We start from the raw sequence: 57,671 nt of genomic DNA, 5'->3' as shown, positions 1-57,671 counted from the left end.
CTCCGAAGGCGGTCGGGTTGGGGACCTTCGTCAGCAGGATCTGGGCCTCGGGGCGGTCCGCGCGGAACTCCTCGACCAGGCCCTTGATGCCACCGACGATGAAGTTGTCCCCGAGGTACATGACGAAGTCGTCGTCCCCCAGGAAATCGCGTGCGATGAGCACCGCGTGGGCCAGGCCGAGCGGCTCGTCCTGCGGGATGTACGTGACGTCGATGCCGAGCGCGGAGCCGTCGCCGACCGCCTCGCGGATCTCCCGCGCCGTGTCACCCACGATGATGCCGACATCGGTGATCCCGGCCTCCGCGATGGCTTCGAGCCCGTAGAAGAGAACGGGCTTGTTCGCCACCGGAACCAGTTGCTTGGCAGACGTGTGCGTGATGGGGCGCAGGCGGGTGCCCGCCCCGCCGGAGAGTACGAGAGCCTTCACGTTGCTCCTGTCCCGATGATGATGTGTGGGTCATGCGAGGGATCACGAGAATGGTGCGAGCTTAACTCGGTGTTCCTCCGCAGCACCGCCACCGGACACTCACGGAGGACGCTGACGGCCCCCGGCGAGCGCCAGGTGGACCATGGCCCTTCGCCCGGATCGGGCCGGGCCGAAAAGCAGGGCCCGGTGCCGTGCGTCGTGAGGCGGAGGAGGGAGTCGCCGACGACCGGCGGCGACGCCGCGTGGGGCACCCCCGGGCGGAGTCCGGGGGAGTGCGGTGCCGGGGCACGCGAGCCTGCACTCCCCCGGACGAGAGACTCTAGGGGCGGTCGGCCCCGCTCAGTCGGGAGCGCCAACCGCGGAGGCCCCTGCGCACCCGCCGGGCGACGCGCCGCGCCGTGGACGACTGCTGCGGCGACGCCCCTCGCGCGCGCTTCGGCCTGCTGACACGGTCACCGCCGCGCCAGTCCGGGACTGTGACCTCGTAGTCGGAGTCCCGGAGTCCGGCGTCCGCGTCCCGGAAGTGCGGATAGGCGAGGAAGAGCCTGTCGCCGCGGTCCGAGCTCACCAGATCCGGTACTTCGTCGGACCGGAGGTACCTCAATATGTCGGTCAGCAGGTCGAGGCGGCCGCGCGCGACGCAGGCCAGCCTCAGCCGCTCGGCCACCTTGATCCTCCCTGCGACGCCGTCCGTCCAGTAGCTCCGCATCAGAGGAGCCGCGAGCTCCATCTTGTGCCGCTGCTCCTCCGGCGGACGCTTCAGCAGGCCGAAGCCGAACTGCTGGAGCATTCCGACCGTGAAGGGCCTGACCATGAGCTGGTCGCGCTTCGGACCGGCGGGCTCCAGCCTGTGGATGAGCGCCATCATGGCTTCCATCGCGTCGAAGCGCAGCGTGTAACTGCCCCTCTTGGTGGCGTGCTTGCCGTCGTCGCGGCCGACGAGGTGGTAGCAGACGTAGTCCGCGACGACGGAGACCCCGGCACCGCGCAGATACGCCTCCATCGTGAAGAGGGCGTCCTCACCGGTCTCGAGCCGCTCGTCGAAACGCAGCCCGATGCGTTCCAGCAGGTCACGCCGGAAGAGCTTCTGCGCGCTGAGCGTGTAGATGACCTTGGACCGGTGGACGTCGACGCGCTCCTCGGTCCGCGACCACATCGACTTGGGCGCCCCCCTGTTGACGCCGATCACCTTGCCGAGCACCACGTCGGTGCCGGCCCGGTCGCCCATCGCGACCATCCGCTCCAGGGCCTCCTCGCCGAAGTAGTCGTCCGCGTCGAGGAAGAAGACGTACCGGCCGCGGGCGAGCCCGATGCCGACGTTGCGCGGGCCGCTCGGACCGCCGGAGTTCTCCTGACGGACCACTCGCATCTCGATGGCGGTCCTGGCGGCGAACTCCTCCAGGTACTCCCCCGTGCCGTCGGTCGAGCCGTCGTCGACAGCCACGATCTCCATGCGCCCGGCCGGAAGCGTCTGCGCCTCGACGGACTCCAGGCAGCGGATCAGATACGGCATCGCTTCGTAGGCGCCGATGATCACGGTCACATCTGGTGTGCTGGTAATGCCCATCTCTCCCCGGTTCACACAAAAGCGTACTGGTCTGGAGAAACGATGGAACGACGGCGTGCACCCCGCTCCAGGCACGGACACGCCGAACGGCCCGTACGTTCCCCTCCCTCAGGAGGAGACGGACGGGCCGTCGTGCGGGTTGTGTCGAAAATCGGACGACCTTCGAACCAGGAGATAACGACTGGATAACATCAGGTGAACGGTCGGCGCGCGACCGTCACCCCGCGATCCATCGTCGGCCGGATACTCCGTGGTCAGCGGATCGCCGTGGGACCCGCCCCTATTCCGGCGTCGGCCTCCGGCGCGTCCGGCACATCCGGGTCGGCCGCGGCGTCGGCCTCGGCGATGATCTCGGCGGCGCCGTCGCCCGCGCCGCTGGACTCCGCCTCGGGGTCCGGCAGGGGCGCGGCGGGCTGCTGCCCGCCGACACGTTGCGCGACACCCGCGTTGCGGGCCTCGGCCTTGGCCGCGAGGGCCAGGACCGCGGCGTTGAACTGCTCCATGGAGGTCGGCTCGTCCGGACCCAGGAGGTAGGTCTTCAGCTCGTGCCGGGCCTCGGCCAGCGGGTCCGTCGACGGATCGGCCACGGCCCGCAGCAGCTCGTCGATCTCCTCGGCGCTGTTGGAGAGGATGACGGCGGCCCTCACGGCGGTGTTCTGCCGCTTGAACTCGTCCGCGCCGAGCTCGCCGGAGTCCGTGACCGCGTACGGCTTACCGCTCGCGATGAAGTCGGACACCACGCTGGAGATGTCCGAGACCATGGCGTCGGACTGGTTGAAGCAGTCGTACAGCTTCGGCTGCGCGCCGGTCACCGTCGTGTGCTCCCACCAGCCGAAGGAGCGCCAGTAGGCGTCGTTCCACTCGGCCCGGAGCCTGGAGATCTCGGTCTGGCGGGCCGGGTCGGCGAGCGCGAGCCTCGACTCGTCCGACTCGTCGCCGCCGGCGCGGGCCGGCTTCGCCAGCTCCGCCAGACGGGCCTCGACACGGACCATTTCCGCCTTCGCCGCACTCTGGCCGGCCGCGGCGGCGGCGGCCTCCTTCGCCCAGCGGGGCTCCGCGGCACGCTGCCGCGCGGCGGTGGCGATCAGGCTCTGGATCCTGGCGTTCACGGCCTTGGCCTTGGCGCTGCGGATACCGGTGAAGGGGTGCGGCTTGTAGATGACCCGGACCGGGCTGTCCGCCGTGAGCAGCCGGCGGACGATGTTCTCGCCGGCCAGGAGCACGGACGTGTTGCCGGGGTTGTCGTCCCAGCCCTCCCAGGTGGGGGCGTACAGGACCGTCGGAACGGGGTTCCTCGTGGCGCCGGTCCAGCTCTCGATCGGCGCCAGCTGGGGCCGCCCGACCTCGACGATGTCCTCGTCGCGGATGCCGACATCGGCCAGGGCGTAGCGGTCGCGGCCCGCACGGCCGGCCGTCCACACCTCGTCGTACACCTTGGAGTAGGGGTTGACGCTGGCCAGCTTGTCGCTGTCGCCGTGGCCGATGAAGACGTGCTTCATGGTCGGGACGCGCAGCATGTGGATGTTCTTGCCGACATTGGCCGGATACAGACACACACGGACCGTGGAGAGGTCCAGGTTCATCAGGTGCGTGCCGGCCGGTACGCAGACCACGGGTACGGAGGTGTCCGCGAGCTGCGACACCAGTCCCCGCTCACGCATGACGATCAGGGGGCGCCCCTCGACGGCCGCCATGGTCTCCAGCCACATGTTGCCCTGGTAGGCGGACTCGCTGGATCCGGAGAAGTAGAGCACGACGGTCGGCTGGTACTCGCCCAGCCAGGTGTCCAGGGCCTGCAGCACCACGGGGGCCGAGGGCGCCTGGCGGTTCTTGCGCAGGTACGGGACGAGCACGGCGTTGTAGCCGAGGGCCAGCAGCAGCGTCACGGCCGCGCCGATGTAGCCGAGGACGTCCTCGCCGGTGCCGGCGGCGATCAGGACGCCCGCCACCGCGGGGAGGTCGAGGTGGAGCATCTTCTCGCTGGCCCGGTGCAGCAGCGCGCGCGGCGGGCCGTCGGGGATGCGGACGGCGTGCAGGTCCACGTTGCGGGTGACGATCGGCAGGCTCCGGCGCAGCCGGATCAGCGTCGTCAGCGCGCCGTGCGGGGCCTGCAGGCCGTAGAAGAGGAGGAAGCACGCGACAGCCGCGTAGAACAGCGGCTCCTGGGCGAGGTCCAGCCGGGCCAGGAGCAGGATGATCATCAGCTGGCGGAGCAGGAAGCGGATGGAAAGCCCCGCCCGCACCTTTCCGAGCCGGTTGACCAGATAGCTGCCGCGCTGGTGGAGGTACCAGTCCGCGATGTACGTGACAGCCGTGGCCGCCGCGAAGAACCAGATATCGGGGAGAAGAGCGGCGATCATGACGCAGGGATAACCCAGCATCATCAGTATCGCTGCCGCCAGTTCTGACCGACTGCCCACACGGGCCAGGCGGATGGCTGTCGAAATCACGAAGAACCTGCTCCAGGGGGTGCCGGTTGATTCACATATTGAGGGAAATGTGGAGATGCGGCTTCACGCATACGGGCCTCCGGAATCGCTTTTCAGTGATTCCAGAGGCCCGCAAAAAAGCACAATTGTCAAGAATTATTACACATCTTCTTGACGGTCCAGCACCGAGGCCAGCGCCTGCTCGAATCCCGATGCCTCGGTGACATCACGGGTCGGGTCCTGCTGCCGCACGTCGATGACGTGACCCGTCATCGCGGACAGGAGGACGTCGAGCGACGTGCGCGCCACGGCCTCGGAGGAGAGCAGCGAGCCCTCCGGCTCCTGGCCGAACGCCTTGGTGCGCATGGGAGTCGCGGTGCGCTCCGGGTTCACACAGTTGACCCTGACGCCCTCGCCGGCCCACTCGTCGGCCAGCGCCTGAGTGAGGTTCACCATCGCGGCCTTGGTGGAGGAGTAGAGGCTGTACTCGGCACGGCCCCGGGTGTAGCTGCTGGAGGTGTACAGGAGCAACTGCCCCTGGGTCTCCGCCAGGTACTTGTACGAGGCGCGGGCGATCTGCACCGGGGCCAGGTAGTTGACGTTCAGCGCTTCCTGGATCGTCGTGTTGTCCGTCTCGGCCAGCTTGCCGATGCGCAGCACGCCCGCGGTGTTGATGACGTAGTCGATGCGTCCGGTCTCGGCGTACGCCTTGGACAGCGCGTCGTCGATGTGCTCCGGGTTCTCCACATGCGTACCGGTGGTGGAGCGGCCGAGGGCGTACACCGTGGCGCCGTACTGCTCGGCCAGCGTGCCGATGTCGGCGCCGATGCCGTACGAACCGCCGAAGACGACAAGGGTCTTGCCCGAGAGCAGCTCGCGGTAGGCGGCCTCGTCGGCCTGGCGGGGGGCCGCGGTGGAGGCCAGCTGGAAGAGCTTGTCGGTGATGAAGACGTCGACCGGCTGGGTCACCTTCATGTTGTACTCGTCGCCCGCGACCACGAAGATCGGCACGTCGGGGAGGTACCGCAGGACGACCGAGCAGTCGTCGGTGGCCTGGAAGTTCGGGTCGCCCGCCGCGACCTCGTACGCCCTGCGGATCGTGGACAGCTTGAACGCCTGCGGGGTCTGGCCGCGGCGCAGCCGGGAACGGTCCGGGACGTCGGTGATGAACTCGCCGTCCTCGCCGTGGGTCCGGGTCACGATGATCGTGTCGGCGGACGGGATGGCGACGTCGACCGCCTGGTAGCGGCCGAGGGCGTCGACGCAATCCTTGATGACACGCTGCGACAGGAGCGGACGGACCGCGTCGTGGAAGAGGACGTTGCGGTCCTCGCCCTCGGCGAGGCCCTCACCGAGGGCCGCGATGGCACGCTCGGTGGTCTCGTTCCGGGTGCTGCCACCCTCGATGATCTTGATGACCTTGGTCAGCCCGGCCTTGGCGACGATCTTCTCGACGTCGGGCACGAAGCCCGGCGCCATCAGCACGATGACATCGTCGATGCCCTCGGCGTTCTCGAAGATGGTCAGCGTGTGCTCGATGACTGCCTTACCGGCGATCTTCAGCAGCTGCTTGGGGATGGACAGTCCCACACGCTGACCGGTCCCACCGGCGAGCACGACCGCTGTGGTCCGGGGCTTGGCTTCATGCGGCACAGACACAGACGACCTACCTTGCGATGACAGGGGGGAACAGTGTGATGGTCGCACTCTCCGCGACCGTCTCGCAAGGTGGACGTTTACCGTCCCTTGCCCTTGGGAAACCTGCAGTTCACCGTCTGGCCAGGCAGATTGGCGCCCACGCCGCCCCGGCCCTCCGTGACGGACTCCACAGACGTGTTACGCAATCCGCACATGAGCGGCCTCCGCACCGCCTCCACCTGGCAGTTCGCCGTGAAACCGGGAGGGCGCCCCCGCAGGACGGGGACGCCCGGCGACCGGGCCTAGAAGGGGTCGAACTCGTCGTACTCGCGCTGGGCGTCGTCGCGGTCGGATTCACGCTCACGGCGGCGCTGCGCGGCGGGGCGCGGCGCCTCGAGGCGGTGGTCCTCACCGCGGCGGCCCAGCATCTCGGCGCCGGCGGCCATGGTCGGCTCCCAGTCGAAGACGACCGCGTTGTCCTCGGCGCCGATGGCCACGCCGTCGCCGGCCTGGGCACCCGCCTTGCGGAGCGCGTCCTCGACGCCGAGGCGGTTGAGCCGGTCCGCGAGGTAACCGACGGCCTCGTCGTTGTTGAAGTCGGTCTGGCGGATCCAGCGCTCGGGCTTCTCGCCGCGCACGCGGTAGATGCCGTCGTCCTCGACGGTCACGGTGAACCCCGTGTCGTCGACGGCCTTCGGACGGATGACGACCCGGGTCGACTCCTCCTTCGGCTTGCTGGCGCGCGCCTCGGCGATGATCCCGGCAAGGGCGTACGAGAGCTCGTTGAGGCCCTTGTGCGCGATGGCCGAGACCTCGAAGACGCGGTAGCCGCGCGCCTCCAGGTCCGGGCGGATCATGTCGGCGAGGTCCTGCCCGTCCGGGATGTCGACCTTGTTGAGGGCGACGATGCGCGGGCGGTTCTCGAGGCCGCCGTACAGCCGGAGCTCCTCCTCGATCATGTCGAGGTCGGAGACCGGGTCACGGTCGGACTCCAGCGTGGCGGTGTCCAGGACGTGCACGAGCACGGAGCAGCGCTCGACGTGCCGCAGGAACTCGAGGCCGAGGCCCTTGCCCTGGCTGGCGCCCGGGATGAGCCCCGGGACGTCCGCGATGGTGTAGACGGTCGAGCCCGCGGTGACGACGCCCAGGTTGGGGACGAGCGTCGTGAACGGGTAGTCCGCGATCTTCGGCTTGGCGGCCGAGAGCACGGAGATCAGCGAGGACTTCCCGGCGCTCGGGTAACCGACGAGCGCGACGTCGGCGACGGTCTTGAGCTCCAGGACGATGTCCCGGCTCTCGCCGGGCTCGCCGAGCAGCGCGAAACCGGGCGCCTTCCGCCGGGCGGAGGCCAGCGCGGCGTTACCGAGGCCGCCGCGGCCGCCCTGGCCCGCGACGAAGGTGGTGCCCTGGCCGACGAGGTCCGCGAGGACGTTGCCCGCCTTGTCGAGCACGACGGTGCCGTCCGGGACGGGCAGCACCAGGTCCTGGCCGTCCTTGCCCGAACGGTTGTCGCCGGCGCCGGGCTGGCCGTTCGTGGCCTTGCGGTGGGGGTGGTGGTGGTAGTCCAGCAGCGTGGTGACGGCCTGCTCGACGACGAGGATGACATCGCCGCCGCGCCCGCCGTTGCCCCCGTCGGGGCCGCCCAGCGGCTTGAACTTCTCACGGTGCACGGAGGCCACGCCGTGGCCTCCGTTACCCGCGGCGGCATGCAGCTCGACGCGGTCCACGAAGGTGGTCATGGGTGGGTGCCTCCAGGTACTGCGGAAAAATACGGGAATGTCTCTTGACGTAACGCGCCGAGGGCGGACCCGCTTCCCCGTTTACCGGGAAAGCTGAGATCCGCCCTCGGAAGGTGCTGTGTCGCTCAGCCGATGCCTGACTCAGGCAGCGACGGGAACGATGTTCACGACCTTGCGGCCACGGTGCGTACCGAACTCCACCGCACCGGCGGTCAGCGCGAACAGCGTGTCGTCGCCGCCACGGCCGACGCCCGTGCCCGGGTGGAAGTGGGTACCGCGCTGGCGGACCAGGATCTCACCGGCGTTGACGGCCTGACCGCCGAAGCGCTTCACGCCGAGCCGCTGAGCATTGGAATCGCGCCCGTTCCGAGTGGACGATGCGCCCTTCTTGTGTGCCATGTCTCCTCAGTCCCTTACTTCGCAGCCGCGGGGATACCGGTGACCTTGATCGCCGTGTACTGCTGGCGGTGACCCTGGCGACGGCGGTAACCCGTCTTGTTCTTGTAGCGAAGGATGTCGATCTTCGCGCCCTTGTGGTGGTCCACGATCTCGGCCTGGACCTTGATGCCGTCCAGCACCCACGGGTCGCTGGTCACGGCGTCGCCGTCGACAACGAGCAGGGTCGAGAGCTCGACCGTGTCGCCAACCTTGGCGGTGGAAATCTTGTCAACCTCAACGATGTCGCCGACAGCAACCTTGTGCTGGCGACCACCGCTGCGCACGATGGCGTACACGCGGATCTCTCTCTCACTCGGAACGGATCCCCTGATGCCAGCCGCCCGCGCAGGCCGGAGCCCACGACAGTCCGGAAGGATGAGCGGCCTCCCCCGGGGACGGATCACCGGGAGGGATGTGCTCAGGGGGTAGGCGCACAGAAACACGCCGAGGGTCAAGATTACGGGGCGGACCCCGGGGGGTCAAACCGGGTCTCCCCCGCCGCACACAGGGTGGACGCACACGGGTACGGGGAATGACGAACATACCCTTTGTCCCGATCCGCCCCCGAAAGGTGCCCCACGTGAACTACAAGGTCCAGCCCACCGCCCAGGTCGACGAGAGCGCCGAGATCGGTGACGGCAGCAGCGTCTGGGAGCTCGCCCAGATCCGTGAGGGCGCCCGGCTCGGCAAGGGCTGCGTGATCGGCCGCGGTGCGTACGTGGGCACGGACGTGCGCATCGGCGACAACGTCAAGCTGCAGAACTACGCCCTCGTGTACGAGCCGGCCGAGCTCGGCGACGGCGTCTTCGTCGGCCCCGCCGTCGTCCTCACCAACGACCGCAACCCGCGCTCCGTCGACCCCGGGGGCAGGCAGAAGCGGGGCGGCGACTGGGAGGCGGTGGGGGTGAAGGTGGCCGAGGGCGCCTCGCTCGGCGCACGGTCCGTGTGCGTCGCTCCCCTGCGGATCGGACGCTGGGCCATGGTGGCGGCCGGCGCCGTGGTGACCAGGGACGTTCCGGACTTCGGCCTCGTCGCGGGCGTACCGGCCCGCCGGATCGGCTGGGTGGGCCGGTCCGGCGTGAAGCTCGTCCGGCGCGCGGACGAGCCGGGGGTCTGGGAGTGCCCCGAGACCGGCGCGCTGCACGACGAGACCGGCGGCGTGCTGACGGAACGCCCCGCCCGGGCCCTCTGACGCCGCAGAAGCCCGGCGGCCCGCCCCGGCCGCCGCCTCCCGGCGGGGTCAGCCGCCGATGACCACGCGGCGCACCCCTGCCCACAGCGCCGGGTCCGTCGTACGGCGGCCGTCGACGAGGACGCGGACATCCGGAAAGGACCGCGCGGACAGCTCGCGGTACTCGGGGTGGTCGGTCTGGACGACCGCCGCGGTGACGGCCTGGTTCTCGTGCGGGACGAGCCCCAGGGCCCGCAGGTCCTCGGGGCCGTACAGGGGGTCCGACACGAACGGCACCGCACCGCGCTCGCGGAGCGCCTGGACCACTCCGAAGACGCCGGAGAACGCGGTCTCCCTGACGCCGCCGCGGTAGGCGGCGCCCAGCACGAGGACCCCGACACCCTCCAGGTCGCCGTAGGCCGCGGCCAGCAGGTCGACGGCGTACCCGGGCATCGCGGCGTTGGCCTCACGGGCCGCGCGCACGACGGTCGCCGCGGGGTCGTTCCACAGGTACATCTGCGGGTAGACCGGGATGCAGTGGCCGCCGACGGCGATGCCGGGCCGGTGGATGTGGCTGTAGGGCTGGCTGTTGCAGGCATCGATGACCTGCTCGACGTCGATGCCGTGCAGGCCGGCGAAGCGGGCGAACTGGTTGGCCAGACCGATGTTGACGTCCCGGTAGGTGGTCTCGGCGAGCTTCGCCATCTCGGCGGCCTCCGCCGTGCCGAGGTCCCAGACACCGTTGGGGCGGGGCAGGTCGCCGCGCTCGTCGAAGTCGAGCACCGCCTCGTAGAACTCGACGCCGCGCAGCGTCGACGCCTCGTCGATGCCGCCGACGAGCTTGGGGTAGCGCCGCAGGTCGGCGAAGACGCGGCCGGTCAGGACCCGCTCCGGGGAGAAGACGAGGGCGAAGTCGCGCCCGGGGGTGAGGCCCGACCCCTCCGCCAGCATCGGCGCCCAGCGGTCACGGGTCGTGCCGACCGGCAGGGTGGTCTCGTAACTGACCAGGGTGCCGGGGCGCAGGCCCGCGGCGACGGCCTTCGTCGCCGCGTCCATCCAGCCGAAGTCCGGGTTGCCCTCGGCGTCCACGAAGAGCGGGACGACGACCACGACGGCGTCGGAGGCGGCGACCGCGGCCGTGGTGTCCGTCGTCGCGGAGAGCAGGCCCGCGCCCACCGCCTCCTTGAGTCCGACGTCCAGGTCCTGCTCACCGGGGAACGGTTCGGTGGCCGAGTTCACCAGGCCGACGACCTCCTCGTCGACGTCCGCGCCGATGACCGTGTGGCCCTTGGCGGCGAACTGCACGGCGAGCGGGAGCCCGATCTTGCCCAGCGCCACTACACAGATGTTCATCGGCTTCGCTTTCTCCTCGGTCTCAACAGCCTCCACAACCTGGTACCCGGTCCGACCCGGGGCTCCACCAGCGGACCCGTCGTGATCACGAGCCGGCCCTTGGTGTTCGGTCTCGCCGCGACGCGGTAGGGCTCGGCCTCGCCCCACCGGCGGGCCAGCGGCATGGGCCGCCCGCCGGTCCTCACCGGGATCTCGTAGGTCGCTCCCGCGACGTCGACGTGGACGCGGACGCCCTTCTTCGCCCGGACGGCGGGGACCGGGACGCGGGCGCTGATCCGCGTGGCCCGCCCGTCCGCGGTCGGCGCCGCGGTGAAGGCGCCGGGTGCCGAGGGGCGCTGGTCCTCGGGCGGCATCCTGCGGGCGCCGGGCCCGTCCGTGTCCCGCGGCATGGCGCCCTGCGCGAGGACGACCACCGCCGAGGAGGCGTCCCCGACGACACCGAGCCGCAGCCGCAGGGTGAGCCAGAGGCCGGTGTCCTGCTGCTCCCAGTCCGCGGACTCGAACTCGGTGCCCTGCGCCAGCCGGCCCGCCACCGTCTCGCCGAGGAGTTCGTAGTACCGGTCGTCCAGCCCCACCGCGGGGTCCCGGAATCCCGGGTAGGCGGCGAAGGCCCGGTCTCCTTCCAGCCGGAAGGGCGGGGCTCCGTGTGCGGCCTCGTCCGTGATGGCCCTGCTGAGGGCCTCCACGGCCCCCCGCCGGGCCAGCCCGAAGCGGACCCGTCGCCTGACGCCCGTGCTGTCGCGCAGCGCGTCGGTGTAGTAGGCGTCGAGCAGCTCGGAGAGCCCGTCGCACAGGCTCCGCCGGGTGTCGATGTCGAGGGAGGGGAAGTCCGTCAGCAGGAGCTTGGAGAGTTCCCAGGCGAAGTGGCGTGCCAGGAGCGCGTCCCGTCGCGGACCGGCCGCCACGAGGCCCGCGACGTGATCCATGATGCGGGCGGTGCACCGCAGCCGGGCGAGGTGGTCGGCCCGGTAGGTGATGTTGCTCGCGTCTCCGCGCCTGACCGCGTAGTAACAGGTGTAGTCGGCCAGCACCGAGATCCTGCGGGCCCGCACGCACGCCTCGATGGTGAAGGGCTGGTCGCTGCCGACGGGCAGGTCCTCGGGGAAGCGCAGACGGTACTTCTCCACCAGCTCACGCCTGAACAGCTTGGTGTTCGCCAGAGTGAACGGCAGGGGCGAGTCGTACAGGCTGATGTCGGGGGCGTTCCGTGCGTACAGCTTCTGGTGCACGTACCGCCCGTTGACTCCGGTCATCCTGCCCGCGACCACGTCCGATTCGCACGTGTCGGCATAGGCGACCAGCCGCTCCAGGGCTTCTTCACCCAGGTAGTCGTCGGAGCCCACGAAGTAGACGTAGCGTCCGGTGGCCCTGTCCAGAGCACGGTTGCTGGGTGCGGCGGGGCCTCCGGAGTTGGCCTGGCGCAGCACCGTCACCACATCCGGGTACTGCTCGGCGAACCGGTCGAGTTCGCTTCCGCTACCGTCCGTGGAGCCGTCGTCGACGGCGATCACCTCGAAGCGTTCCCGCCCGATGCTCTGCCCCACCAGGGAGTTCAGGCACTCGGTCAGGTAGGGCATCGTGTTGTACACCGCCACGATCACGGTGACGTCGGGGCACGTGGTCATGAGGTCACCGGGGCCATCCGTCCACCGCCCACCGGGGTGCGGGCGCCCTCGACGAGCCGGGAGTACACGCGGTCGAGGACCGCGGCCTGCGCCTCCCAGGTCCATTCCGTGAGCATGCCGGGCCGGTCGTAGGCGTCCCGGTAGCGCTGCGGGTCGGCGAAGACCGCGCTCACCGCCCGTACGTAGTCCGGGACGTCCTCGGCGGTGAAGACCTCGCCCTGCCCCGTGGTGGCGACCGTCCCTCCCATCGTCCGTACGTCGCTGACGACGAGGGGGAGGCGGGCGTGGGAGTACTCGAAGAACTTGGTGATCAGGGCGATCTCGTGGTTCGGCCAGTGGTGGATCGGGATGACCCCGACGTCCGCCGCGGCAAGGTGGCGGACCACCTGGTCGTGCGGCACGTACGGAAGGATGTGCACCCGGTCCTGCACGGCGAGTGCGGTCGCCCGCGCCCTGAGTGTCTGCATGTAGGGCGAGTTGCCGCGCGGGACGACGAACGCGACGTGCGTGGCCGGGAGGTGGGGCAGCGCCTCGACCATGATGTCGAGGCCCCGCTGGGGGGCGGCGGACCCGCTGTAGACCACCAGCGGTACACGCGGACCGATTCCGCACAACGCCCGCAGATCGGGGACGGGTTCGGCGGCCCGGTCCGGCGGAACCACGGCGTCGGGCGCGTTGAGCACCACCTCCGGGAGTGCGCTCAGCCCGTGGTGCTCGGCCAGCATCCGCGCGAGGGTGGCCGACACGGTGGTGACGGCGTCGGCGTACTTCGCGTGTTCCCGCTCGTGGGCGCACTGGGCGACGTGCCAGCGCGGGTGCGGGTTCCAGGGTTTGATGCCGGGCAGGTACTCGTGCGCGTCCCAGACGAGCCTCACGGTGCGGCCCTTGGCCTCGGCCCGCAGCTTGGCGCGCGCGCCCACGCCGAGCATCCGGAAGTCGTTCGCGTGGATCAGGTCGGGTTCGAGGGAGTCGATGACCTTCCCGTAGGCGAGTTCCAGGTCCCAGAGACCCGGATCGAGCCGGCGCCAGGCCCTCTCCCCCATAGCCCGGACCCAGAAGGCCGTGGTGAACCGGTCGAGCGGGGTGTCCATGTCCTTGCGGCGGCGCTCCAGCGCGGCGGTGTGCCGGGCGCGCAGCCGGACCCACCTGCCCATGCCCCGGGACAGCAGCCGTGTCGGCAGCAGCCGCGTCCTCGCGACGGCCGAGCCGCTGCGCCCGGTTTCGATGACCTGGAGGTTGAGCTCGGCGCGCCACGCCTTCATCCGCTGCTTGCGGTACTCGGCCAGTGGCCCCGGCGGGTAGGCGAGCGGCGCACGCAGGAACGCCCGGCGGTACTCGTGCCGACGGCGGTGCAGGGGCGTCGCGACCGGCAGCAGGCGCACCCGCGCCTCCCCCAGCCTCCAGCTCTTCGCCTTCTTCTCGGGGGACTTCCCCAGGAGCACCACGTCCCAGCCGGCCGCCGCGGCGGACCGGGCCTCCTTCTGCACCCGGGAATCGCCCTTCACGCCGTTCTCGACCAGCATGACGATCCTGCCGCGGCGTCGCCGGGGCTCCGGCGCTGTGCCCGAGAGGTCAGGCGCCATGGGGAACCGCCTCCTCCGTCTCGAAGACCACGGTGCGGCCCGTCCTGGCCGAGTCGAGCAGGGAGGCGGCCACTTCCACGGTGCGCAGTCCCTGCCGCAGCGTGCAGATGTCGGAGGACAGGCCCTGTACGGCGTCGCGGAAGAGTTCGTGCTCGACGAGCAGGGGCTCCCGCTTGGCGATCGCGTAGCGGATCATGTCGCCCTCGGAGACCCCGCGGAACGCTCGCAGCGCCTCCCACTCGGTGGCCACCGACGCGTTCGAGTAGAACGTGAGGTCCGCTGTCAGGGTGTCGGCGATGAGGCAGCCCCGCTCGCCGGTGACCGAGGTGAACCGCTCCTTGAGCGGGCTCAGCCAGTTGACCAGGTGGTTGACCATCGTCCCGTCGGAGAGCCGGCCCACCGCGCTGACCATGTCCTCGTAGGGGCGGCCCGACTTCGACACGGTGTGGGCCGCGATCGACACGTAGCTCCGGCCGGTCATCCAGGCCGTCAGGTCGATGTCGTGGGTGGCCAGGTCCTTGACCACACCGACGTCGGCTATGCGGTGCGGGAAGGGCCCCTGGCGCCGGGTGACCACCTGGTAGAGGTCTCCGAGTTCGCCGGTCTCCAGGCGGCTGCGGAGTGAGCGCAGGGCGGGGTTGCAGCGCTCGATGTGGCCGACGCCCGCGGTCAGGTTCCGCGACTCGAAGGCGTCCACGAGGCGCAGCGCGCCTTCGACCGAGTCCGCGAGCGGCTTCTCGACGAGCACGTGGACCCCGGCCTCGGCGAGCCTCAGGCCGACCTCCTCGTGCAGGCCCGTCGGGCAGGCGACGACGGCGTAGTCGATGCCCAGCGCCAGGAGGTCCTCGACGTCCGGCAGGACGGGTGCCCCCTGCGCCCAGTCGTTCTTGTCGCCCAGCGGGTCGACGACGCCGACCAGCTCGACGCCCTCCAGGGCGACGAGGACACGGGCGTGGTGGCGGCCCATGGATCCGAGGCCGATCAGACCGGCCCGCAGCCCGGCGTTCACAGGACCACCTCCAGAGCGTTGACGGCGGCGGCCACGCGCTCCAGGTCCGCCTGGGTGAGGGACGGGTGCACCGGCAGCGAGACGACCTCGGCGGCGGCCCGCTCGGTCTCGGGGAGGTCCCAGAGGCGGCCGGCCTTCTGGTCCGGCTCCCAGTAGGGCTTGAGCCGGTGGATCGGCGTCGGGTAGTACACCGCGTGGCCGATGCCCGCCTCGGCGAGCTCCGCCGTCGCCGCGTCCCGGAATCCGGGTATGCGCACGGTGTACTGGTGGTAGACGTGCCGGGCCCCCTCGGCGACCGGCGGCGTGGTGACGCCGGGGACCGTGATGTGGGCGTCGAGGTAGGCGGCGTTGGCGCGGCGCCGGTCGGTCCAGGCCCCGATCCTTCCGAGCTGCACACGGCCGACGGCGGCCGACACGTCGGTCATCCGCAGGTTGGCACCGATGATCTCGTTGGCGTAGCGCTGCTCCATGCCCTGGTTGCGCAGCAGTCGCAGGGTGCGGGCGAGCGCCGGGTCGGCCGTGGTGACCATGCCGCCCTCGATCGAGTGCATGTTCTTGGTCGGATAGAAGCTGAAGGCTCCCCCCGCGCCGAACGCGCCGGCCGGGGTCCCGTCGAGTGCCGCGGCGTGCGCCTGGCAGGCGTCCTCGACCACGGCGAGCCGGTGTCTGTCGGCGACGCGCATGAGGCGGCCCATCGCGGCCGGATGGCCGTAGAGGTGCACCGGCATGACCGCGGCCGTGCGCGGGGTGACGGCCGCCTCGACCGCGGCCGGGTCGAGGCCGAAGCTCCCCCGCTCGATGTCGGCGAACACCACGTCGGCACCGGTGAGCCGTACCGCGTTCGCGGACGCCGCGAAGGAGAACGAGGGGACGATCACCTCGTCGCCCCTGCCGATGCCCAGGGCGAGGAGCAGCAGGTAGAGGGCCGAGGTGCCGGAGTTGACCGCGACGCAGTGCCGCCCGTCCACCAGACCGGAGAAGTCCTCCTCGAAGGCCGCCACCTCGGGGCCCTGCACGACGCGGCCGCTGCGCATCACACGGACCACGGCCTCGATCTCGGCCTCTCCGATGACGGGACTGGCTGCGGGAACCGGCTGCTCGTTGATGCTCGCCATCGACGACCTCCTTGACGAGTACGCGGATCGCGCGCTCCTCGCCCTGCCATTCCAGGGATGCATCGAATCATGACACATATGGACATATGTAGCGCAGGGGTGAGGTTCTGCCTCCGCCAGGGACCGGCGGCCCGTACAACGCACGTGTCCCGCCCCGAAGTGCTCGGGGCGGGACACATACATGGGCTCGGCCGCGTGGTGCGCGGCCGTCAGCGGCTCGGCTACTCGCCCTCTCCGGTACGGGCGGAGGCGGCTGCGGAGGGAGACGACTGCTCGGCGGCGACGGTCTTCTTCGCCGTTGCCTTCTTCGTGGTCGTCTTCTTCGCCGCGGTCTTCTTCGCGACCGTCTTGGCGGCGGTCTTCTTGGTGGCCGCCTTCTTCGCCGTGGCCTTCTTCGCGGTCTTCCGCGCGGCCGTCTTCTTGACCGGAGCTTCCGATTCCGAAGCCTCCTCGCCGGGCGCCTCGGAGTCGGTGCCCGCGACCACGACGACCGCGGCCTCATCGGCGCCGGACGGCGAACCGGCCGGGGCGGTGACCTTGCGGGTCACCCGGCGACGGGCGCGCGGCGGGGCGGCCGGAGCGGCCTCCTCCTCGGATGCCTCCGGCTCCTGGGCCGAGACGGGCGCCGGGGCCTCGACCACCGGGTCCTCGACCGCGGCGGGCTCCGCCGCGGGCTCGGCCGGCTGGACCGGCGGCGTCACATCGGCGTGCTTGGGCGATCCCGCCGGGGCGGTCGCCTTCCGGGTCGCCCTGCGACGCGTACGGGCCGGGGGCGCGGCTTCGGCCTCGGGGGCGGCGGGCGCCTCCACCGGGGTCTCGACGACCGGCTCGGGCAGGGGCTCCTCCTCGGCGGCCTGGGCCACCGGGGCGGCCTCGGCCACCGGGGCGGGGGCACCGGCCGGAGCCGTGACCTTGCGGGTCGCGCGCCGGCGGCCACGGCCGCGCGACGCCGCCGCCTCGGCCTCGGCGGGGCTGCTGTACAGCTCCTCGTCGGCGACGAACTCCGGCTCGGGGAGCGCCACCGGAGCGGCGACCTCGGCGGCCACCTCCGCCTCGGTCTCGGCCTCGGCCGGCTGCTCGGCGTGCTCGTGGTCCTGGGCGTGCTCGTGCTCGTGACCCGCTCCGCCGCGGCCGCGCTTCTTGGAACGCTTGCCACCACCGCCACCGGCGGCCGTGGGCTGCTCCATGTGGACGATCACACCGCGACCGTTGCAGTGGACACAGGTCTCGGAGAAGGACTCCAGCAGACCCTGGCCCACCCGCTTACGGGTCATCTGGACCAGGCCCAGGGAGGTGACCTCGGCGACTTGGTGCTTCGTCCGGTCGCGGCCCAGGCACTCCAGCAGGCGCCGGAGCACCAGGTCGCGGTTGGACTCCAGCACCATGTCGATGAAGTCGACGACGACGATGCCACCGAGGTCGCGCAGCCGCAGCTGGCGCACGATCTCCTCGGCCGCCTCCAGGTTGTTCTTGGTGACGGTCTCCTCGAGGTTTCCGCCCTGCCCGGTGAACTTGCCGGTGTTGACGTCGACGACGACCATGGCCTCGGTCTTGTCGATCACCAGCGAGCCGCCGCTCGGCAGGTAGACCTTGCGGTCCAGCGCCTTCATCAGCTGCTCGTCGATGCGGTACGTCGCGAAGACGTCGACCTCGGAGGTCCAGCGCGACAGCCGGTCCGTCAGGTCCGGTGCCACGTGCGAGACGTAGCCGTGGATGGTCTCCCAGGCGTCGTCACCGCTGACGATCACCTTCGAGAAGTCCTCGTTGAAGATGTCCCGGACGACCCGGACGGTCATGTCCGGCTCGCCGTAGAGCAGCGTCGGCGCGTTGGAGCTGCTGGTGCTCTTCGACTTCTTCTGGATCTCTTCCCACTGCTGCTGCAGCCGCTCGACGTCGCGGCGCAGCTCGTCCTCACTCGCGCCCTCGGCGGCGGTGCGCACGATGACACCGGCGTCCTCGGGAACGATCTTCTTGAGGATGGTCTTCAGCCGGGCCCGCTCGGTGTCGGGCAGCTTGCGGCTGATCCCGGTCATCGAGCCCTCGGGCACGTAGACCAGGTAGCGGCCGGGCAGCGAGACCTGGCTGGTCAGGCGGGCGCCCTTGTGGCCGATCGGGTCCTTCGTCACCTGGACCAGGACGGACTGGCCGGACTTCAGCGCGGTCTCGATGCGGCGCGGCCCGTGGGCCATGCCGAGCGCCTCGAAGTTGACCTCGCCGGCGTACAGGACGGCGTTGCGGCCCTTGCCGATGTCGACGAAGGCGGCCTCCATCGACGGCAGGACGTTCTGCACCTTGCCCAGGTAGACGTTGCCGACGTAGCTGGTGGCCTGCTCCTTGTTGACGTAGTGCTCGACGAGCACGTTGTCCTCGAGCACGCCGATCTGGGTGCGCTCGCCGCTCTGGCGGACGACCATGACACGCTCGACGGCCTCACGACGGGCCAGGAACTCGGCCTCCGTGATGATCGGGACGCGGCGGCGGCCCTGCTCACGCCCCTCGCGGCGGCGCTGCTTCTTGGCCTCCATACGGGTCGAGCCCTTGATGGACTGGACCTCGTCGAAGCCGGTGCCGGGCTCGCGCTCGGCCTCCTTCTTGCGCGGCTCGCGGACCTTGACGACCGTACGCTCCGGGTCGTCCGTGCCCGTGCCGTTGTCCTCGCCGGAGGCGTCCCCGCTGCGGCGGCGACGGCGGCGACGGCGACGGCTGCTGCTGGAGCCGGAGGAGGACTCGTGCTCGTCGTCCTCGTCGTCGTCCTGTGCCTGCGCCTCGTCCTCGGAACGGTCCGCGGCGTCGTCCTGCTGCTCCACGTCGTCCGAGTCGCCGGCCTCACCGCGACGGCGGCGACGGCCGCCACGACGGCGACGGCGCGAGGGGCGGTCCCCGTACTCGTCCGATTCATCGCCCTCGTGCTCGGCGTCCGTCTCGGGCTCGGCCTCGTGCTCCTCCTCCACGACGGCGGGGGCCTCGGCCTCGGCCGGAAGGGTGACCGGGGCCGCGGCCGGCTCGGTCTCGACGGCCTCGCCACGACGGCGACGGCGACGGCGCGAACCGCCCTGGGGCGCGGACTCGGCGGCCTCAGCGGGGGCGGCGGCCTCGGGAGCCTGCCGCTCGGCCTCGGCCTTGCGCGGCGCCCGCTCCTGCGGCTTCCGCTCCTCGACCTCGTCGCTCTCGTCGTACGCCGGGGCGGAACCCGCGGCGGCAGCGGCGGCCGCCGCGCTCTCCGGGGTCTGGAACATCGGCTCGGCGAAGACCGGGGCCTGGAAGACGGCCACGGCGGGGCGCGTGGCGCGACGGCCCTTGCGAGCCGGCTCCTCGGCCTTGCCGGTGAATTCGGGACGGCCCGCGGCAGCGGTGGCGCGACGGCGCTGACGGCCTCGCGGCGCGGCCTCCTCGACCTGCTCGGGCTCGGCGGCGAGCTCCTCGGCGACGGCGGCGGGAAGGCTCTCGGCCGCCTCGGCGGCGACCTCTGCGGCCTCCTCGACGGGCTGCGGGCTGCCGGCCGGGGCGCTCGCCTTGCGGGAAGCGCGGCGGCGGGCACGTGCCGGAGGCGCGGCCTCGTCGGCCTCTTCGGCGCGGGCGGGCTCGACGGCCGGCTCGGCGACGGGTTCCGCCACGGTCACGGCCGGGGCGTCGGTGGTCCGGGCGGCCTGCGGCGTACCGGCCGGTGCCGAAGCACGGCGCCTGGCACGGCCGCGCGGCGCGGCGGGCTCGGCCGGCTCCGCGGCGGGGGCGGACTCGGGTGCCTTGGCCGGCTCGGCCACGGCGGTGTCCTCGACGACGGGCTCGGCGGTCTGCGGGGCGCCCGCCGGAGCGGTGGCCTTACGGGTGGCGCGGCGACGGCGGGGTGCCTCGGTCACAGGAGCCTCGACGACGGGGGCCTCTTCGGCCTCCTCCTCGTCAGGGGCGGCCTCCACGACCGGCTCCACGACCTCGGCGGTCTGCGGGGCGCCCGCCGGGGCGGTCGCCTTACGGACGGCGCGACGGCGCGCACGCGCCGGGGGCGCGGTCTCCACCGGCTCCGCGGGCTCGGCCGGGGCGGCCTCGGCGACCGGGGTCCCGGCCACGGTCTCCACGACCTCGGCGGTCTGCGGCGCACCCGCCGGAGCGGTCGCCTTACGGACGGCGCGACGGCGCGCACGCGCCGGGGGCGCGGCCTCGTCGGCGGGCTCGGGTGTCCCGGCGGCAGCGGCCGGTGCGGCCGGCGTGACGTCCTCGGCGGCGACCGCGCCCGGCGCACCGGACGGCGGGCCGGCGGGGCGGGAGGCCGCGCGGCGCCTGCGGCGCGGCGGCAGCTTGTCCCCGGGGGCGTTGTTGTCTTCCGCGTGTGCGGGGTTTCCGGTGTTACCGGACTCGTTCGGCTCGTGCATGCGGGCGGTTCTCCCGTCGCGCTCCCGGGCGCCACGCCTGATCCGGTCCGACGCGATGCGCGCGATGTGCGCGCTACCGCCGTCCGGGGCGCGGGCGCCGCACGGGAGCTGATGTCTGGCTCGCCGGTTCCGTACGCGCTGCGCACGGCCTGGCGAAAGTCTTATGGGGCGGTGCGCGGCCCGACCCAGGTGGCTCCCGAGTCCAAGGGCTGCGCTACAACGACCGCCTTACGCGGAACCTGCACCTTCCGGCACCGTCGCGGCGGCTGCCGGATCGGCCGTGGATACGGCCGGGGCTGCCTCGCGGTCGGGCGCGAGCGGGTCGGTCACCGTGCCGGACTCCTCGTCGAAGAGCCCCTGCGCCAGCCTGGTCACCGCAGCGGGGACCGGCGGCGTTAGGTCGGCCACAGCTCGGAGACCGGACAGGACGTCGTCGGGTCGTACGGCGGGTGTCACGTGCCGCACTACCAGGCGCAGTATCGCACAGGGCCTGTCGCCGGACCTATCAGGCTGTGGATCGAGCGCCTGCAGACCGGCGACGGCCGCCCGGGCGTCGAAGGTGCGCACGCCGTTCTTCGCGCGCCGCTGGACCTCGACGGTCTCGGCGTCCAGGAAGGCGGCGACGGCCCTCTCCGCGTCCTGTACGGCCACACCGTCCAGCCGCATCTCCCACACGGAGGCGGTCAGCCGGTCGGCGAGGCCGGAGGTACGGGCCTCCACCGCGTCGATGATGTCGAGGCCCTCGGGCATCGACGCGTCGAGCAGGGTGCGCAGGACGTCCGGATCCCGCGCCTCGGTGAGGGCGATCTCCAGGAACTCGGCCTCGCTGCCCGTACCCGTGGGGGCGGCGTTGGCGTACGACACCTTCGGGTGGGGGGTGAAACCCGCCGAGTAGGCCATGGGCACCTCGGAGCGGCGCAGCGCCCGCTCGAAGGCACGCTGGAAGTCTCGGTGGCTGGTGAACCGGAGGCGGCCCCGCTTGGTGTAGCGCAGTCGGATGCGCTGCACCGCCGGTGCGGGCGGCGGGCCTTCGGGCTGTCGCTTGCCCAGTGGTTCTTCTCCTCGGTGCGGGGCGGCCGCGGTGGCGTGCCGCCCACGAAGTACAGGGTGCCCCGGGGTGCCGCTCCGGCTCACCCCCGTCCGCCGGTTTTGCCGGCAGGCAGGGAGATCTCGGGCGCGGGCGCCGCACTGGGGACAGTCGTTGTCCTACCCAGGGTACGCGCAGCGGACCCCTCGAGTTCCCGCACGTCCGTGACCTGCGGTGCTCCCACCGGTGCGCGCCGGGCGCCCCGGCGCGCCGCGCCCATGGTCTCGCGGGCCGAGGCCAGGACGGCGCGGGAAGACGCGAACGCCCGGCCCGGGGTTTCCCGGGCCGGGCGTTCGTCACCGGGCCGTCACCCGGAAGGTCTACTTCACGACCGTCAGCGGCAGGAGCTTCTTGCCGGTGGGGCCGATCTGGATGTCGAGGTCGAGCTGCGGGCAGACCCCGCAGTCGAAGCACGGCGTCCAGCGGCAGTCCTCGACCTCGGTCTCGTCGAGCGAGTCCTGCCAGTCCTCCCAGAGCCAGTCCTTGTCGAGGCCGGAGTCCAGGTGGTCCCAGGGCAGGACCTCCTCGTACGTCCGCTCGCGGGTGGTGTACCAGTCGACGTCGACGCCGAAGGAGGGCAGCGTGTTGCCGGCGCTCTTCATCCAGAGGTCGTAGCTGAAGTGCTCACGCCAGCCGTCGAAACGGCCGCCGGACTCGTAGACCTCGCGGATGACCGCGCCGACCCGGCGGTCACCGCGCGACAGGAGGCCCTCGACGATGCCGGGCTTGCCGTCGTGGTAGCGGAAGCCGATGGAGCGGCCGTACTTCTTGTCGTCGCGGATCTTGTCCCGGAGCTTCTTCAGCCGGGCGTCGGTGTCCTCGGCGCTGAGCTGCGGGGCCCACTGGAAGGGCGTGTGCGGCTTGGGCACGAAACCGCCGATGGAGACGGTGCAGCGGATGTCGTTCTGGCCGGAGACCTCGCGGCCCTTGGCGATGACGTTGACCGCCATGTCACCGATCTGGAGGACGTCCTCGTCGGTCTCGGTGGGCAGGCCGCACATGAAGTACAGCTTCACCTGGCGCCAGCCGTTGCCGTACGCGGTGGAGACCGTGCGGATCAGGTCCTCCTCCGAGACCATCTTGTTGATGACCTTGCGCATGCGCTCGGAGCCGCCCTCGGGGGCGAAGGTGAGTCCGGACCTGCGGCCGTTGCGGGTCAGCTCGTTGGCCAGGTCCACGTTGAACGCGTCGACGCGGGTGGACGGCAGCGAGAGGCCGATCTTGTCGTCGGTGTAGCGGTCCGCGAGGCCCTTGGCGATGTCACCGATCTCGGAGTGGTCCGCGGAGGAGAGCGAGAGGAGGCCGACCTCCTCGAAGCCCGTGGCCTTGAGCCCCTTCTCCACCATCTCGCCGATGCCGGTGATGCTTCGCTCCCGCACGGGGCGCGTGATCATGCCGGCCTGGCAGAAACGGCAGCCGCGGGTGCAGCCGCGGAAGATCTCGACGGACATCCGCTCGTGGACGGTCTCGGCGAGGGGGACGAGCGGCTGCTTCGGGTACGGCCATTCGTCGAGGTCCATGACGGTGTGCTTGGACACGCGCCACGGGACCCCGGACCTGTTGGGCACGACCCTGCCGATACGGCCGTCGGGGAGGTACTCGACGTCGTAGAAGCCGGGGACGTAGACGCCGCCGGTCCGCGCGAGGCGGAACAGCACCTCTTCACGGCCGCCGGGCCGGCCCTCGGCCTTCCAGGCGCGGATGATCTCGGTGATCTCCAGGACGGCCTGCTCGCCGTCGCCGATGACCGCGCAGTCGATGAAGTCCGCGATCGGCTCGGGGTTGAACGCGGCGTGGCCGCCGGCCAGCACGATCGGGTGGTCGACGGTGCGGTCCTTGGACTCCAGCGGGATGCCCGCGAGGTCCAGGGCCGTGAGCATGTTGGTGTAGCCGAGCTCGGTGGAGAAGCTCAGGCCGAACACGTCGAACGCGCTGACGGGGCGGTGGCTGTCCACGGTGAACTGGGGCACCTTGTGCTCGCGCATCAGCTCCTCGAGGTCCGGCCACACGCTGTACGTGCGCTCGGCGAGGACGCCCTCGCGCTCGTTGAGCACCTCGTAGAGGATCATGACGCCCTGGTTGGGGAGCCCGACCTCGTAGGCGTCCGGGTACATGAGTGCCCAGCGGACGTCGCATTCGTCCCACGGTTTGACGGTGGAGTTCAGCTCACCGCCGACGTACTGGATGGGCTTCTGCACATGCGGGAGCAGAGCTTCGAGCTGCGGGAAGACCGACTCGGCAGACATCTGAGGACCTTCGTAGCTGGCAGGGGTGACCATCAAGCGTAACCCGGTGCTCAGCCTTTCAGCGCCGCCCGCAGTCCCGGGCGCGATGCCCGCGCCCACACCTCGGGGAGTTCGCGTTCCCTCGCCTCCGCCGCCGCCTCCTCCTCGCCGTACAGGAGCCCCCAGGTGAAGGCGGACTCCCCCGCGCCGTGGGCCTGGACCGCCAGGGTCCGCAGGGCCTCCCGGGCCACGACGCTGTCCTGGTGGTCCCCGAGCACCGACTGCACGGACTTCATCCGTTTGGAGAACCTCTTGGCCGGCTTGCCCAGGGCCGGCCTGGCGGCCTCGGCGGCGTAACGGACGCGTTTGGCGGCCTTGCGCGCCTCGTGCATGGCGACGTCGCGCCGCTCACCCGGCCGCTGTTCCAGGGCGTGTCCCACACGGCCGGCCAGGCGCTCGTAGTCCTTGAGCACGGCGCGGGGCAGGACGTCACCCGGCGCCCCTGCGGCGCCGGGGAGCAGCGGCGGGTCCGTGAGGACGGCGTCCAGGGCGTCCAGCAGCGCCAGATAGCGCTCCGCGTCGAGGACGTCGGCGACCCGTCGCCGAGAGCCCGTGCGCCGGGCGGCGAAGGTGAGTTCCAGCCGGGCGTCCACGGGGCCCAGGACCAGGGGTGCCGGCAGCTCGGCGACGCGGGAGCGGAGCCGTTCCTCGAGGACCTCCCTGTCGCGGTCGACCCCGAGTTCCGAGGCGAGCCACTTGAGCTCGTCGCGGAGCGGGTCGGTGACGGTCCGGTCGAGCAGCCGGCGGTACGTCCTGAACGCGCTGCGCAGCCGGCGGGTGGCGACCCGCATGCGGTGCACGCTGTCGGGCAGGTCGCGGCGTACGGCGGGGTCGAGCTCGACGAGTGCCGCGACCTGGTGGCGTACGTAGGCGAGGACGTGGTCGCCCGCGGTGCGCGAGGGGCGCTCCTCCTTCGTCCGCCGCCGCTTCCCGGGAGCCGTGTCGGCCAGGGCCCGGGAGAGCTTGGACGGCGCGGCGGAGGGCCGGACACCGGCCTTGCGCAGCCGTCGCTCCACGGCGTCCAGGAGGGCGGGGTCGCCGTCGTCGGCCAGTTCGACCTCCATCTCGGTCCACGCAGCCGTGGTGCCGTGCCCCTCCTCGGTGAGGCGCTCCGCGAGAACTTCGTCGATGCTCACCTCGGCGAGCAGGGCGCCGTCCTCGTCGAGGAGGTGGTGGACGTCCCGGGCGGAGAGGATCCGCACGACGGGGGTCACCGGTGCGTGCCGTACCCGGGAGCGGAGCAGCCCGCCGATCGCGTCCGGCAGGGCGTCGGTGAGGGGGGCCTGGATCTCGTCGCGGACACCGGCGGAGACGGGGATCTTGAGATGCCAGCCGGCGTCGTCCCCGCCTGTTCTGCGGCGCAGGGTGAGAGAGCTGGCGGCCAGCCGGAAGTCCTCGGTGTCGTAGTAGACGGCGTCGAGTTCGGTGAGGCCGCGGTGGACGACGGCCGAGACCCCGGCCGCACGGGTCAGGTCCGGCAGCCGGGTCTCGGGAGTCGCTTCGTACTTTCGCTCGACCTCACGCTTGGTGTCCGCCATAGGACGAATCTTTCCGCTCCGCGGTCGAACATGCAGGGCGGAAGGAATCCGTCAGGCCGACATCGGCCTCTGCACCTTGATCGACTGGAGCAGTCCGATCGCCACCCAGACGGCGAACATCGAGGAACCCCCGTACGACACGAACGGCAGCGGAAGCCCGGCCACCGGCATGATCCCGAGTGTCATCCCGATGTTCTCGAAGGACTGGAAGGCGAACCAGGCGATGATGCCGGCGGCCACGACCGTCCCGTACAGCTCGGTCGTCCCGCGGGCGATCCGGCAGGCGCGCCACAGGACGACGCCGAGGAGGAAGATGATCAGCCCGGCTCCGAGGAAGCCCAGCTCCTCCCCCGCGACGGTGAAGACGAAGTCGGTCTGCTGTTCGGGGACGAACTGGCCGGTCGTCTGGGAACCGTTGAAGAGCCCGGTGCCCGTGAGCCCGCCGGAACCGATGGCGATACGGGCCTGGTTGGTGTTGTAGCCGACACCGGCCGGGTCGAGCGCCGGGTTGGCGAAGGCCGCGAAGCGGGCGATCTGGTAGTCGTCCAGCACCCCGAGCTGCCACACGGCCAGGGCGCCCGCGGTGCCCGCCCCGAGGAGTCCGAAGATCCAGCGGTTGGACGCCCCGGAGGCGAGCAGCACACCGAGCACGATGACGGCCATGACCATCACGGAGCCGAGGTCGGGCATCAGCATGACCACCGCCATCGGCACGACGGCCAGGCCGAGCGCCTTGGCGACGGTCCGGTGGTCGGGGTGCAGTTGGTCGCCCGCATCGACACGGGCGGCGAGCAGCATCGCCATGCCGAGGATGATCGTGATCTTGGTGAACTCGGAGGGCTGCAGGGAGAAGCCGCCGGGAAGGAGGATCCAGGCGTGCGCGCCGTTGACGGTGGCGCCCAGCGGGGTGAGGACCGCGAGGACGAGCACGACCGACAGTCCGTAGAGGACCGGCACCGCTCCCCGCAGGGTGCGGTGCCCGAGCCAGATGGTGCCGATCATCAGCGCCAGGCCGATGCCGGTGTTGAGCGCGTGCCGGAACAGGAAGTAGTACGGGTCGCCGTGGGTGAGGGAGTCCCGGCCCCGGGTCGCCGACCAGACCAGGAGCGAGCCGACGAAGGACAGCGCGACGCCCGAGCCGAGCAGGGGCCAGTCCAGCCGCCGCACGACGGAGTCGCGGGCGGTGAGCCTGACCCAGAGGGAGCGGTCCTCGGGGCCGTAGCGCGAGACGGAGAATCCGGCCATCAGTCACGCCTCCCGACGGTCGCCGGCAGGGCACCCGCGAGAGCCTGCGTGCCGTCGTCGACGGGCGCGGGGACGTACGGCCTGATCTTGGGCGACTCGATCTGGCCGTCCGGCTTGATCTTCGGCAGCGCCTTCTGGGGGGCGGGCAGCAGCGCCTTCTTGAGGTTCTGCTTTCCGCTCGCGTCGAGCCCGTAGAGCGCGTTGTAGATGTTGCGCACGGCGGGTCCGGAGGCGCCGGAACCCGTACCACCCTGGGAGATCGTCATGACGATCGAGTAGTCCTTGGTGTACGTGGCGAACCAGGAGGTCGTCTGCTTGCCGTAGACCTCGGCCGTGCCCGTCTTGGCGTGCATCGGGATCTTGTCCTGGGGCCATCCGCCGAATCGCCAGGCGGCGCTGCCCCGGGTCGCGACTCCCGCGAGGGCTTCGTCTATCTTGTCGCGCGTGTTTCCCTCGAAGGGCAGCTTGCCGTGGGCCTGGGGCGCGATCTCCTGGACGGACCTGCCGTCGCCGCTGACGATCGCCTTGCCGACGGTCGGGTCGTACAGGGTGCCGCCGTTGGAGATCGCGGCGTAGATCGTCGCCATCTGGATCGGGGTGACGAGGGTGTCACCCTGGCCGATCGAGTAGTTGACGGAGTCACCGGCGCGCATCTTGTTGCCCTCGATGCAGCCTTCGTACGCGATCTTCTCGACGTACGTGCCGTCCTTCTTGCCCTGCTTGCACCAGGACGCCTTGTTGGCGTCGTAGAAGTCCTGCTTCCACTGGCGGTCGGGGACGCGGCCGGAGACCTCGTTGGGGAGGTCGATGCCGGTCTCCTTGCCGAGGCCGAACTGGTGGGCGGTCTTGTAGAACCAGTCCGCCGGCTTCTTCTTCGGGCTGTTGCCGCCGTCCTTCGCCCACTCCTTGTGCGCCAGGCCGTAGTAGACCGTGTCGCAGGAGACCTCGAGCGCGCGCCCGAGGTTGATGCTGCCGTAGCCCTGGGACTCGAAGTTCTTGAAGACCTGGCCGCCGATGGAGTACGAGCTCGGGCAGGGGTAGTTGCCGTCGAAGTCGTATCCGGCGTTGACGGCCGCGGTCGAGGAGATGACCTTGAAGATCGACCCCGGTGCGGCGGTGCCCTGGATGGCCCGGTTCAGGAGCGGGAAGTTGGACTTCTTGCCCGTGAGCCTGGCGTAGTCCTTGGCGGAGATACCGCCGATCCAGGCGTTCGGGTCGTAGGTCGGCAGGGAGGCCATGGACACGATGCGGCCGGTCTTGGCCTCCATCACGACGACGGCGCCGGAGTCGGCCTTGTACAGCTCGTTGGTGTTGCGGTCCATCTCCTTGCGGGCCGTCTCCATCGCCTTGTTCAGCTCGTACTCGGCGACGGCCTGGACCCGGGCGTCGATCGAGGTGACGACGCTCGCCCCGGGCTCCGCCTCGTCGTTCTGCGCCTCGCCGATGACGCGGCCGAGGTTGTCGACCTCGTACCGGGTGACACCCGCCTTGCCGCGGAGCTCCTTGTCGTACGTCCGCTCCAGGCCGGAGCGACCGACCTGGTCGGAGCGGAGGTAGGGCGAGTCGGAGTCCTGGGCCTTGGTGACCTCTTCGTCGGTGACCGGCGAGAGGTAGCCGAGGACCTGGGCGGTGTTGGCCTTGCCGGGAGCGGCGTAGCGGCGCACGGCGGTGGGTTCGGCGGTGATACCGGGGAAGTCCTCGGCACGCTCACGGATCGTGAGGGCCTGCTGGGTGGTGGCCTCGTCGGTGACGGGGATCGGCTGGTAGGGCGAGCCGTTCCAGCAGGGCTGCGGGGTCTTCGCGTCGCAGAGCCGGACCTTGTCCTGCACGTCCTTGGGCTTCATGTCGAGCACGTCGGCGAGCCGGGTGAGGACGGCGACCCCGTCGTCCTTCATCTTCATCAGCTCGGTGCGGCTCGCGGAGACCACGAGGCGGGTCTCGTTGTCGGCGAGGGGCACGCCCCGCGCGTCGAGGATGGCTCCCCGGACGGCCGGCTGCACGACCTGCTGGACGTGGTTGTTCTTGGCTTCGTCGGTGTACTCCTGGCCGTTGCGGATCTGGAGATACCAGAGCCGGCCGCCGAGCGTCAGGAGCAGGGAGAAGACGAGGACCTGGATGACGACGAGACGGATCTGGACCCGCTGGGTCCGTCCGGTCTCCGGGATGTTGCTCACAGGGCGCCCCCGGTGGTGGTGGGTCGGCCGGGGGTACGGGGGTGGGCGCCCCCGGTGCTCGTCCGGTGCCGGTACGGCCTCACAGTCGCTTGACCCCCTTGATCCTTCCTGCGCGTGCGGCGCGGCTGCGGGCCGCCCTCAGGCGCATCCCGCCCCGCTGGCTGCCGATCCGCAGCCCGGTGCCCGAGGCGAGCCAGCCGGCGGCGACGTCGCCGCTGGAGCTGTCGGCGACCGGGTCGTTCTCCGTGCGTCTGGCGAGCGCCATGATCAGCGGAACGGTGAACGGCGCGAGCAGCAGGTCGTACACGGCGGCGGTGAAGAGCAGGCTGCCCAGCCCCACATGGCGGGCGGCCGTGTCACCGACGAGCGCGCCGACACCGGCGTACAGCAGGGTCGATCCGAGGGCCGCGACGACGACGAAGGCCATCGGGGTGAACGCCGACTTGAGCTGGCCGTTCTCCGGGCGGGCCATTCCGGCGACGTAGCCGATGATGCAGAGCACCAGGGCGTAGCGCCCGGCGGCGTGGTCGGCGGGCGGTGCCAGGTCCGCGAGGAGGCCCGCGCCGAAGCCGATGAAGGCGCCGCTGACCGGTCCCCACACGAAGGCGAGCCCGAGGACGACGAGAAGCACGAGATCGGGGGTGGCACCGGGGAGCTGGAGCCGGGCGAGTACGGCGACCTGGATGACGAGGGCGACCACGACCAGGGCGACGGAGAGCAGAATCCTGTTGATGCGCATGGAGATCAGCTCTATTCCTGCTCGTTCGCCGCGTCGCCGGCGGCCGTGTCGGCATCGCCCGCGGCATCCGGGGAGGCGGATGAGCCGGGCTTCTCGTTGACGTTCCCCACGACCTTCCCTTCGGCGTCCACGAGGTCGCCGTTGGGCTGGACCGTGACGGTGACGGTCGGGGTGGGCTTGGGCTTCTCCGGCTTCTTGGGCTGCTTCGGCAGCACCATGTCGCGGGGGTCCTCGCGGGGCGCCTGGACGACGATGCCCACGATGTCGAGCTTGGTGAAGCCGACGAACGGCTGGACGTAGACCGTCCGGGTCAGGTCGCCCCCGGACGGGTCCACGCGGACGACCTCGCCGACCGGCACCCCGGGGACGAAGGGCTTGTCCTTGCTGGAGCCGAAGGTGACCAGCCGGTCGCCCTTCTTCACGTCGGCCTTGCCGTTGAGGAACTGGACCGAGAGCGGCCGTGATCCCTGTCCGGTGGCGAAGCCCAGCTCGTCGGTCTTCTCCAGCCGGGTTCCGACGGTGAAGTCGGGGTCGTTGGCCAGCAGGACGGTCGCGGTGCTCGGGCCGACGGTGGTGACCCTGCCGACGAGCCCTTGGCCGTTCAGCACGGTCATGTCACGCGTCAGGCCGTCGTCAGCCCCGGCGTCGATGGTGATGGTCCAGGAGAAGCCCTGGGCCGCTCCTATGGCGATGACCTCGGCGGCCTTGATGCCGTACTGGCCGGCACCGGCGCTCTTGAGCATGGTGTCGAGCTGGCGCACCTTGCTGATGTTGCGGTCGTCGCTGCCGAGCTTCGTCTTCAGCGTGGCGTTCTCGTGCTCCAGGGCCGCGATCCGGTCGTGCCGGTCACCGGAGTCCCGTACGGCGCCGATGGCGTTGCCCACCGGGTCCACCGCCGCCGAGACGCCGTTCTCGACCGGTCCGAAGACCGTGGCGGCGGCCTGCCGGGCGCCGTCCACCGGCGACTCCTCACCACCGCGGATATCCACCGTGATCAGGGCGAATGCGATGGCGATCAGCAGCACCAGGAGCAGCCGGCTCTCTCGTGTGTCCCTCACGTGCGGCGGCCGTGCCTTCCTCGTCGGAATGTTCGTGCCTGTATAGCGACGTTCCGCCGTACGGGACGGCAGTGCCCGTACGGCGGAACATCGTGTCCTAGCGTCGGGGCTGGGCGTCCAGCACCTGCTGGAGCGCCTCGAACTCCTCGACGCACTTGCCGGATCCGAGCGCCACCGAGTCCAGCGGGTCCTCGGCGATGTGGATCGGCATGCCCGTCTCGTGGCGGAGCCGCTCGTCGAGTCCCCGCAGGAGCGCGCCGCCGCCGGTGAGGACGATGCCGCGGTCCATGACGTCGCCGGAGAGTTCCGGCGGGCACTTGTCGAGCGTCGTCTTCACGGCGTCGACGATCGCGTTGACCGGCTCCTCGATGGCCTTGCGGACCTCGGTCGCGGAGATGACCACGGTCTTGGGCAGGCCCGAGACCAGGTCACGTCCGCGGATCTCGGTGTGCTCGTCCTTCTCCATCTCGAACGCCGAGCCGATCGTGATCTTGATCTGTTCGGCGGTGCGCTCACCGAGGAGGAGGGAGTACTCCTTCTTGATGTGCTGGATGATCGCGTTGTCCAGCTCGTCACCGGCGACCCGGATCGACTGGGCGGTGACGATTCCGCCGAGCGAGATCACGGCGACCTCGGTGGTGCCGCCACCGATGTCGACGACCATGTTCCCGGTGGCCTCGTGGACCGGCAGGCCGGAGCCGATGGCCGCGGCCATGGGCTCTTCGATGATGTGCACCTGTCGGGCGCCGGCCTGGGTCGACGCCTCGATGACGGCGCGTCGCTCGACCCCTGTGATGCCGGAGGGCACACAGACGACGACCCGCGGACGGGCCAGGTAGCGGCGCTTGTGGATCTTGAGGATGAAGTAGCGGAGCATGCGCTCCGTGATCTCGAAGTCGGCGATCACGCCGTCCTTCAGGGGCCGCACGGCAACGATGTTGCCCGGTGTGCGGCCGATCATCTTCTTTGCCTCGGCGCCGACCGCCAGGATTCCGCCGGTGTTGGTGTTGATGGCCACGACGGACGGCTCGTTCAGAACGATGCCGCGCCCCCTGACGTACACCAGCGTGTTGGCAGTCCCGAGGTCGATAGCCATGTCACGGCCGATGAACGACATTGAGTTCCCCTTGTTCCCCATGAGGATGCGTCGGGCCTTCCCAAGAAGCGAAGAATGGCTTGTTTTGAGTAGGCGAGGGTTGGCGCTGCGGGCGTGGAAGCTTCCATCGTAGTGCCGTATGCACGGACACAGCGCGAGGGTCCTTCGCCATGGCGAGCGGAACGGCTGCCCGTTCCACCCATGGTGACGATACGTCGGGGGGATGCGTTCCCGCGATACGTGACCCTAAGCCGAAGGGCGACCGAATTACTTCGGTCGCCCCAGGTCATGAGCGCTGATTGGCGGAGCCGAAGTCAGGAAAGTCCGGGAAAGAAGAGCTTGAGTTCTCGCTCCGCGGACTCCTCGGAGTCCGAGGCGTGGATGAGGTTCTCCCGGGTGATCGTGCCGAAGTCACCGCGGATCGACCCGGGCGCGGCGGCGATCGGGTCGGTGGGGCCGGCGAGGGCGCGGACGCCCTCGATCACCCGCTCGCCTTCGGCCACCAGAGCGACGACGGGGCCGGAGGCCATGAACTCGACGAGCGGCTCGTAGAACGGCCGGCCCTTGTGCTCGCCGTAGTGCTGCTCCAGGGTCTCCTGGTCGAGCGTGCGCAGCTCCAGCGCGGTGATCGTCCAGCCGGCCTTGCGTTCGATGCGGCCGACGATCTCGCCGATCAGCCCACGCCGGACGGCGTCGGGCTTGAGAAGGACGAGGGTGCGCTGAGTCATGTGCGGCTCCTTGCGGGCTTTCGGTGCGGGTGAGGCGAGATTACAGGGGTGCGCCGGCCTGCCTACGGCCGGGTTTACGCAGTGTCATCCTCGGGCCGGAGCCTGCGAGCTCTCCTGAGCCTCGGCCTGGGCGGCCCAGCGCGCCTTCGCCTCGTCGATCCTGCGGCCGTAGTGCACCGAGGCCCACCACAGGGCAGCGAAGATCACGCCCAGGATGAACATCATCGGGACGAAGAAACCGCTCAGGACCAGCAGGACCTGGAGCGCCCAGCCGAGCTGCACACCACCGGGCCGGGTGAGCACACCGCAGAGCAGGACGGACAGCAGCATGCCGATGCCGCAGACCGTCCAGACCGTGCCCATGGACATGTCCTCGGACTTCATCGCCACGAGTCCGGCGAAGCCGATGACGAAGAACTCACCGATCAGCGTCGATGCACAGAGCGTACGCACAGGTCAGCGCCTTCCAAGCAGCAGCCGGGCCTCGCCGACCGTGATCACGGATCCGGTCACCAGGACTCCGGCGCCCGCGTATTCGGCCTCCTCCTCGGCGAGGGTGATGGCCGCCTCCAGCGCGTCGTCCAGGCGAGGTTCGACCTGCACCCGGTCGTTGCCGAAGACCTCGACGGCGACCGCGGCGAGCGCGTCGGCGTCCATGGCGCGGGGGCTGGAGTTCTGGGTGACGACGATCTCGGCGAAGATCGGCTCGAAGGCTTCGAGGAGCCCCCTGACGTCCTTGCCGTCGCTCGCGCCGACGACCCCGATCAGCCGGGAGAAGCTGAAGGCCTCGGACACGCCCTCCGATGCCGCGAGGGCACCCGCCGGGTTGTGCGCCGCGTCCAGGACGACGGTCGGGCTGGACCGGACGACCTCCAGGCGGCCCGGGGACAGCACCGAGAGGAAGGCCTTGCGGACCACTTCCACGTCGAGACTGCGGGCCTGTTCCGCGCCGATGCCGAAGAACGCCTCGACCGCGGCCAGCGCCACCAGCGCGTTGTGCGCCTGGTGCGCCCCGTAGAGCGGCAGGAAGATGTTGTCGTACTCGCCGCCCAGGCCCCGCAGGGTCAGCAGCTGGCCGCCGACCGCGATCTCGCGGGAGACGATGCCGAACTCCATGCCCTCACGTGCGACCGTGGCGTCGACCTCGACGGCCCTCTTCAGCATGACCTGCGCGGCGTCGACCGGCTGCTGGGCCAGGATCACCGTGGCGTCCTGCTTGACGATGCCGGCCTTCTCCGTGGCGATCTCGCCGGCGGTGGAGCCGAGACGGTCGGTGTGGTCCAGCGAGATGGGGGTGACGACCGCGACCGAGGCGTCGATCACGTTGGTCGCGTCCCAGGTGCCGCCCATGCCGACCTCGACGACCGCGACGTCTACCGGCGCGTCGGCGAACGCCGCGTACGCCATGCCCGTCAGGACCTCGAAGAACGAGAGCCGGTAGGGCTGCTGGGCGTCGACCATCTCGACGTACGGCTTGATGTCGTCGTACGTCTCGATGAAACGCTCGGCCGCGATGGGCGCGCCGTCCAGACTGATCCGCTCGGTGATCGACTGGACGTGCGGGGAGGTGTAGCGGCCGGTGCGGAGCTCGAAGGCGTTCAGCAGGGCCTCGACCATCCGGGCCGTGCTGGTCTTGCCGTTCGTCCCCGTGATGTGGATCGACGGGTAGGCGCGCTGGGGCTCGCCCAGCACGTCCATGAGGGCGGCGATGCGGGTCACCGAGGGCTCGAGCTTGGTCTCGCCCCAGCGGCCGGCGAGCTCCTGCTCCACCTCGCGCAGCGCCCGGTCGGTCTCGGGGTCGGCCGGGCGGTCGGGGACGGCCTCGCCCTGCGGCGGGCCCGACTGGGCGCGCAGCGTACGGCTCCCGGCCTCGATCACCGCCAGGTCGGGGTCGCGCTGGGTCTCTTCGTCGACGATCTCCGCGAAGGTGTCGTCGGGATCTGACGCGTCGTGCCGGTCTGAAGGGCGGGGCTCACTCACGGGGCCAGTCTACGGATGGCCACGGACATCGCGCGCAGCGCCCGCCGCCGTGCCTCCCCGGGCGTGGAGGAGCCCCGGCACCGCGCTCCCCGGTCACGGCGAAGCCCCCGCACTCCCGGTCGGTCGGGGGTACGGGGGCTTCGTCCTCAGGTGATCAGCCCTGGGGCAGTTGCGCCAGCTGGGCGGCGATCCGCTCGATGTCGGCCTCCGCCTTGGCGAGCCGGCCGCGGATCTTGTCGACCACGTTGTCCGGTGCCTTGGCGAGGAACGCCTCGTTGCCGAGCTTCCCGGTGGCCTGGGCCTTCTCCTTCTCCGCGGCGCCGAGGTCCTTGGTGAGGCGCTTGCGCTCCGCCTCGACGTCGATCGTGCCGGACAGGTCGAGGGCGACGGTGGCTCCGGCGACGGGCAGCGTGGCCGTCGCCTGGAAGCCGTCGCCGGCCGGCTGCAGGCGCAGCAGCTGGCGGATGGCCGCCTCGTGCGGGGCGAGCACCGTGCCGGTGACGGTCAGCTCGGCCGGGACCTTCTGGCCGGGCTGGAGGCCCTGGTCGGAGCGGAAGCGCCGGACCTCGGTGACGACCTGCTGGACCAGCTCGATCTCCTTCTCGGCCGCGTCGTCCCGGAAGCCGCTGTCCTTCGGCCAGTCGGCGATGACGACGGACTCCTGACCGGTGAGCGTCGTCCAGAGCTGCTCGGTCACGAACGGGACGATCGGGTGCAGGAGGCGCAGGGTGACGTCCAGGACCTCGCCGAGGACCCGGGCGGAGACCTGGGCCTGCTCACCGCCCGCGAAGAACGTCGTCTTGGACAGCTCGACGTACCAGTCGAAGACCTCGTCCCACGCGAAGTGGTAGAGGGCGTCGCTGAGCTTGGCGAACTGGAAGTCCTCATAGAACGCGTCGGCGTCGGCGACGGTCTTGTTCAGCCGGGACAGGATCCAGCGGTCGGTGGCCGAGAGCTGCTCGACGGGCGGGAGGTCGCCCTCCACCGTCGCGCCGTTCATCATCGCGAAGCGGGTCGCGTTCCAGATCTTGTTGGCGAAGTTGCGGGAGGCCTGGACCCAGTCCTCACCGATCGGGACGTCGGTGCCCGGGTTGGCGCCCCTGGCGAGGGTGAAGCGGACGGCGTCGGAGCCGTACGTGTCCATCCAGTCCAGCGGGTCGACGACGTTGCCGAAGGACTTCGACATCTTCTTGCCGCGCTCGTCACGGACCAGACCGGTGAGCGCGATCGTCTTGAACGGGGCCTCGCCGTCCATGACGTACAGGCCGAACATCATCATCCGGGCGACCCAGAAGAAGATGATGTCGTGGCCGGTGACCAGGACGTCCGTCGGATAGAACTTCTTGAGGTCCGGGGTCTCCTCGGGCCAGCCGAGCGTCGAGAACGGCCAGAGGCCGGACGAGAACCAGGTGTCCAGGACGTCGGCGTCCTGGGTCCAGCCCTCACCGGTGGGCGGCTGCTCGTCGGGGCCGACGCAGACGACCTCGCCTTCGGGGCCGTACCAGACGGGGATGCGGTGGCCCCACCAGAGCTGGCGCGAGATGCACCAGTCGCGGAGGTTGTCGACCCAGTCGAAGTACCGCTGCTCCATCTCCTTGGGGTGGATCGCGACCCGCCCGTCGCGGACCGCGTCACCAGCCGCCTTCGCGAGGGTCTCGACCTTGACCCACCACTGGAGCGAGAGCCGGGGCTCGACGGTCGTGCGGCAGCGGGAGCAGTGGCCGACGGAGTGGACGTACGGACGCTTCTCGGCCACGATCCGGCCCTGCTCGCGCAGCGCGCCGACGATCGCGGACCGGGCCTCGAAGCGGTCGAGACCCTCGAACGGTCCGGGAACGGTGATGACACCGCGCTCGTCCATGACGGTCATCGACTCCAGGCCGTGGCGCTGGCCGATCGCGAAGTCGTTCGGGTCGTGGGCCGGGGTCACCTTGACGGCGCCGGTGCCGAACTCCGGGTCGACGTGGTGGTCCGCGACGACCGGGATCGTGCGGTCCGTGAGCGGCAGCTTGATCCGCTTGCCGAGCAGGTGGGCGTACCGGGCGTCGTCCGGGTGGACGGCGATGGCGGTGTCGCCCAGCATCGTCTCCGCGCGGGTCGTGGCGACGACCAGCGTCTCCTCACCCTCGCCGTACCGGATCGAGACGAGCTCTCCGTCGTCGTCCTGGTAGTCGACCTCGATGTCGGAGATCGCGGTGAGACAGCGGGGGCACCAGTTGATGATGCGCTCGGCGCGGTAGATCAGCTCGTCGTCGTAGAGCCGCTTGAAGATCGTCTGGACGGCGGCGGACAGCCCCTCGTCCATGGTGAAGCGCTCACGGGACCAGTCGACGCCGTCGCCGAGGCGGCGCATCTGGCCCAGGATCTTGCCGCCGTACTCTTCCTTCCACTGCCAGACGCGCTCGACGAACTCCTCGCGCCCCAGGTCGTGGCGGGACTTGCCCTCCTCGCCGAGCTGCTGCTCGACCTTGTTCTGGGTGGCGATGCCGGCGTGGTCCATGCCGGGCAGCCACAGCGCCTCGTACCCCTGCATCCGCTTGCGGCGGGTGAGGGCGTCCATGAGCGTGTGCTGGAAGGCGTGGCCCAGGTGGAGGGAACCGGTGACGTTGGGCGGCGGGATGACGATCGTGTACGGAGGCTTCTCGCTCTCCGGGTCGGCCGTGAAGTAACCGCGCTCCACCCAGCGCTCGTACAGCTTCCCCTCTACCTCGGCCGGCGCGTACTGGGTCGGCAGTTCGGGGATGCTGGCTGGCTGCTGCGCTGCGTTCTCGGTCACGGCACACAGTTTAGGGGCGTCACAGTCATGCACTGAAACCGGTTTGTTCAGTAACGGTGTACGTCCCGGTGCCCTACGCGAGCGCCGCTTCCGCCAGGATGTTCGGAACGCATAAGCATTCTGGAGGGGACAGCGCAATGAGCCACAACCAGCCGGGCCCGTACGGCCAGCAGCCGCCGCAGGGCCAGCCCGGACCGTACGGCCAGCAGCCGGGTCCGTACGGCCAGCAGCCCGGACCGTACGGGCAGCAGCCGGGCCCGTACGGCGGGCAGCCCCCGCAGGGGCCTCCGCAGGGCCAGCCCGGCTACGGCTACCCGCAGCAGGCCCCCCAGGGCGTCCCGCCGCAGCAGCAGCCCCCGCAGCCGGGCTACGGCTACCCGCAGGGCCAGCAGCCGGGTCCCTACGGCCAGCAGCCGCCCACGCCGCCGTACGGCGGCCAGCAGGCGTACCCCGGCATGCCACCGCAGCCGGGTGCCCCGAAGAAGAAGACGGGCCTGATCATCGGCGCGGCCGTGGTGGCGCTGGCCGTCGTCGCGGGCGGGGTGTACTTCCTCACCTCGGGCGGCTCCGGCAACAGTGATGTCGCCGACTCCACCAAGGGGTACAAGATCACGCCGGCGGCGGCGGTGGAGTCGTACAAGCAGGACACGAGCAAGGCGCAGCCCTCGGCCGCGATGACGGGGCAGGACAAGACCAAGGCCGAGGCCATGGGGGTCCAGAAGCCGAACGAGGTCGGCGCCCAGTACATGAGCGGCGACATGGCGAAGAACCCGCTCACCACGAAGATGCTCATCTTCCAGGGCGTCTGGGGCGAGATCGAGGACCCCGCGCAGGTCATCGACGGCTCCTTCAAGAACGCCGAGAGGCAGGCGGCGATGAGCGAGGACGCCGAGGGGTCACTGGTCGGCAGCCCGGAGGAGGCGACACCCGCCGGCTTCGAGGGCGCGCTGATGAAGTGCCAGAACGTGAAGATCGTCAACGACAAGGCGGACGGCACTCCTGCGGGAGGGCCCAAGGAGATGCTCATGCCGGTCTGCGTCTGGGCCGACTACAGCACCGTCGGCGTGGTGATCGGCTTCGACATCGGCGGCGCCATGACGAACAAGCCGATGACCCAGGACGAGACGGCGGCCCTCGCCGCCAAGCTGTACAAGACCTCGCGTACCAAGATCTGATCCCACAACGCCGAAGGGGCGCCCGGCCATTGGCCGGGCGCCCCTTCGCGTGCGCTGTCGCCTGCCGCTACGCGGACTTCTCGTGGCGGCCGCCGTCGTTCTTGCCGATCGTGCGCGGCTCGCGCGGGACCAGGGTCGGGTTGACGTTGTTGCGGACGACGTCCGGCGTGATGACGACGCGGGCCACGTCCTTGCGGGACGGGACCTCGTACATCACGGACTGGAGGACCTCTTCCATGATGGCGCGCAGACCACGCGCGCCCGTCTGGCGGAGGATCGCCTGGTCGGCGATGGCTTCGAGCGCCTCGCGCTCGAAGTCCAGCTCCACGCCGTCGAGTTCGAAGAGGCGCTGGTACTGCTTCACCAGCGCGTTGCGCGGCTCGACCAGGATCTGGAGCAGCGCCTCGCGGTCCAGGTTGTGGACCGAGGTCAGCACGGGGAGACGGCCGATGAACTCGGGGATCATCCCGAACTTCACCAGGTCCTCCGGCATGACCTCCTGGAACTGGTCGCTCGCCTGGATCTCCAGCTTGGAGCGGATCGTCGCACCGAAGCCGATGCCCTTGGCGCCGGCCCGCGACTCGATGATCTTCTCCAGGCCCGAGAAGGCGCCGCCCACGATGAACAGGACGTTCGTCGTGTCGATCTGGATGAACTCCTGGTGGGGGTGCTTCCGTCCGCCCTGCGGCGGTACGGAGGCGGTGGTGCCCTCCAGGATCTTCAGCAGGGCCTGCTGCACGCCCTCGCCGGAGACGTCGCGCGTGATCGACGGGTTCTCGCTCTTGCGGGCGACCTTGTCGATCTCGTCGATGTAGATGATCCCGGTCTCGGCCTTCTTGACGTCGTAGTCCGCGGCCTGGATCAGCTTCAGCAGGATGTTCTCGACGTCCTCACCGACATAGCCGGCCTCCGTCAGCGCCGTCGCGTCCGCGATGGCGAACGGGACGTTGAGCATGCGTGCCAGCGTCTGCGCGAGGAGCGTCTTGCCGGAGCCCGTGGGGCCCAGCAGCAGGATGTTGGACTTGGCGAGCTCGATGGCGTCGTCGCGGTTCGCGCCGCCGCCGTTCTCGCCCGCCTGGACCCGCTTGTAGTGGTTGTACACAGCGACCGAGAGGGCCTTCTTCGCGGGCTCCTGCCCGACGACGTACCCCTCGAGGAACTCGTAGATCTCGCGCGGCTTGGGGAGCTCCTCCCACCGCACCTCGGAGGTCTCGGCGAGCTCCTCCTCGATGATCTCGTTGCAGAGATCGATGCACTCGTCGCAGATGTACACACCGGGTCCCGCGATGAGCTTCTTCACCTGCTTCTGGCTCTTTCCGCAGAACGAGCACTTGAGCAGGTCGCCGCCATCACCGATGCGTGCCACGAGGTGCTTCCCCTTCGCCTGGGAGCAGCCTGGTTCAGCGGCTCCTGGTGCCTCTATCCGACGGTACCTTGCCTGGCCCCCCGTTCGGGCCCCCCTTGGCACGGTTCACACGGCCGTGGCCGTGCGAGTGGAATGTGCCAAGGGGAAAGACCGACGTCAGACGGACGCGCCGGCTGTGGTCTTACGGGTGGAGACGATCTGGTCCACCAGACCGTACGCAAGTGCGTCGTCGGCGGTAAGGATCTTGTCGCGCTCGATGTCCTCGCTGATCTTCTCCAGCGGGGTGGTGGAGTGCTTGGCCAGCATCTCCTCGAGCTGGGTCCGCATCCGCAGGATCTCGTTGGCCGCGATCTCCAGGTCGGAGAGCTGCTCACGGCCGGTCTGCGAGGACGGCTGGTGGATCAGCACACGGGCGTGCGGGAGCGCCATGCGCTTGCCCGGGGTGCCCGCTGCCAGCAGGACGGCGGCGGCGGAGGCGGCCTGGCCCATGCAGACCGTCTGGATGTCCGGCTTCACGAACTGCATCGTGTCGTAGATCGCGGTGAGCGCGGTGAACGAGCCGCCGGGGCTGTTGATGTAGATCGAGATGTCGCGGTCCGGGTCCATCGACTCCAGGCACAGCAGCTGCGCCATGACGTCGTTGGCCGAGGCGTCGTCGATCTGCACGCCGAGGAAGATCACGCGCTCCTCGAAGAGCTTCGCGTACGGGTCGTACTCACGCACACCCTGCGAGGTGCGCTCCACGAAGCGCGGGACGACGTAGCGGTTGTCCACCTGCGGGCCGGTGTAAAGACCGCTCGCGGAGGCGCCGGAGAAGTTGTTCATGTGGGTGTTCACCATCCTGGTGGCGTATCTGTGGGCTGGAGGTCTCGGCGTACGAGAGGGTGCGGGGTGGTGCACGCCTGGATCAGGCGCCGGTGCCGCCGCCGCCCGGGATGCCCGACGCGACCGAGATGATCTCGTCGATGAGGCCGTAGTCCTTGGCCTCCTCGGCGGTGTACCAGCGGTCGCGGTCGCCGTCGCGGATGATCGTCTCCACGGTCTGACCGGAGTGGAGGGCCGTGATCTCGGCCATCCGGGTCTTCGTACGGAGCAGGTACTGCGCCTGGATCTTGATGTCCGAGGCAGTACCGCCGATGCCGGCCGAACCCTGGTGCATGAGGATGTCGGTGTTCGGGAGCGCGAAGCGCTTGCCCGCCGTGCCGCCGGTGAGCAGGAACTGGCCCATCGAGGCCGCCATGCCCATACCGATGGTGACCACGTCGTTCGGGATGTACTGCATGGTGTCGTAGACCGCCATGCCGGCCGTCACCGAACCGCCGGGGCTGTTGATGTAGAGGTAGATGTCCTTGTCGGGTTCCGCGGCAAGGAGCAGAAGCTGTGCGGTGATCTTGTTGGCGATGTCATCGTCGACCTGCTGACCGAGGAAGATGATGCGCTCGCCGAGCAGTCGGCTGTAGACCTGGTCACCGAGGCCTCCACCGAGGGACGGCTCTCCGGCGGCGTAGGGCATCAGATTCGTCACGTATCCACCTGCTCGTCTCTGACGGCTCCGGCCGTCTCAGCGTCTTCGTACCGGTGGGCCGGGACTACCCGACCCTTCCTCTTCATGGACCCTAACGCGCAGGTGGGACAACGCCATCCCGGTTCCCCAACTGTTCGCTGGGAGCGCAAGGTGAGCAGTCCGCACAAGGGTCCCGGGCGAACGACGGCGGGCCCCGGACGCGAACGTCCGGGGCCCGCCGTGCGGATCAGGTCAACGAGCGGAGCGGGGCTCAGGCCTCGTTCTTCTCGTCCTTCTCCTCGGCCTTCTCGGTGCCCTCGGCGGCCTCGGCCGTCTCGGGGGCCTCCTCGGCCGCCTCCACCGCGTCCTCATCGTCTTCGAGGTCGACGATCTCACCGTTGGTGTCGATGACCTTGGCGGCCTCGACGACGACGGCGAGCGCCTTGCCGCGGGCGACCTCGCCGACGAGCATCGGCACCTGGCCGCCTTCGACGACGGCCTGGGCGAACTGGTCGGGGCTCATGCCGGAGGACTGCGCACGCCGCATGAGGTGCTCGGTGAGCTCCTCCTGGTTGACGTTCAGCTTCTCCTTGTTGACGAGCTCGTCAAGGATGAACTGGGTCTTGATGCCCTTGACGGCCTGCTCGGAGGTCTCGTTCTCGAACTCCTCCAGGGTCTTGCCCTGGATCTCGAGGTACTTCTCGAGGTCGAGACCCATCTGGCCGAGCTGGTGGTGCTCGAGGTTGTGCTTGCGGGTCTGGACCTCGTCCGCGAGAAGCTTCTCGGGGATCGGGACCTCGGCCAGCTTCAGCAGCTCCTCGAGGACGCGCTCCTGGGCCTGGGTGGCCTGGTCGTACTGCTTGGTGTTCTCGAGGCGCTTGCGGCTGTCCTCGCGAAGCTCGGCGAGCGTGTCGAACTCGCTCGCCATCTGCGCGAAGTCGTCGTCCAGCTCAGGCAGTTCGCGTGCGGCGACGGCGGTGACCTTGACGGTGACCTCCGCTTCCTTGCCCTCGGCGGAGCCGCCCTTCAGCTCGGAGGTGAAGGTGGCCTCGCCACCGGCCTCCAGGCCGGTCACGGCCTCGTCGATGCCTTCGAGGAGCTCGCCGGAACCGATGGTGTACGAGACACCCGCGGCCACGCCGTCCTCGAGGACCTCTCCGTCGACCTTGGCCTCGAGGTCGATCGTCACGACGTCGCCCTCGGCGGCGGCGCGCTCGACCGGGTTGGTCGATGCGAAGCGCTCGCGGAGCTGCTCCACGGCCTTCTCGACCTCTTCATCGGTGACTTCGAGTGCGTCCACGGTGACCTCGATGCCGGAGTAGTCCGGAATCTCGATCTCGGGACGGACATCCACCTCGGCGGTGAAGGCCAGCAGTTCGCCATCCTTGAGCTCGGTGATGTCAACCTCGGGCTGGCCCAGAACGTTGAGCTCACCCTCGTTGACAGCCTCGGTGTAGAACTTCGGAAGGGCGTCGTTGACGGCCTCCTCCAGCACAGCACCACGGCCGAACCGCTGGTCGATGACGCGGTTGGGGATCTTGCCCTTACGGAAGCCCTTCACCGTGACCTGCTGGTTGATCTTCTTGTACGCCGCGTCGAGGCTGTCCTTGAGCTCCTCGAAGGGCACCTCGATGCTGAGCCGAACCCGAGTCGGGTTCAGGGTCTCCACGGCGCTCTTCACGGTTCGGTCTCCTTGGTGGCTGACTTCTTGGGGTTCTGCTGGGCCGCCGAGAGGCGGCTTCGCGGATCGAGCCCGGTACATCAGACACACGGGCACGCAATTTGCATAGTAACGGCAAGGGGGAGGACTCCCACAATGCGATCTTGCTGGTGGTCGGGGTGGCCGGATTCGAACCGACGACCTTCCGCTCCCAAAGCGGACGCGCTACCAAGCTGCGCCACACCCCGTCGGTGCGACACGTAGGGTACATGCAGACGAGCGCTGCGTCGGCCGCTTTGCGCGGCCGGTCACCGACGGCGTCGCGGGGCACGCCGATACGGGTGTGCGCGCACCATCCCGGACCCGCTACGATGCTGTCCGTACCGCGGTCCTGCCGGACCCGTGGTGCGATGCTCGCGGGCGTAGCTCAATGGTAGAGCCCTAGTCTTCCAAACTAGCTACGCGGGTTCGATTCCCGTCGCCCGCTCCAACGGCTCAGGGCCAGGTCGCAGGATTCCTCCTACGACCTGGCCCTGTCGCTTTTCCACCGGCCGGCCGCACGGGCCGAGAGCCTCGCGCGGAGCGATTTCCGGACCGGCGCACGCCCCCCGGCCTCCCCGCGCGGCCGCACGCCCCCCGGCCTCCCCGCGCGGCCGCACGCCTCCGGGCCGGCGGGCGGACGTCCGCCGACCGGCCCCCTGCGCACGACCTCAGAAGCTGATCTGGTTGATCGTGTCGGCTATCGAGTTCATGAATCTGTTGATCGACGGCGCCATGCCGGTCGAAGCCAGGAAGAAGCCGAAGAGGACGGCGACGACCGCCGGTCCGCCCTTGAGGGAACCGCCGCGGATGAACACCACCAGGACGATCCCCAGCAGAAGCACCACAGACAGTGAAATGGCCACGACTGATCACACCCTTGGTCGGTCCGCCTTGCCGGCCCGGTGGCGTGCGGCCCGGCACACCTCCGTCGCGCCCATCGTGCCACCAACTCCCCTCTCGCTGCTGCCGGGTGAAGGAGAGACATGGCCGGATCGCGCCATCCTCGGGCCCCGCGCGCGCCCGTGTGCGATCCGGCGCGGGCGGCGCACGGCGGGGCGCGAGGCGGGGGAAGCGGAAGTCTGTGAACCCGCTGTGCGCAGTGGAGTTCGAATATCCGCCGATGTGATCGTTTCCGTTTCCCCACACTTTATTCACAGCGATTCGCCATGAGTTCGTGCGACGAATTTCACTCTCACCAACCACCCACCGATATGCCCCATTTAAGCGGTATGAATCATCACGTAAGGGACAGTTGCCGGTGGTTTCACTTTCGAATGGCCGGGAACACGCGATATCTCTTCAGAGTTTTACGCATGCCGATCGACGGGTCTAAGGTGCATGAGATGTCCCAAGCTCCGAGCGAAATTCAGAGGGCCCCGATCACCCCGGAGAGCCGGGAGTCGGAGCCGAGACACGAGCAGACCCTGACGGCTCCGGGAGCCAACTCCCCCACCGCCAAGGCCTCTCCGTCCCGCACCGCCGCACCCGCTTCGGCCAAGCGACGCGACGCGTACTTCGACAATGTGAAGTACCTCGCGATCGTGCTCGTCGCCGTGGCGCACGCGTGGGAGCCGGTCATGGACGGGAGTCGCACGGCGCGAGCGCTGTACATGGTCGTGTACACGTTCCACATGCCGGCGTTCATCCTTGTCTCCGGGTATTTCTCTCGGTCCTTCGACATGAGCCCGTCCCGGGTGAAGCGCCTCGTCACCGGCGTCGCGGTGCCCTATGTGCTCTTCGAGACGGCGTACTCGCTCTTCAAGCGGTTCGCGGGCGGCGTGGACGACGCGCCCATCACCCTGCTCGACCCGCTGTTCCTGACCTGGTTCCTGATCGCCCTGTTCATCTGGCGGGTCACCACACCGATCTGGCAGTCGCTGAGGCACCCGTTGCCGGTCGCACTCGCCATCGCCGTACTCGCGTCGGTGACGCCGGGCATCGGTGACGACCTGGACCTGCAGCGCGTCTGCCAGCTGCTGCCCTTCTTCGTGCTCGGCCTGCTGATGAAGCCGGAGCACTTCCAGATGATCCGCCGCCGCGAGGTGCGGATGGCAGCCGTTCCGCTGTTCGCCGGAACGCTGCTCTTCGCCTACTGGGCCGCACCGCGCATGCAGCTCGGCTGGTTCTACCGCAGCAACAGCGCCCAGGAGATGGACTTCCCCTGGTGGTCGGGCGCCGTGATGACCCTGGCGATGTTCGGATGCGCACTGGTCCTCACCGTCGCGTTCCTCGCCTGGGTGCCGCGCCGGCACATGTGGTTCACCGCTCTGGGTGCCGGGACGATCTGCGGCTACCTGCTGCACGGGTTCCTCATCAGGGGGGCCGACTACTACGACCTGTTCGAGCGCTACGAGTGGCTCAGGGGCCCCGCGGGCCTGGTCGTCGTCTCTCTCGTCGCGGCCGTCGCCGTGACCCTGCTCTGCAGTCCCCCGGTCCGGCGCGTGATGCGCTTCGCCACCGAGCCGGACATGAACTGGGCGTTCCGCAGGAGCCCCGCCAAGCGCTGAGCCTGTCCGGATCGGCCCCCTCTCTCCGGGGCCGGTCCCGTCGGCGCGTCAGCCCGTCCCGGGGTTGGCTGGATCCCGCCGGTCGGCGGGGTTCACACCCTGTCGAGTCCCAACAGCCCGCGTACCTGCGCATACTTCTCGGTCAGCCGGGTACGGGTGGCGGGCTCCAGGACCGCCAGCCGGTCGGGGTCCGCGTTGTGCGCGAGATCCGACTCCTTGATCAGCAGCGCGCCGGGCGTGGCGAGAATCCGCCCGGTGTACGTGAAGAGGTCCTCGCCGTCCCGCTTGGTGACGGCGAGGACCATTTCCTTGACCCGCGGGGACAGCGGAGCTTCGTCCAGCCACTGCCGGGAGAGCACGCCGTCCTCTACCGCGTCGTGCAGCCAGGCCGCGGCCATCTGCTCCTCGCCGCCGCCCCGGATCCGCACCCCCTCGGCCACCGCGGCCAGATGCTCGGCGTACGGGCGCCCCGCCTTGTCGGTCTGCCCGCGATGGGCCTCGCGGGCGATTTCCTCCACCTGGGACAGGGTCAGATCCGGGGTCGGCATGGGCCGACTGTACGCCGGGCACCGCCTCACTCAGAAGGGGCACGATTGCATCCCGAATCGTTCGGTAAACTAATTACTGACGATTCCTTGACGCTCTCTTGACCCGACGAAGGAGACAGGCTCATCGGACACGCAGACACGCTCATCGCCATGGGGGGCGCTTTCCTCGCCGCCGCCGTCCTCGCCCGCGTCGGCGGCCGCATCGGACTACCGACCATCCCCCTGTTCATCCTGGCCGGGATCCTGCTCGGCCCGCACACGCCCGGGGTCGTCCTTCTCGACGATCCCCACGACCTGGAGATGCTCTCCGCGCTCGGCCTGGTCCTGCTGCTCTTCTACCTCGGCCTCGAATTCCATCTGGACGACCTGAAGAAGGGCGGGCGCAGGATGGCGCTCGCCGGGGGCACCTATCTCGCGCTGAACGTCGGCGCGGGCCTCGGCTTCGGCTTCGCTCTGGGCTGGGGCACCTCGGAGGCGCTGGTCCTCGCGGGTGTGCTCGGCATCTCGTCGTCGGCCATCGTCACGAAGGTCCTGGTGGACCTGGGCCGGATCGGCAGTCCCGAGACGCGCCCGATCCTCGGCATCATCGTCGTCGAGGACGTCTTCCTCGCCCTCTATCTGGCCGCCCTGCAGCCGATCCTGTCCGGTGCGGACAGCCTCGGCGCGGCGGTGCTCGACGGCGGCAAGGCCTTCGGCTTCCTGCTGCTGCTCGCCGTGGTGGCCCGGTTCGGCACCAAGCTCATAGGCAAGCTGATGAACACCAGGGACGACGAACTCCTCGTCATCTCCTTCCTCGGCGCCGCCGTCTTCGTGGCCGGGGTCTCGGAGTGGTTCGGGGTCGCCGACGCGATCGGCGCCTTCATGGTCGGCCTGATGCTGGGCAGCACCGCCTCGGGCCCCAGGATCCTGAAGCTGGTCCATCCGCTGCGCGACGCGTTCGGCGCGATCTTCTTCTTCGCCTTCGGGCTGTCCATCAACCCCGGCGACCTGCCGAGCGTCCTGTGGCCGGTGCTGGCCGCCGTCGCGGTGACCGTGGTGATGAACGTCTGCGCCGGGATGGCCACCGCCAGGATCTACGCCTTCGGCCCGAAGGCCACGGCGAACATCTCCACGACGCTGCTGGCGCGCGGCGAGTTCGCGCTGATCCTCGCCACGATGGCTGCGGGTGCGGGACTGGACGAACGCCTCTCCCCGTTCATCGCCGGATATGTGCTCCTGCTCGCGGTCCTGTCACCACTGGCGGCCGGCAGGTCGCACTGGCTCGCCCGGATCCTGCCCGGAGGGAGCGCCCGGGACCCGGACAACGAGAGGGAGACGGTTCCGGTCTGAGGTGCGGACGCCCCGGGTGCCGGTCTCGGCCGCGCACCCGGCAGATCCGCACGTACGGGTGACGCCCGGCAGCACGTTGACATCTGCGCCTTTTCGGCCGCTTCGCGCGGTTCAGGCGTGACGGGACAGCAGCAGCAGCGCGCGGTCGTCGTTGACGTCCTTCGCGCAGGCCTCGATCAGATGCCAGGCCGCGCCCTCGAAACTCGTCGCGACGTAGCGGTCGGCCTCGCCGGTCAGCCGGTCGATGCCGTCGGCGATGTCCCGGTCGGATGCCTCCACCAGGCCGTCCGTGAAGAGCATCAGGACGTCCCCGGGCGCCAGCGATCCCTTCACCGCGTCGAACTGCGCGGCGTCGTACACACCGAGCAGCGGGCCCTCGGCGGCCTTCTCCTCCCACCGGCCGCTGCCCGCGTGCAGTTGCAGGGCGGGCGGATGACCGGCCGAGAGGAGCTCGTAGTCGCCGGACTCCAGGTCGAGGACGAGATGGATCGAGGTCGCGAACCCCTCGTCCCAGTCCTGGCGCAGCAGATAGCCGTTGGCCGCCGGCAGGAAACCGTGCGGCGGCAGGGACCCGAGGAGGCCGCCGAAGGCGCCGGACAGAAGCAGCGCGCGGGAGCCCGCGTCCATGCCCTTTCCGGAGACATCGGTGAGCACGACTTCCAGGGTGCGGCCGCCGTTGGTGCGGGCGGCGACGACGAAGTCTCCGGAGAAGGACTGGCCGCCCGCCGGGCGGAGCGCCATCTCCCGGTGCCAGCCCTCGGGCAGCCGGGGCAGGGCGCTCTGGACCCTGATCCGCTCGCGCAGGTCGAAGAGCATCGTGCCGCCACGACGCCACGGCACCCCGACCCTCGCCCGGAACTGGGCCAGGACGAGCCCGAAGAACCCGCAGGCCGCCACGACCAGGACGGTGCCCGGTGTGACCCGGGCGGGCCCGTCCGCGTAGGGGCCGAGGGCTATGGACTCCACGATCAGGGCGGCGGCGGCGGTCGCGTAGAGGCTGAGCAGGCTGGCCGGCCGGAGCAGCAGACCTCCGGCGACGATCGGCAGCGCCAGTGCGGCCGGAGAGCACCAGACCGGGTTGATCAACGTGACGCAGGTGACCACCGGAATGATGACCAGCAGGCCGGCCAGGGCTATCCAGTCGGAGCCGTCTCCGCGGAAGTAGTCCACGCCGGACCGGCGCAGCGCGATGCGCGCCCGGTGTGCTGATCTTCGCCACCGGGCGGTGTAGGTGTCTGCTCCTCTGCGACGGGCCATTGCTGGGGACCTTATCCACCCGACGGCCTCCGGTGCAGGGGGACCCGGTGACAATGTGTTCGAAACGGGTTCGCCAGGGCTTCGCGGCCCTGGTAGGCAGGGCTCATGACTACGGAACTGCGGATGCTGTCGGCGGCGGAACGGGATGCCTGGTTCGGCTGTCTCGAGTTGGCGTTCGGCGGCGTTCCCTTCGCGCCCGAGAGCCGCGAACTGTGGGCCGCCCTGGCGGAGCCCCCGCGTGCGATCGCCCACTGGGACGGCACCGACTGCGTGGGGACGGCGGCCGCGTACAGCTTCCGCCTGACCGTGCCCGGTGGAGCCGCGGTGCCGGCCGCGGGAGTCACCGGGGTGAGCGTCTCCTCGACCCATCGCAGGCAGGGGCTGCTGACGTCGATGATGCGGCGCCAGCTGGACGACGTCCGTTCCTGGGGAGAGCCGCTCGCGGTGCTGATGGCGTCGGAGCCCGTCATCTACGGCCGGTTCGGCTACGGCGCGGCCACGTCCGAGATGAACCTGAGGATCGACACCTCCCGGGTCCGTCTCGCACTGCCCCCGGGCACGGACGCGGTACGGGTACGCCGGTCGTCCCCGGAACAGGCGCTCGGCGCCTGTGAGGCGGTGTACGGGCGGCTCGCGGCGGCCCGGCCCGGCACTCCCCTGCGCCGGCCCGGCTGGGAGCGGATGCCCGTGAAGGACCCGGAGAGCAGGCGCGAGGGCGGCTCACCGCTGCAGTGCGTCCTCGCGGAGCGCGACGGCGAGGTGACGGGATACGTCACCTTCCACCTGAGGCCCGCGTGGGACGACGCCGGACCCCGGGGCACGGTGGCGGTGCGTGACCTGGCGGCACTGGACCCCGCCTCGTACGCGGCGCTGTGGAGCTACCTGTCCGGGATCGACCTGACCTCGGTGATCGAGTGCCACAACCGGCCGGTGGACGACGCCGTGCTCCGGCTGGTCTCCGACGTCCGGCGCTGCGAGGTGCGGCTGCGGGACGGGCTGTACGTGCGCCTGGTCGAGCTGGGTGCCGCACTGGAGGCCCGGAGCTACCGGGCCCCGCTGGACGTGGTGCTGGACGTGGAGGACGCCTTCTGCCCTTGGAACGCGGGGCGTTGGCGGCTGACCGCTGACGCGAAGGGCGCCGCCGCCTGCCGCCGGACGGACGACGAGCCGGAACTGGCCCTGTCCGTGAACGCGTTGGGAGCGGCCTATCTGGGCGGGGTGTCGCTGACGACGCTGGCGGCGGCCGGGCAGGTGCGCGAACTGCGGGCGGACGCGCTGCGGGAGGCGGCCCTGGCGTTCTCCACGGACGTGCAGCCGTGGTGCCCGCACGGGTTCTGAGCCCGGGCGGTCTCCGGCCGCCCTACCGGCCGGAGACCGAGGGCTGGCAGGCCGGGCACCAGAAGAGGTTGCGGGCGGCCAGCTCGGCCGTGCGGACCTCGGTGCCGCAGATGTGGCAGGCCTGCCGGGCGCGGCGGTAGACGTACACCTCGCCGCCGTGGTCGTCGACCCGCGGGGGGCGGCCCATCGCCTCGGGCAGGTGCTCGGGGCGGACCGTGTCGATGCGGTTGTTCCGCACGCCCTCGCGCATGAGCGTGCCGAGATCGCTCCAGATCGCGTCCCACTCCCCCCGCGAGAGGTCCTTGCCCGGGCGGTACGGGTCGATTCCGTGCCGGAAGAGGACCTCCGCGCGGTAGACGTTGCCGACGCCCGCGACGGCCTTCTGGTCCATCAGCAGGGCGGCGACCGTGACGCGGCTGCGGGAGATCCGCCGCCAGGCGCGCTCGCCGTCCTCGTCGTCCCGCAGCGGGTCGGGGCCGAGCCGGTCGTGTATCGCGCGCTTCTCGGGTCCGGTGATCAGGGCACACGTGGTGGGGCCGCGCAGGTCGGCGTGGTGGGCGTCGTTGAGCAGGCGCAGCCGGACCGTCTCGGTGGGCGGCGGCGCAGGGGCCGTGCCGAAGCCGAGCTTGCCGAAGAGGCCGAGGTGGATGTGGATCCATAGCGAGCCCTCGAAACCGAGGAAGAGGTGCTTGCCGTGGGCGTCGACGCCGGTGAGGGTCCGGCGGTCGAGCAGGGCCGCGCTGTCGGAGAACTTCCCCTGGGGGCTGCTCACCCGGACCGGGCCGCCCGCGAACCGCTCGTGGTGGTCCGCGGCGAGTCGGTGGATCGTATGCCCCTCGGGCACGGCGGTTCTCCTGGTAACGCGCTCGTGCCGCCGGGAGTGTTCCCGGCGGCACGAGGGAGGCGGGTGCGGCGGTTCAGCCCTGCTGCGGGTGGTGGGCCGGGATCGGGGGGAGGTCGCCGGTGCTCTCGTACGCCGAGAGCATCTCGATCCGGCGCGTGTGACGTTCCTCACCCGAGTACGGGGTGGCCAGGAAGATCTCGACGAACTTGGTGGACTCCTCCACCGTGTGCATCCGCCCGCCGATGGCCACGACGTTGGCGTCGTTGTGCTCACGGCCGAGCTCGGCGGTCTGCTCGCTCCAGGCGAGCGCGGCACGGACGCCCTTGACCTTGTTCGCGGCGATCTGCTCGCCGTTGCCCGAGCCGCCGATGACGATGCCGAGGCTGCCCTTGTCCGCGGCCGTCCGTTCGGCGGCGCGGAGGCAGAACGGCGGATAGTCGTCCTGGGCGTCGTAGATGTGGGGACCGCAGTCGACGGCCTCGTGGCCGTGGGCGGTGAGCCACTCGACGAGGTGGTTCTTCAGTTCGAAGCCGGCATGGTCGGAGCCGAGGTACACGCGCATGGAGCGAAGTGTGGCACGGAACGGGCGGGGTAACCGTCAGCGGGGTCGGGGCCGGCCGGGCCGTTGCGCCCGGGGTCTGTGGGCAAGGCCACTCGGGCAACGATCGGGTCAAGGAAACGGATTCAGGGGTTCCGCTTCTGGTCCGGGTCGGGCTTGAATGCGTGCTCTTGCCTCCGCACCACCCCCGCGCAGGCAACACCCGACACACGTGATCAGAAAACGTAAGGATTCGATCCATGACGTCGCAGACGACTCTGGCTGGGCCGGGCCAACAGCCCGGAGAGCCGGGAAAGCCGGACTCCCCGGACGGGCTCCAGGCCGGTCTCAAGAACCGTCACCTCTCGATGATCGCCATCGGCGGAGTGATCGGAGCCGGCCTCTTCGTCGGTTCCGGCGCCGGCATCGCCGCGGCCGGACCGGCCATCCTCCTGTCGTACGCGCTGGTCGGCGCGATGGTCGTCTTCGTCATGCGGATGCTCGGTGAGATGGCCGTGGCCCGGCCGAGCTCCGGTTCCTTCTCGGCCTACGCCGACCGGGCCCTGGGCCGCTGGGCCGGCTTCTCCATCGGCTGGCTGTACTGGTTCTTCTGGGTCGTGGTGCTCGCCGTCGAGGCCACGGCGGGTGCCAAGATCCTGGAGAGCTGGGTCCCCGGCGTCCCGCAGTGGGCCTGGGCCCTGATCGTCATGGTGGTGCTGACCGCGACCAACCTGGTCTCCGTCGGCTCGTACGGCGAGTTCGAGTTCTGGTTCGCGGGGATCAAGGTCGTGGCGATCGGCGCGTTCGTCATCGTCGGCCTGCTCGCCGTGTTCGGTGTGCTGCCGGGCTCGGACAGCGCGGGATCGGGTCTCTCCCACCTCACGGACACCGGCGGCTTCTTCCCCGAGGGGCCGGGCGCCATCCTCACCGGTGTGCTGATGGTCGTCTTCTCCTTCATGGGCAGCGAGATCGTGACGCTGGCCGCCGGCGAGTCCGAGAACCCGCAGCGGGCCGTCTCCAAGGCCACCAACAGCGTGATCTGGCGTATCGCCATCTTCTACCTGGGCTCGATCTTCGTCGTCCTCACCCTGCTCCCGTGGAACGACCCCTCGATCGTCGAGGACGGTTCGTACGTCGCCGCGCTGAACGTCATCGGCATCCCGCACGCCGGCCAGGTCATGGACGTCATCGTGCTGACCGCCGTGCTGTCCTGCCTGAACTCCGGCCTCTACACGGCCTCGCGCATGGCCTTCTCCCTCGGACAGCGGGGCGACGCCCCGAAGGCGTTCGCCAAGGTGAACAAGCGCGGTGTGCCGCAGGCGGCGATCCTGTCGTCCGTCGTGTTCGGCTTCGTCGCCGTGTTCTTCAACTACCAGTGGCCCGACACCGTGTTCGCGTTCCTGCTGAACTCCTCCGGGGCGGTCGCGCTCTTCGTCTGGCTGGTCATCTGCTTCACCCAGCTCCGGATGCGCGGCATCATCATGCGCGAGACGCCCGAGAAGCTCATCGTGAAGATGTGGCTCTTCCCGTACCTGACCTGGGCGACGATCGCGATGATCTCCTTCGTCCTCGTCTACATGCTGACCGACGACGCCGGGCGCGAGCAGGTGCTGCTCTCGCTGCTGGTCGCGGCCCTGGTCGTGGGGGTCTCGCTGGTGCGCGACGCCCGCGGCCGCAAGGCGAAGGCGGCGGCGCCGGTCGAGTGACCGCCACCCATACCTGACGGCGGATGTCAGGTATACCCGGAAGGCTCTCCCTCGCCCCGCGATCCCGCGAGCGAACGGAGAGCCTTCCTCATGACCGCCACCCCCGCAGCCGTCGACAGCTTCCAGACCGGCTTCGCCCTCCGCCCCGATCTCCTGGTCCGGCCTCGCGACGCGGCCGGCGTCGTGGCCGCGGTGCGGGACGCCGCCGCACACGGCCGGCCCGTCTCGGTCCACGCGACCGGGCACGGCCTGCCGGGCCCGGTCGAGGGCGGGGTACTGATCAGCACCGGTCTGATGGACACCGTGGAGGTCGACCCCGCGCGCCGCACCGCCCGCATCGGGGCGGGCGCGACCTGGGGCGGGGTGATCACGGCCGCGGCGCCGCACGGGCTCGCGCCGCTGAACGGCTCGTCCCCGGGGGTGGGCGCCGTCTCGTACACCCTGGGCGGCGGGCTGCCCATCCTGGCGAGGGAGTTCGGCTACGCCGCCGACCACGTCCGCTCGCTGGACGTGGTGACCGCCGACGGCGTCCTGCGCCACGTCACCCCGGAGAGCGAACCGGACCTCTTCTGGGGGCTGCGGGGCGGCGGGCACCGGCTGGGCGTCGTGACGGGGCTGGAGACCGGACTGGTGGCGGTGGGGCGGCTGTACGGGGGCTCGCTCGCCTTCGACGGGGGCGCGGCCCCCGAGGTGCTGCGCCACTGGCTGGAGTGGACCCGTACGGTTCCGGACACCTGCACCTCCTCCGTGGCGGCGCTGCGCTACCCGGACGTGCCGCAGCTGCCCGGGTCGCTGCGGGGCCGGTACGTGGTCTCGGTGCGCGTCGCGTACACCGGTGAGGCTGCCGGCGGTGAGGCGCTGGTGGCGCCGCTGCGGGCGGTCGGGCCGACGCTCTCGGACTCGCTGCGGGAGATGCCGTACGCCGACAGCCACACCATCCACAGCGACCCGCCGTTCCCGCACGCCTATTACGGCGAAGGCGTGATGCTCCGCGGTCTGGACGCCGGAACCGCGGCACGGGCGCTGGAGCTGACCGGGCCCGGGGCCCCGATGATGACGGTGGTCCAGCTCAACCATCTGGGCGGCGCCCTGGCCGCCCTCCCCGCCGAGGAGAGCGCGGTGCCCCACCGCGACGCGGGGTATCTGCTGCGGCTGCTCTCACCACTGGACGGCACGGACGTGGCGTCGGTCCGGGCGCTGTACGCGGAGGTGGCCGGGGAGACGGCGCCGTACGCCCTGGGCCGCTCGCTCAACTTCTCCTTCGGCGGCGGGGACCGCCCGGAGACGTACCGGGACTGCCACGAGCCCGGGACGCGCGAGAGGCTCGCCGGTCTGGTGTCGCGATACGACCCGGCGAGCCTCTTCGGTGGTGCCTACGGCGTCAGCCGCGACGCCCGATGAGCTTCCAGGAGGCGGGCAGCGCGCCCATGGCCAGCGCCGCCTTGAGGGCGTCGCCGATCAGGAAGGGCACCAGGCCGGCCGCGACGGCGGCGCTCATCGACATCCCGGTGGAGAGGGCCAGGTACGGGACGCCCACGGCGTAGATGATCAGGGAGCCGGCCGCCATCGTGCCCGCGGTGCGCAGGACGGACCGGTCACCGCCCCGGCGGGCGAGGCCGCCGACGACCGTGGCGGCGAGCAGCATGCCGAGGACGTAGCCGAAGGAGGCGCCGCCCGGGCCCGAGGTGCCCTCGGAGAACCACGGCATGCCGGCCATGCCGACGAGCGCGTACAGGGCGAGGGAGAGGAAGCCCCGGCGGGCGCCGAGCGCGGTACCGATGAGCAGCGCGGCGAAGGTCTGGCCGGTGACGGGGACCGGGGAGCCGGGGACGGGCACGGCGATCTGGGCCGCGATGCCGGTGAGGGCGGCGCCGCCGACGACCAGCGCCGTGTCCACGGCGTAGCGGTGCCGGGCTGCGGGCAGCAGGTCGGCGAGGACCGCTCCGGAACGGACGGGGGCGGCAGCAGTGCTCATCGGGACTCCGCGGGTGAGGTCGGCAGGCAGGGAGGGATTGGGGCCGCCCTGATCCTCCGGGCGCGCCCCGGGGGTGACGTTAGCCGACACGACATCCCCTGATCACCATCAGCCGCCCACAAAGCGGCGGTTGAGGGGTTAGTCGGGTTCGGACAAAGAGCGTTGCGCAATCAGGCGTGAGCGTGATGCTGGTCACTGAGGTGGGGGTGTGCCCGGCCCACCGTTGGGGAAGGGGCGTTCTCCCGTGAGACTGTAGGTTCCCCATAAATGATCCGAGAGTGATCCGCAGCTCATGCACGACGCGCCCCCCACGCACTCCCCCGTACGCTCCGAGCCTCTGGCCCACGGCCTGAAGCAGCGCCATCTGACGATGCTCGGCCTGGGCGGGGTGATCGGTGCCGGGCTCTTCGTCGGTTCGGGCGCCGGGATCGCGGTCGCCGGACCCGCCGTCGTCGTCTCGTATCTGATCGCGGGCGCGCTCGCGATGCTGGTGATGCGGATGCTCGGCGAGATGTCGGCGGCGATGCCCGTGTCCGGGTCCTTCTCGGTCCACGCGGAGCGCGCGCTGGGCCGCTGGGCGGGCTTCAGTGTGGGCTGGCTCTACTGGTTCATGCTGGTGGTGGTGCTCGCCGTGGAGGCGACGGCCGCCGCGCAGATCGCCCACGGCTGGGTGCCCGCGGTGGACCAGTGGCTCTGGGTGCTGCTGTTCATGGTGGTGTTCACCGTGGCCAACCTGACGGCCGTGAAGAACTTCGGCGAGTTCGAGTTCTGGTTCGCCGCGTTGAAGGTGACGGCGATCGTGGCCTTCCTGGTGCTGGGTCTGCTGGCGGTCTTCGGGATCCTCCCGGACACCGGCCCGGTGGGGCTGACCAACCTCACGGCCCAGGGCGGCTTCCTGCCCAACGGCTGGGACGGGGTGGTCTCCGGTGTCCTCACGGTGGTGTTCGCCTTCGGCGGGCTGGAGGTCGTGACGATCGCGGCGGCCGAGACCGACGACCCGGCACGTGCCGTGGGGCGTGCGGTGCGCAGCGCGGTGGTGCGCATCCTCTTCTTCTACGTCGGTTCGATGCTGGTGATCGTGACCGTGCTGCCGTGGACCGCGCAGCAGGCCGGCCTCAGCCCGTACGTGAAGGTCCTGGACTCGATCGGGGTGCCGTCGGCCGGGCAGATCATGAACATCGTGGTGTTCGTGGCCCTGCTCTCGGCACTCAACGCCAATCTGTACGGCTCGTCCCGGATGATCTTCTCCCTGGCGGAGCGCGGCGAGGCGCCGCGCGGCCTGCTCCGGGTGTCGGGCGGACAGGGCGGCGGGGTGCCTCGCCGGGCCGTGCTGGCCTCGGTGGCCTTCGGCTTCGTCTCGGTCCTGCTCAATCTCCTGTGGCCCGACACCGTCTTCCTCTACATGCTCAACTCCGTCGGCGCGGTCCTGCTGTTCGTCTGGGGCCTGATCGCCGCCTCGCAGCTGCGGCTGCGACGCCGGCTGGAGCGGGAGGCACCGGGCGCCCTGGAGCTGCCGATGTGGTGCTTCCCCTATCTGACCTGGGCGACCCTGGCCGCTCTGGTGGCCGTCCTGCTGCTGATGCTGACGGACGACGCGGCCCGTCCACAGGTGCTGTGGTCGGCCGGGGCCACCGCGCTCGTGCTGCTCGTGGCCGCCGTACGGGAACTGCGGGCGAAGGCGTAGGCGGGTGAGCACCTTGTGTGAGCCTGGTGACCGTATAGCGGACAGTTGTTCCCCGTGAGCGGGGCGGATGGCCAGACTGTGGACCGACCCCGTCCCGACCAGTGAACTGAGCCTGTCCATGTCCCGGACCTCCGCGCCGCCCCCCACGGACGCCGCCACCCCCACCGCCGACTCCGCGCTCACCCACGGACTCAAGCAGCGCCATCTCTCGATGATCGCCCTGGGCGGTGTGATCGGCGCCGGGCTGTTCGTCGGTTCGGGTGCGGGCATCGCGGCGGCCGGCCCCTCCATCGTCATCGCGTACGCGGTCTCCGGGCTGCTGGTCATGTTCGTGATGAGGATGCTCGGAGAGATGTCGGCGGCCGATCCCGCGTCCGGCTCCTTCTCCGTCCACGCGGAACGGGCGATCGGCCCCTGGGCGGGTTTCACCGCCGGGTGGTCGTTCTGGGTGCTGCTCTGTGTCGCCGTCGGCCTGGAGGGCATCGGCGCCGCGCAGATCGTCACGGGCTGGCTGCCCGGTACACCGGAGTGGGCCTGGGTCGCCCTGTTCATGGTGATCTTCCTCGGCACGAATCTCGCCGCCGTGAAGAACTTCGGTGAGTTCGAGTTCTGGTTCGCCGCGCTGAAGGTCGTCGCGATCACGCTCTTCCTGGTGCTCGGCGTCCTCGCGATCCTGGGTGTGCTCCCGGGCACCGACTCGCCCGGCACCTCGAACCTCACCGGGGACGGCGGCTTCATGCCGCACGGCTCCGAGGGCCTCATCATCGGACTGCTCGCCTCCGTCTTCGCGTACGGCGGCCTCGAGACGGTCACCATCGCGGCGGCCGAGTCCGAGAACCCGGTGCAGGGCGTCGCCAAGGCGGTGCGTACGGCGATGTGGCGTATCGCCGTCTTCTACATCGGCTCGATGGCGGTCATCGTGACCCTCGTGCCGTGGGACGACCCGAAGGTCGCCGAGGTCGGGCCGTTCTACGCGATGCTCGACCACCTGGGCATCAGCGGTGCCGCGGAGATCATGAACGTGGTCATCC

Annotated in this window: 44 protein-coding genes and 2 tRNA genes (2 of these 46 running past the window's edge); 10 read left to right on the top strand and 36 right to left on the bottom strand. The window is 70.4% G+C overall.

Going from position 1 to position 57,671, the window contains the following annotated elements; all coding sequences use genetic code 11:
- The 7 genes from ACIRJR_RS11240 to rplU all read right to left on the bottom strand — a co-directional run.
- Positions 1 to 427 carry the 5' end (the start) of a glucose-1-phosphate thymidylyltransferase gene (locus ACIRJR_RS11240; RefSeq protein WP_403777318.1) on the bottom strand. The gene continues 641 nt to the left of window position 1, outside the view, so only the first 427 of its 1,068 coding nucleotides appear in the window; it begins with the start codon at positions 425 to 427; the stop codon falls past the left edge of the window.
- A gap of 319 nt (positions 428 to 746) precedes the next feature.
- The gene (locus ACIRJR_RS11235) at positions 747 to 1,994 is read right to left on the bottom strand and encodes a glycosyltransferase family 2 protein (RefSeq protein ID WP_403777315.1); all 1,248 of its coding nucleotides are present in this window, start codon (positions 1,992 to 1,994) and stop codon (positions 747 to 749) included.
- A 254-nt stretch (positions 1,995 to 2,248) separates the two neighbouring features.
- Positions 2,249 to 4,354, bottom strand: a complete 2,106-nt coding sequence (locus ACIRJR_RS11230) for a hypothetical protein (protein ID WP_403777312.1) — start codon at positions 4,352 to 4,354, stop codon at positions 2,249 to 2,251.
- Between the two features lie 228 nt (positions 4,355 to 4,582).
- Positions 4,583 to 6,082 carry an SDR family NAD(P)-dependent oxidoreductase gene (locus ACIRJR_RS11225; protein ID WP_403777310.1) on the bottom strand — a complete coding sequence of 500 codons (1,500 nt, stop codon included), beginning with the start codon at positions 6,080 to 6,082 and terminating at the stop codon, positions 4,583 to 4,585.
- Positions 6,083 to 6,363: 281 nt separating this feature from the next.
- Entirely contained in the window at positions 6,364 to 7,800 is a 1,437-nt protein-coding gene (obgE, locus tag ACIRJR_RS11220) for a GTPase ObgE (protein ID WP_403777307.1), read from the bottom strand.
- Positions 7,801 to 7,941: 141 nt separating this feature from the next.
- Entirely contained in the window at positions 7,942 to 8,199 is a 258-nt protein-coding gene (gene rpmA, locus ACIRJR_RS11215) for a 50S ribosomal protein L27 (protein WP_014045902.1), read from the bottom strand.
- A gap of 14 nt (positions 8,200 to 8,213) precedes the next feature.
- Positions 8,214 to 8,534, bottom strand: coding sequence for a 50S ribosomal protein L21 (gene rplU / locus ACIRJR_RS11210; protein ID WP_015577124.1), 321 nt, complete (start codon positions 8,532 to 8,534; stop codon positions 8,214 to 8,216).
- A 284-nt stretch (positions 8,535 to 8,818) separates the two neighbouring features.
- On the opposite strand from rplU, the gene ACIRJR_RS11205 reads away from it, so the two are divergent.
- Positions 8,819 to 9,430 carry an acyltransferase gene (locus ACIRJR_RS11205; protein ID WP_403777304.1) on the top strand — a complete coding sequence of 204 codons (612 nt, stop codon included), beginning with the start codon at positions 8,819 to 8,821 and terminating at the stop codon, positions 9,428 to 9,430.
- Between the two features lie 48 nt (positions 9,431 to 9,478).
- On the opposite strand, the gene ACIRJR_RS11200 is transcribed toward ACIRJR_RS11205, so the two are convergent.
- The 18 genes from ACIRJR_RS11200 to ACIRJR_RS11115 all read right to left on the bottom strand — a co-directional run bounded on the left by ACIRJR_RS11200 (position 9,479) and on the right by ACIRJR_RS11115 (position 37,167).
- A complete protein-coding gene (locus ACIRJR_RS11200) occupies positions 9,479 to 10,762 on the bottom strand; it encodes a nucleotide sugar dehydrogenase (RefSeq protein WP_403777301.1) in 1,284 nt (427 codons plus the stop codon).
- On the bottom strand, positions 10,759 to 12,387 hold the full coding sequence (locus ACIRJR_RS11195) for a glycosyltransferase family 2 protein (RefSeq protein WP_403777298.1): 1,629 nt from the start codon (positions 12,385 to 12,387) through the stop codon (positions 10,759 to 10,761). Before ACIRJR_RS11195 ends, ACIRJR_RS11200 begins: the two co-directional genes overlap by 4 nt.
- Positions 12,384 to 13,970, bottom strand: a complete 1,587-nt coding sequence (locus tag ACIRJR_RS11190; RefSeq protein WP_403777295.1) for a glycosyltransferase family 4 protein — start codon at positions 13,968 to 13,970, stop codon at positions 12,384 to 12,386. Before ACIRJR_RS11190 ends, ACIRJR_RS11195 begins: the two co-directional genes overlap by 4 nt.
- A complete protein-coding gene (locus tag ACIRJR_RS11185) occupies positions 13,960 to 14,937 on the bottom strand; it encodes a Gfo/Idh/MocA family protein (protein WP_403778699.1) in 978 nt (325 codons plus the stop codon). Before ACIRJR_RS11185 ends, ACIRJR_RS11190 begins: the two co-directional genes overlap by 11 nt.
- Before the next feature lie 38 nt (positions 14,938 to 14,975).
- The gene (locus ACIRJR_RS11180) at positions 14,976 to 16,094 is read right to left on the bottom strand and encodes a DegT/DnrJ/EryC1/StrS family aminotransferase (RefSeq protein ID WP_403777292.1); all 1,119 of its coding nucleotides are present in this window, start codon (positions 16,092 to 16,094) and stop codon (positions 14,976 to 14,978) included.
- Positions 16,095 to 16,315: 221 nt separating this feature from the next.
- Positions 16,316 to 20,461 carry an Rne/Rng family ribonuclease gene (locus tag ACIRJR_RS11175; RefSeq protein WP_403777289.1) on the bottom strand — a complete coding sequence of 1,382 codons (4,146 nt, stop codon included), beginning with the start codon at positions 20,459 to 20,461 and terminating at the stop codon, positions 16,316 to 16,318.
- A 228-nt stretch (positions 20,462 to 20,689) separates the two neighbouring features.
- Positions 20,690 to 21,469, bottom strand: coding sequence for a TIGR03936 family radical SAM-associated protein (locus tag ACIRJR_RS11170; protein WP_403777286.1), 780 nt, complete (start codon positions 21,467 to 21,469; stop codon positions 20,690 to 20,692).
- 399 nt (positions 21,470 to 21,868) lie between these two features.
- The gene (locus ACIRJR_RS11165; RefSeq protein ID WP_403777283.1) at positions 21,869 to 23,794 is read right to left on the bottom strand and encodes a TIGR03960 family B12-binding radical SAM protein; all 1,926 of its coding nucleotides are present in this window, start codon (positions 23,792 to 23,794) and stop codon (positions 21,869 to 21,871) included.
- Between the two features lie 50 nt (positions 23,795 to 23,844).
- Entirely contained in the window at positions 23,845 to 25,371 is a 1,527-nt protein-coding gene (locus ACIRJR_RS11160; protein WP_403777280.1) for a CHAD domain-containing protein, read from the bottom strand.
- Between the two features lie 51 nt (positions 25,372 to 25,422).
- A complete protein-coding gene (gene rodA / locus ACIRJR_RS11155) occupies positions 25,423 to 26,616 on the bottom strand; it encodes a rod shape-determining protein RodA (RefSeq protein ID WP_403777277.1) in 1,194 nt (397 codons plus the stop codon).
- The gene (gene mrdA / locus ACIRJR_RS11150; RefSeq protein WP_403777274.1) at positions 26,616 to 28,790 is read right to left on the bottom strand and encodes a penicillin-binding protein 2; all 2,175 of its coding nucleotides are present in this window, start codon (positions 28,788 to 28,790) and stop codon (positions 26,616 to 26,618) included. Before mrdA ends, rodA begins: the two co-directional genes overlap by 1 nt.
- A 79-nt stretch (positions 28,791 to 28,869) precedes the next feature.
- A complete protein-coding gene (mreD, locus tag ACIRJR_RS11145) occupies positions 28,870 to 29,529 on the bottom strand; it encodes a rod shape-determining protein MreD (RefSeq protein ID WP_403777271.1) in 660 nt (219 codons plus the stop codon).
- 11 nt (positions 29,530 to 29,540) lie between these two features.
- Positions 29,541 to 30,587, bottom strand: a complete 1,047-nt coding sequence (gene mreC / locus ACIRJR_RS11140; RefSeq protein WP_403777268.1) for a rod shape-determining protein MreC — start codon at positions 30,585 to 30,587, stop codon at positions 29,541 to 29,543.
- Positions 30,588 to 30,684: 97 nt separating this feature from the next.
- A complete protein-coding gene (locus ACIRJR_RS11135; protein WP_073746922.1) occupies positions 30,685 to 31,704 on the bottom strand; it encodes a rod shape-determining protein in 1,020 nt (339 codons plus the stop codon).
- A 293-nt stretch (positions 31,705 to 31,997) separates the two neighbouring features.
- Positions 31,998 to 32,411: a nucleoside-diphosphate kinase gene (ndk, locus tag ACIRJR_RS11130; RefSeq protein WP_014156293.1), complete on the bottom strand. Its 414-nt coding sequence runs from the start codon at positions 32,409 to 32,411 to the stop codon at positions 31,998 to 32,000.
- Between the two features lie 84 nt (positions 32,412 to 32,495).
- Complete coding sequence (locus ACIRJR_RS11125; protein ID WP_403777264.1) at positions 32,496 to 32,864, bottom strand: DUF4233 domain-containing protein; 369 nt, start codon at positions 32,862 to 32,864, stop codon at positions 32,496 to 32,498.
- A gap of 3 nt (positions 32,865 to 32,867) precedes the next feature.
- On the bottom strand, positions 32,868 to 34,391 hold the full coding sequence (locus ACIRJR_RS11120) for a bifunctional folylpolyglutamate synthase/dihydrofolate synthase (protein ID WP_403777261.1): 1,524 nt from the start codon (positions 34,389 to 34,391) through the stop codon (positions 32,868 to 32,870).
- A gap of 154 nt (positions 34,392 to 34,545) precedes the next feature.
- Positions 34,546 to 37,167 (bottom strand): valine--tRNA ligase, encoded by a 2,622-nt coding sequence (locus ACIRJR_RS11115; protein WP_403777258.1) that lies wholly within the window; start codon positions 37,165 to 37,167, stop codon positions 34,546 to 34,548.
- Positions 37,168 to 37,304: 137 nt separating this feature from the next.
- Here ACIRJR_RS11115 and ACIRJR_RS11110 point away from each other — a divergent pair, with 137 nt between their 5' ends.
- Positions 37,305 to 38,342, top strand: coding sequence for a hypothetical protein (locus ACIRJR_RS11110; RefSeq protein ID WP_403777255.1), 1,038 nt, complete (start codon positions 37,305 to 37,307; stop codon positions 38,340 to 38,342).
- Positions 38,343 to 38,409: 67 nt separating this feature from the next.
- Here ACIRJR_RS11110 and clpX read toward each other — a convergent pair whose 3' ends face one another.
- From clpX to ACIRJR_RS11085, 5 genes are all read right to left on the bottom strand, one after another.
- On the bottom strand, positions 38,410 to 39,708 hold the full coding sequence (gene clpX / locus ACIRJR_RS11105) for an ATP-dependent Clp protease ATP-binding subunit ClpX (protein WP_103516222.1): 1,299 nt from the start codon (positions 39,706 to 39,708) through the stop codon (positions 38,410 to 38,412).
- Positions 39,709 to 39,864: 156 nt separating this feature from the next.
- On the bottom strand, positions 39,865 to 40,548 hold the full coding sequence (locus tag ACIRJR_RS11100; protein WP_031091966.1) for an ATP-dependent Clp protease proteolytic subunit: 684 nt from the start codon (positions 40,546 to 40,548) through the stop codon (positions 39,865 to 39,867).
- Positions 40,549 to 40,615: 67 nt separating this feature from the next.
- On the bottom strand, positions 40,616 to 41,221 hold the full coding sequence (locus ACIRJR_RS11095; RefSeq protein ID WP_403778696.1) for an ATP-dependent Clp protease proteolytic subunit: 606 nt from the start codon (positions 41,219 to 41,221) through the stop codon (positions 40,616 to 40,618).
- 262 nt (positions 41,222 to 41,483) lie between these two features.
- Positions 41,484 to 42,893, bottom strand: coding sequence for a trigger factor (tig, locus tag ACIRJR_RS11090; RefSeq protein ID WP_403777251.1), 1,410 nt, complete (start codon positions 42,891 to 42,893; stop codon positions 41,484 to 41,486).
- Positions 42,894 to 43,043: 150 nt separating this feature from the next.
- A tRNA-Pro gene (locus tag ACIRJR_RS11085) sits at positions 43,044 to 43,120 on the bottom strand.
- Between the two features lie 168 nt (positions 43,121 to 43,288).
- Here ACIRJR_RS11085 and ACIRJR_RS11080 point away from each other — a divergent pair.
- Positions 43,289 to 43,362: transfer RNA gene (locus tag ACIRJR_RS11080), tRNA-Gly, on the top strand.
- A gap of 220 nt (positions 43,363 to 43,582) precedes the next feature.
- Here the strand turns inward: ACIRJR_RS11080 and ACIRJR_RS11075 are convergent.
- Positions 43,583 to 43,777, bottom strand: a complete 195-nt coding sequence (locus ACIRJR_RS11075; RefSeq protein WP_069172794.1) for a hypothetical protein — start codon at positions 43,775 to 43,777, stop codon at positions 43,583 to 43,585.
- A gap of 480 nt (positions 43,778 to 44,257) precedes the next feature.
- On the opposite strand from ACIRJR_RS11075, the gene ACIRJR_RS11070 reads away from it, so the two are divergent.
- Positions 44,258 to 45,421, top strand: a complete 1,164-nt coding sequence (locus ACIRJR_RS11070) for an acyltransferase family protein (RefSeq protein WP_403777248.1) — start codon at positions 44,258 to 44,260, stop codon at positions 45,419 to 45,421.
- 92 nt (positions 45,422 to 45,513) lie between these two features.
- Here ACIRJR_RS11070 and ACIRJR_RS11065 read toward each other — a convergent pair whose 3' ends face one another.
- Positions 45,514 to 45,969 carry an HD domain-containing protein gene (locus ACIRJR_RS11065; protein ID WP_403777245.1) on the bottom strand — a complete coding sequence of 152 codons (456 nt, stop codon included), beginning with the start codon at positions 45,967 to 45,969 and terminating at the stop codon, positions 45,514 to 45,516.
- 150 nt (positions 45,970 to 46,119) lie between these two features.
- On the opposite strand from ACIRJR_RS11065, the gene ACIRJR_RS11060 reads away from it, so the two are divergent.
- Positions 46,120 to 47,298 carry a cation:proton antiporter gene (locus tag ACIRJR_RS11060; protein WP_403777242.1) on the top strand — a complete coding sequence of 393 codons (1,179 nt, stop codon included), beginning with the start codon at positions 46,120 to 46,122 and terminating at the stop codon, positions 47,296 to 47,298.
- 111 nt (positions 47,299 to 47,409) lie between these two features.
- Here ACIRJR_RS11060 and ACIRJR_RS11055 read toward each other — a convergent pair whose 3' ends face one another.
- Positions 47,410 to 48,555, bottom strand: coding sequence for a PP2C family protein-serine/threonine phosphatase (locus ACIRJR_RS11055; protein WP_403777239.1), 1,146 nt, complete (start codon positions 48,553 to 48,555; stop codon positions 47,410 to 47,412).
- Positions 48,556 to 48,660: 105 nt separating this feature from the next.
- Here ACIRJR_RS11055 and ACIRJR_RS11050 point away from each other — a divergent pair, with 105 nt between their 5' ends.
- A complete protein-coding gene (locus ACIRJR_RS11050) occupies positions 48,661 to 49,893 on the top strand; it encodes a GNAT family N-acetyltransferase (RefSeq protein ID WP_403777236.1) in 1,233 nt (410 codons plus the stop codon).
- Between the two features lie 22 nt (positions 49,894 to 49,915).
- Here ACIRJR_RS11050 and ACIRJR_RS11045 read toward each other — a convergent pair whose 3' ends face one another.
- Positions 49,916 to 50,737: an Fpg/Nei family DNA glycosylase gene (locus tag ACIRJR_RS11045; protein ID WP_403777233.1), complete on the bottom strand. Its 822-nt coding sequence runs from the start codon at positions 50,735 to 50,737 to the stop codon at positions 49,916 to 49,918.
- A 73-nt stretch (positions 50,738 to 50,810) separates the two neighbouring features.
- Positions 50,811 to 51,299 carry a ribose-5-phosphate isomerase gene (locus ACIRJR_RS11040; protein ID WP_403777230.1) on the bottom strand — a complete coding sequence of 163 codons (489 nt, stop codon included), beginning with the start codon at positions 51,297 to 51,299 and terminating at the stop codon, positions 50,811 to 50,813.
- A gap of 236 nt (positions 51,300 to 51,535) precedes the next feature.
- On the opposite strand from ACIRJR_RS11040, the gene ACIRJR_RS11035 reads away from it, so the two are divergent.
- Both ACIRJR_RS11035 and ACIRJR_RS11030 read left to right on the top strand, forming a co-directional pair.
- Complete coding sequence (locus ACIRJR_RS11035) at positions 51,536 to 52,981, top strand: amino acid permease (protein ID WP_403777227.1); 1,446 nt, start codon at positions 51,536 to 51,538, stop codon at positions 52,979 to 52,981.
- 90 nt (positions 52,982 to 53,071) lie between these two features.
- Positions 53,072 to 54,382 carry an FAD-binding oxidoreductase gene (locus ACIRJR_RS11030; protein WP_403777224.1) on the top strand — a complete coding sequence of 437 codons (1,311 nt, stop codon included), beginning with the start codon at positions 53,072 to 53,074 and terminating at the stop codon, positions 54,380 to 54,382.
- On the opposite strand, the gene ACIRJR_RS11025 is transcribed toward ACIRJR_RS11030, so the two are convergent.
- Positions 54,363 to 54,956, bottom strand: a complete 594-nt coding sequence (locus ACIRJR_RS11025) for a biotin transporter BioY (protein WP_403777221.1) — start codon at positions 54,954 to 54,956, stop codon at positions 54,363 to 54,365. The genes ACIRJR_RS11030 and ACIRJR_RS11025 overlap by 20 nt on opposite strands.
- Positions 54,957 to 55,248: 292 nt before the next feature.
- On the opposite strand from ACIRJR_RS11025, the gene ACIRJR_RS11020 reads away from it, so the two are divergent.
- Both ACIRJR_RS11020 and ACIRJR_RS11015 read left to right on the top strand, forming a co-directional pair.
- Positions 55,249 to 56,640 (top strand): amino acid permease, encoded by a 1,392-nt coding sequence (locus tag ACIRJR_RS11020; RefSeq protein ID WP_403777218.1) that lies wholly within the window; start codon positions 55,249 to 55,251, stop codon positions 56,638 to 56,640.
- A 118-nt stretch (positions 56,641 to 56,758) separates the two neighbouring features.
- On the top strand, positions 56,759 to 57,671 hold the 5' portion of the coding sequence (locus ACIRJR_RS11015) for an amino acid permease (RefSeq protein WP_403778693.1). It continues 503 nt past the right edge of the window; 913 of the gene's 1,416 nt are visible here — the first part of the coding sequence; its start codon is at positions 56,759 to 56,761; the stop codon falls past the right edge of the window.

Origin of the sequence: Streptomyces sp. NPDC102402 (assembly GCF_044765765.1) — a bacterium.
In the GTDB taxonomy this organism is placed as follows: domain Bacteria; phylum Actinomycetota; class Actinomycetes; order Streptomycetales; family Streptomycetaceae; genus Streptomyces.
This window is presented reverse-complemented; position numbering and strand designations above follow the sequence as displayed.

Excerpts from the sequence above, each read along its gene's own strand:
- ACIRJR_RS11025 (WP_403777221.1), bottom strand. The coding sequence starts at position 54,956 with ATGAGCACTGCTGCCGCCCCCGTCCGTTCCGGAGCGGTCCTCGCCGAC.
- ACIRJR_RS11055 (WP_403777239.1), bottom strand. The coding sequence starts at position 48,555 with ATGGCCCGTCGCAGAGGAGCAGACACCTACACCGCCCGGTGGCGAAGA.
- ACIRJR_RS11050 (WP_403777236.1), top strand. The coding sequence starts at position 48,661 with ATGACTACGGAACTGCGGATGCTGTCGGCGGCGGAACGGGATGCCTGG.
- ACIRJR_RS11230 (WP_403777312.1), bottom strand. The coding sequence starts at position 4,354 with ATGATCGCCGCTCTTCTCCCCGATATCTGGTTCTTCGCGGCGGCCACG.
- ACIRJR_RS11070 (WP_403777248.1), top strand. The coding sequence starts at position 44,258 with ATGTCCCAAGCTCCGAGCGAAATTCAGAGGGCCCCGATCACCCCGGAG.
- ACIRJR_RS11065 (WP_403777245.1), bottom strand. The coding sequence starts at position 45,969 with ATGCCGACCCCGGATCTGACCCTGTCCCAGGTGGAGGAAATCGCCCGC.
- rodA (WP_403777277.1), bottom strand. The coding sequence starts at position 26,616 with ATGGCCGGATTCTCCGTCTCGCGCTACGGCCCCGAGGACCGCTCCCTC.
- ACIRJR_RS11180 (WP_403777292.1), bottom strand. The coding sequence starts at position 16,094 with ATGGCGAGCATCAACGAGCAGCCGGTTCCCGCAGCCAGTCCCGTCATC.
- ACIRJR_RS11160 (WP_403777280.1), bottom strand. The coding sequence starts at position 25,371 with ATGGCGGACACCAAGCGTGAGGTCGAGCGAAAGTACGAAGCGACTCCC.
- ACIRJR_RS11185 (WP_403778699.1), bottom strand. The coding sequence starts at position 14,937 with ATGGGCCGCCACCACGCCCGTGTCCTCGTCGCCCTGGAGGGCGTCGAG.
- ndk (WP_014156293.1), bottom strand. The coding sequence starts at position 32,411 with ATGACTCAGCGCACCCTCGTCCTTCTCAAGCCCGACGCCGTCCGGCGT.
- ACIRJR_RS11195 (WP_403777298.1), bottom strand. The coding sequence starts at position 12,387 with ATGACCACGTGCCCCGACGTCACCGTGATCGTGGCGGTGTACAACACG.
- mreD (WP_403777271.1), bottom strand. The coding sequence starts at position 29,529 with ATGCGCATCAACAGGATTCTGCTCTCCGTCGCCCTGGTCGTGGTCGCC.
- ACIRJR_RS11135 (WP_073746922.1), bottom strand. The coding sequence starts at position 31,704 with ATGTCGTTCATCGGCCGTGACATGGCTATCGACCTCGGGACTGCCAAC.
- ACIRJR_RS11165 (WP_403777283.1), bottom strand. The coding sequence starts at position 23,794 with ATGTCTGCCGAGTCGGTCTTCCCGCAGCTCGAAGCTCTGCTCCCGCAT.
- rpmA (WP_014045902.1), bottom strand. The coding sequence starts at position 8,199 with ATGGCACACAAGAAGGGCGCATCGTCCACTCGGAACGGGCGCGATTCC.
- obgE (WP_403777307.1), bottom strand. The coding sequence starts at position 7,800 with ATGACCACCTTCGTGGACCGCGTCGAGCTGCATGCCGCCGCGGGTAAC.
- ACIRJR_RS11100 (WP_031091966.1), bottom strand. The coding sequence starts at position 40,548 with ATGGTGAACACCCACATGAACAACTTCTCCGGCGCCTCCGCGAGCGGT.
- ACIRJR_RS11175 (WP_403777289.1), bottom strand. The coding sequence starts at position 20,461 with ATGCACGAGCCGAACGAGTCCGGTAACACCGGAAACCCCGCACACGCG.
- ACIRJR_RS11200 (WP_403777301.1), bottom strand. The coding sequence starts at position 10,762 with ATGAACATCTGTGTAGTGGCGCTGGGCAAGATCGGGCTCCCGCTCGCC.
- ACIRJR_RS11040 (WP_403777230.1), bottom strand. The coding sequence starts at position 51,299 with ATGCGCGTGTACCTCGGCTCCGACCATGCCGGCTTCGAACTGAAGAAC.
- ACIRJR_RS11095 (WP_403778696.1), bottom strand. The coding sequence starts at position 41,221 with ATGCCCTACGCCGCCGGAGAGCCGTCCCTCGGTGGAGGCCTCGGTGAC.
- ACIRJR_RS11235 (WP_403777315.1), bottom strand. The coding sequence starts at position 1,994 with ATGGGCATTACCAGCACACCAGATGTGACCGTGATCATCGGCGCCTAC.
- ACIRJR_RS11035 (WP_403777227.1), top strand. The coding sequence starts at position 51,536 with ATGACGTCGCAGACGACTCTGGCTGGGCCGGGCCAACAGCCCGGAGAG.
- ACIRJR_RS11020 (WP_403777218.1), top strand. The coding sequence starts at position 55,249 with ATGCACGACGCGCCCCCCACGCACTCCCCCGTACGCTCCGAGCCTCTG.
- ACIRJR_RS11190 (WP_403777295.1), bottom strand. The coding sequence starts at position 13,970 with ATGGCGCCTGACCTCTCGGGCACAGCGCCGGAGCCCCGGCGACGCCGC.
- ACIRJR_RS11060 (WP_403777242.1), top strand. The coding sequence starts at position 46,120 with ATGGGGGGCGCTTTCCTCGCCGCCGCCGTCCTCGCCCGCGTCGGCGGC.
- ACIRJR_RS11110 (WP_403777255.1), top strand. The coding sequence starts at position 37,305 with ATGAGCCACAACCAGCCGGGCCCGTACGGCCAGCAGCCGCCGCAGGGC.
- ACIRJR_RS11030 (WP_403777224.1), top strand. The coding sequence starts at position 53,072 with ATGACCGCCACCCCCGCAGCCGTCGACAGCTTCCAGACCGGCTTCGCC.